A 57,209-nucleotide genomic window follows, 5' to 3' on the forward strand; every position below is an offset into this window, starting at 1 on the left:
CTTCTCGCGCGCACGGAAGGCGCCGGTGGCCTCGACGACCACGTCGACGTCGTGGTCGGACCAGCGGATCGACGACGGGTCCTTCTCCGAACTCACCGCCACGCGTAGATCGCCCACGCGGAGCTGTCCGTCCTCGAGAGCGACGTCCGAGCCCAGACGCCCGTAGACGGTGTCGTAGCGCAACAGGTAGGCCAGGTCGTCGGCACCGACGAGGTCGTTGATCGCCACCACCGTGACGTCGTCGCGGTCGAGGGCCTGACGGAAGGCGGCGCGGCCGATGCGTCCGAAACCATTGATTCCCACACGTGTCTCGCTCATGACGACTCCTTTCCTGGTGGGGTTGGAGGCTAGACCCGACGGGACGCGCCGGGCGTTCGGGTCGATTCCGCTCGTGGGGGCGGGGGTCTGCCCCATCAGACCCAGCGCAGCGCCTTCAGGACCTGTCCGAGCAGCAGGGGCACCAGGCTGATGCCCAGGATCAGCCCCCAGGTCGACGGGTCGGGCGGGACGACGTCGAGCACCCGGGCCAGCACGGGCACGTGGGCGGCGGCCAGGAGCAGCCCCACGCACAGCACGAGCGCACCCCACACCCAGCGGTTGGTGGTCACGCGGTTGCGCCAGAGATCGGAGTCGGCCTCGCGCATGTTGAACACGTGCCACAGCCGCGCGAAGGCCACGGCCAGGAAGCTGACGGTGGTGGCCTCGGCGGGCGGCATGTCGAGCACGGTCAGGCAGAAGGCGAAGCCGCCGAGCACGGGGAGCCCGACCACGGCGCCGAGCACCGCCAGCGAGATCCAGTGCCGGCGGGTGAGGATCGGCTCGCCCGGAGCGCGGGGTGGGCCGTCCATCTCGTGGCCGCCGCCGGGGCCCACGCCGAGGGCCAGGGCGGGGAAGATGTCGTTGACCGCGTTGATGTAGAGGATCTGCAGGGGAAGCAGGGGCAGCGGCGCGCCGACCAGCGCGGCCAGGAGCACCATGAGGATCTCTCCGATGTTCCCCGAGATCATGTACACCACGAAGTTGCGGACGTTGTCGAAGATGATCCGGCCCTGTTCGATGGCCATGGCCACCGTGTCGAGGCGGTCGTCCTCGAGGATGATGTCGGCGGCATCGGCGGCGACGGGTTCACCGCGCTCTCCCATGGCGATTCCGATGTCGGCCTTCTCGAGGGCCGGAGCGTCGTTCACGCCGTCGCCGGTCATGCCGACGACCGATCCCGCCGACTGGTGCAGGGCGATCAGGTCGAGCTTCTGCTCGGGCGAGGCGCGGTGGAAGACCGTGGCGTCGAGCAGGCGCTCGCGGGTGGAGTCGTCGGCGTCGTCGGGACCGAGGATCTCGCTACCGGCCACGTCCTCGCGCTCGTCCTCGAGCAGCTCGAGGTCGCGGGCCACGGCGACAGCCGTCTCCTGCTGATCGCCGGTGATCATCACCACGCGGATCCCGGCGTGGCGGGCGGTCTCGATCGGTGCCCGCACCTCGTCGCGCACGGGGTCGAGCAGTCCGACCAGTCCGATCAGATCGAGATCGCGGTACACGTCGTCGGTGTCGGGATCGTCGAGATCGCGCCGGGCCAGGGCCAGGACGCGGCGGCCCTGCGAGGCCAGGCGGTGGTTCTCGTCGCGCCACCACTCGCGCGCCTCGTCGTCGAGTTCGCGGGAACCCTCGGCGGTCACCACGCGGGAGCACACCTCGAGCACCGCCTCGGGGGCGCCCTTGACGGCCGCGAAGTGAGCCTCGCCGGCGCGGTGGACGGTCGCCATCATCTTGATCGACGGATCGAAGGCGTGCTCGCGGACCTCTTCGTTCTCGGCGAGCAGGTCGTCCCGGGTGAGGCCGGCCTTGGCGCCGAGGACGAGAAGGGCGACCTCGGTCGGATCGCCCGTCGCCTCGCCGTCGTCGCCCAGGCTGGCATTCGTGCACAGCGTGCCCACGCGCAGGGCCTCGCGCAGCCGGTCGTCGTCGGGTTCGATCTCGTCGCCGTCGACGCGGAACTCCCCGCGGGTCGACAGACCGGTTCCGCCGATCTCGACGTGGCGGTCGTCGAGGCGCAGGTCGGTGGCGGTCATCAGGTTCTCAGTGAGCGTGCCCGTCTTGTCGGTGAGCAGCACGTTGGTCGAGCCCAGCGTCTGCACGGCTGACAGGCGGCGCACCAGGGCGTGGCGCTCGGCCATGCGATGCATGCCGCGGGCCAGGGCCAGGGTGGCCACGATCGGCAGACCCTCGGGGACGGCGGCCACGAAGAGGGCGACCGCGGTCTCGATCATGAACACCAGTTCCTTGCCGGCGAGCAGCCCGGCGCCGCCGGCGATCACCACCACGGCCACGATGCCCTGGACCAGGCGCGAGGCCAGCGCGTCCAGACGCTGGCTCAAGGGGTCCTCTTCGCTCTCGGCCTCCTTCACCAGCGAGGTCACGCCGCCGATCTCGGTCTGCATGCCGGTGGCCACGGCCACGCCGCGCCCGGATCCCTGCGTGATCGCGGTGCCCTTGTAGAGCATGCAGCTGCGTTCGGACAGCGGGGTCTCGGGCTCGACCGCATCGCGGTGCTTGCCCACGGGGACCGATTCGCCGGTGAGCGCGGACTCGTCGACCTGCAGGTTGTTCGCCTCGACCAGCCGGATGTCGGCGGTGACCACGTCGCCGGCCTCGACCAGCACGACGTCGCCGGGGACCAGGTCCTCGGCCTCGATCTCGTTCTGGTCGCCCTCGCGCAGCACGGTGGCGAAACGACGGTCGAGTTCCTGCAGCGCTTCCATCGAACGCAACGCCCGCAGCTCGGTGAGGAAGCCGATGCCGGCGTTGATCAGCATGGCCACGGCGATGGCCGCCGCGTCGATGGCGTTGCCGAACGCGGCCGACAGGACGACGGCGGCGAACAGCACGAGCATGATCAGGCTGCGGAACTGACGGACGAGGATCCCGAGGGTGCTCTCGTGCTCGACGTCGTGCAGCTGGTTCGGGCCGTGCTCCCGACGGCGTTCCTCGACGGCACGCGCGTCGAGCCCCTGCTCGGAGTCGACGTCGAAGGACGCGAGGACGTCGTCGACGTCCCTCTGCCAGGGAGGGGCGGCGGTGCGCTCGGCGGTGGTGTCCATGGGACAGGACGGTCGCAGGCACCGCACCCGACCGCGACCGGGGAGCGCCCGACCCGAGGGCGGGTCGTCGCACGACGGGCCCGGGTGTCGCCTCCGGACCGGCTCCTCGGGAGATCCCCCCTCGGACTTCCCGGTGTCGCGGGGCCATCCTGGGACTCCACCCCAGACCGGCCCGTCTCCGGGCCGAAACGGACCGAGACCGTGGACCTGCGTTCGTACTACGGCGATCCCCATGTGCGCCGGCGCATGCGGGAGTTCCTGGGTGGTCCCTCCGACGGCGAGGCGACCTGCGCGTACCTGTGCCGTTGCGACAGCGCCGACGGCGGCGTGCACCGGCACGGGTCGGAGCGGCTCGACGCGTTCCTCGAGGCGGGATGGGAGGTCGGCCGGTCGCTGTGGGACCACGAGGGGCTGATCGCGCACCTCGACATCGAGTACGTGAACTACGACTATCCCGGTGAGGCCATCAAGGACCCGCAGCGCGCGTTCCGGATCCAGCAGCCCCTGGTGGATGCCATCGAAGAGGTGCTGGCCGACTACGGCGTCTCCGCTCTGCACCTGCTCACCGGCCGCGGACACCACTTCGTGTGGCGCATCCCGTACGGCACGCCGGCGGCCTCCTCGCTCGTCGCCGTGGGCCGGATGCCGCGCCACATGGCCCTGACGAATGCGACGATCCGCTCGCCGCGGGGGGACCAACTCCCGGTGGAGGCGTGCCGGGGTCACGCCGGGCTGGGGCTGGTCATGGAGCGTCTTTCGCATCGCTTCGTGGAGAAGGCGGCGCCGAAGTGCGAGATCCCCGTCGAGTTGACCGACGTCCGGGTGGGTCCCGGAGAGCGGGGACGCGAAGGGCTGTCGATCGATCTCTCCGAGTACGGCGATCCGGTGCACACGCGCATGATCCGCCTGCCGTTCTCGGCCTACCTCAAGCCCTGGCTGAAGCCGGGGTTGTTCTCGCCCGATCAACACGCCGAACTGCCCCTGCTCTTCGCCGTACCCCAGCACGAGTTCGACACGCGGGCGGCGATCGACGTCATGCGGGATCCCGAGCGGGCCCGGGACCTGGCGCGGCGGGTGTCGGCCCGCATTCCCGACGGATCCGACGGAACCCGTCGACTGATCGAGGACTACCGCGACTCACCGCTGGCCCGGTTCCACGACTGGTACTACGACCACCAGCCCGAGGCGCCGGAGCGCTGGGCCGAGACCTACGACACGCTGGACCTCGACCGATTGCCACCCTGTGTGGCCGAATCGGTCCGGAGGCCGAACGACGTTCTTCTGCAACCGGCGGGGATCCGTCGCCTGGTGGCCACCCTGTGGGCCGACGGCTGGCATCCCCGCGACGTGGCCGGACTGATCCGCTCGAAGTACGAGCGCGACCACGGATGGGGCGGCCGCTGGTACTACTACGACGCCGCGACTCGTGCCGACTTCTACACCCGGCTCTTCGCGAGCTGGATCGCCGTCGGCAACGACGAACTCGTCGACTACAACTGCCAGTCGGAGAAGGAGAAGGGCCTGTGCGCGCGGCCCTTCGGGGATTGCGACCTCACCGACTGGCGACGGCGCGCGCTGGAGAGGAGATGGACATGAGCGACTGGCCGGTGGGTCTGTCGACGGGCTGCTTCTACGACCGGAGCATCTTCGACGTCCTCGAGCCCATCTACCACGGTGGATTCTCCATGCTGGAGATCTGTTCCGCCGAGAAGCACTTCGACTACCACGACCGCGACGCGCTCGAGTCCCTGGTGCGCAGACTCCGCGACCTGGATCTGGAGGCCTACTCCTTCCACGCGCCCTACGGACGGGACATCGACATCACGTCGCTCGACGACGAGCGGCGAGCCTACTCGCGTGAGGAGATCCTGCGATCGGCCGAGGCGGCCGCGCAGCTGAACGTGCGGTACTTCGTGATCCACCCCGGGCCGGAGATGTCCGAGGAGCCCCCGGCCGAGGAACGCCTGCACCGTCTGCGGAACGCGGCCTCGGTGCTCGACGTGGTGTCGCAGCGCTGCGCGCAGCTCGGGATCGGCTTCTGTCTCGAGAACATGTTGCCGCACCTGTTGTTCGGCAACGCCAGCGACATGCTGTGGATCCTGGGCGACATCCGGCGGGTCGAGGTCGGCGTGTGCCTCGACACCGGCCACGCGCACCTCGCGCGCGACATCACCGAGATCGTGCGCAAGTTCGCCGGGCACCTCCGCATGCTGCACGTCCACGACAACCGCGGCGACTACGACGACCACCTGCCGCCGGGCGAGGGCGAGATCGACTGGTTGCGTCTGGTGGGCGAGCTGCGGAGGATCCGCTTCGCGGGCGGGCTGGTGCTCGAGCTGTCCGGCGACCTCGACCTCGAACCCGACGAGATGCTCGCGCGTGCTCGCCACGCCCGGTGGTTCCTGCGCGACCTGTCGCGTCGGGTCGCGCTCTTCGGCACGACCGGCCAGGGTCCGCTGCAGAGCATGGACATCGAGGAGAAGGCCTGATCGGCGGGTGCGATCAGCGGCTCAGGATCGCCTTCTGGACCCGACTGCGGCCGTCGGCCTGCAGCCGCACGAAGTACACGCCACTGCCCAGACGACGTCGGCGGTCGTCGCGGCCGGACCAGTGCACCGTGTGGGTTCCGGCCACGACCGATCCTTCGTGCAGGCGGGCGACCTCGCGCCCGGCGAGGTCGTACACGGCCAACCGCACCTGCGTCGTCTCGCTCAGCGTGTAGCGGATCGTCGTCGAGCCGTCGAAGGGATTGGGGCGCAGGGGCCGCAGGTGGAAGCCCGTCTCGGGATCGCCGGTCGGCTCGTCCACACCCGTGGCTCGCGTGACCTCGTAGATCCGCACGTCGTGGGCGTCGAGGTCGAGGCCGGCCAGGTCGAAGGACGCGTCGATGACCGTGTCGACGTCCGGACCGGTGCCCAGGAGATCGCGCAGGGCCACGTCTCCGGCCGCCCACCGGTCGCTGGTGCCGTCCAGCGTGACTCCACTGCGTGCGGTGTCGCCCACGTTGATCACGCAGAGCACCGTCTGCGCCTCGTAGCGGCGCAGGTAGGCCAGCACCGCCGGATCCCCCGTGGCGAGCGGCAGGTACTCTCCACGCCGCAGGGCCGGCGTGGCGTTGCGCACGCCCACGAGGTCGCGGTACCAGCTCCACAGCGAATTCGGGGCCTGCCGCAGGTCGGCGACGTTGAAGTCCGCGGCGTTCGGGCCGATCTCGTTCCAAGGAACGCCGGTGGTGAAGCCGGCGTTCGGACCGCCGGTCCACTGCATCGGACGCCGGATCTCGGGATCGGGCTTGGTGCCGAGCATGCCCACTTCCTCGCCGTAGTAGAGGAAGGGCACCCCGGGCTGCGTGAGGTAGATGCCCGCGGCCACCTTCATGCGGTCGACGTCCTCGCCGACCACGTTCATCACACGGTCCTGGTCGTGGTTGGTGAGGAAGGTGGCGTACTGCAGGTAGGGGTAGAGTCCGTAGACCTGGTCCGCCTTGTAGGCCAGGCCCTGCGCGTCGCCGCTGTTCACCGCTCCGAGCATGGCGCTGGCCAGCTCGAACTCGAAGCAGAAGTCCAGGCGGTCCTCGATCACGTACTGGCGTACGGTGGAGGAGTTGGTCCAGGCCTCGCCCACGGACATCGCCTCGGGATCCACCGACTTCACGTGCAGGTTGAAGTCGCGCCAGAAGTCGAAGGTCTCCGGCGTGTTCTGCAGCTGCCCGTCGTTCTCGTCGATGTACAGGACCGCGTCGAGCCGGAAGCCGTCGATGCCGATCGTGTCGAGCCACCACGCGGCCGTGTCGAACATCGCGGTGCGCACCGCCGGCTCGTCGTAGTTGAGGTCGGGCATGCCGCTCCAGAACAGCCCGTAGTAGTAGTACCCCGAGGCATCGCGATGCCACACCGGCTGACCCCACGGTCCGGTCTGGCCGGGATCCGTCGGCGACCACACGAAATGGTCGCGGTAGGTCGGGTTCCCCTGCCGTGCGGCGACGAACCACGGGTGCTGTGTCGACGCGTGGTTCATGACGTAGTCGATGATCACGCGGATCCCGCGGGCGTGGGCGGCGTCGAGGAAGGTGCGGAAGTCGTCGAGCGTGCCGTAGTCCGGGTTGATCGAGCGGTAGTCGATCGTGTCGTAGCCGTGATAGGTCGGCGACTCGTGGATCGGCATCAGCCAGATCCCCGTCACGCCCAGGTCGTCGTCGGTGCTCGGGTCGCCGTCGTTCAGGTAGTCGAGCTTGTCGGTCAGGCCCTGGAAGTCTCCGATGCCGTCGCCGTCGCTGTCGTGGAAGCTGCGCACGAAGATCTCGTAGAAGACCGTGTCGTTCCACCACGACAGCTCGCCCACGCCGGCGTCGGGCGCGCGGTCGCCGTACCACACGAGGATCTCGTCGTCGCTCGACCGGACCGTGTAGCGACGGTTGGGTCCGCCGCCCGGGAACTCCTCGCGGCCGTCCCACTCGCCGTTCAGGCGGAACTTGAACTCGATGGTCTCGCCCGGGGTGAAGCCGTCGACGGTGACCTCGTGGATCGAGTCTCCGTCGGCGTCCGACAGGACGATCAGCTCTTCGGTACCCCAGCCGTTGAAGGGTCCGGCGAGATCGACGAACTCGGTGGTGGGATCGAAGTTCCCGAGTTCGATCTGGTGGGACATGCGCACGCGGAAGTCGATCGACACCGCGTGCGCCGCCGTGGGCACGACGACGGCGGTGAGCAGGCAGAGGAACGCCGAGAAACGAGCCACGGCTCCGGACACGGGATTCGCCTTCCACGGGGGTGTCCGCGCGGGATGCGCGTTCGACGGTTCAGTCTAACACCAGGTCCGGGGCCGGACAAACCGGCGCCCGCGTCACTGCTCCCCGGCATCCTCCCGGAGTTCCTCGCGACCGGGGCCACCGACACGGGCGACCACCTGCACGGTGCTCGCCTGGGGTCCCTGCTCGCCCATCTCCTCGACGTAGCGCACGCCGGTTCCCACCACGAGATCCTCGAGGTCCTCGTTCACGACCGCGTTGCGATGGAAGTAGACGCTTTCGCCTTCCGGCGTCTTGAGGAAGCCGTGATCCTCGTCGGGGAACAACTGGTCGACGATGCCGACCATGTCCTGCGAGGGGTGCGCCTTCACGTCGCGGCGCTGCTTCGCCACGAGTTGCTCCAACTGGCTTCGCATGGCGTCGAAGGTGCGATGTATCACCGTCTCGAGGGTGTCGTTCACCGTGCCCTGGCTCGGCTCGCGGACGGCGACCAGTTCGTGGCCGCGGGGAACCTGCACCGCCACCCGCACGCGGTAGGAACTCCCGGTCGACGGGTTGCCCTGCGGCCGTTCCACCGCGACGCGGCAACTGGTGAGGTAGTCGCACACGCGGTGCAGCTTCTCGACCTTGTCGCGTACGAGGTCGTCGAGGGCCTCGGTCTTCTTCACGCCGCGGAAGGTCAGTTCGAGTGGGACCTGCACGGTTCCACCTCCTGGGTCGGGTCGGATCCCGTTCACGGGTCGACGTGTGTCGTCCCGATACTCTAGCCGCGTGCGATCACGACGAGATGGGGAGCGTCCCCAACGCTCTCCCCGGGCCGGACAGAAGTGGTGCCGCTGTACGATGGGACACGGATGCGGTTCCGGGCTAGAATCCCCGCCGTGGGTCCCTCTCGGCCTGGACAAATGATTCCTGGGAGGGAAGTCATGGCTCATCGCGCCCTGACCGCATCGCTGACGATCGTCTGGATCCTCGGTGCGGTCGTTCCGGCGACGGCGGCGGCCGTCGTCTATTCCACCGATTTCGAGGACTGCACCGTCGGGGATCTCACTGGCCACCCCGGCGCGGCCGATCAGGACTGGTGGTACCGGTCGCTGAGCGGCGATGCGACCGCCCAGATCCTCGGCAGTGGCGGTGACCCCGGCCGTTGCCTCGAACTCTACGCTCCGATCACGAGCGCCTCCGGCGTGCAGACCTACGGCTACCGCGAATTCGACGAGTGGGTGGACCTGACGCAGGTGGCGATCGTGCGATTGTCCTTCGACGTCTTCTGCCGCTCGAGCGCCGTCACGACCCAGAACCGCTACCGCGCCGACGTCGAAGCCGTCGGCGGACCGCACCCGGGCTTTCTCATCGGTGGCGTCCGTTTGGTGTCGGGCCATCAGGCCCCCCGCGACGTCACCGGCCTCGACGTCCAGATCTTCCATTCGCCCGTGGGCTCGGGGGGACTTCCGGTTCCCCTGACCGTCGGCCAGGACCTGGCCTGGGACACGTGGCACCGCGTGGAACTGGTGATCGACCACGCCGGTGACGAGTACGTGTCGATCACCGTGAACGGCGAGACCCAGGACATCGCGGGATACCGGCCGCCGCGCTCCTGGTACGAAGGGGAGTACCTGCGCGGCCAACGCCTGGAGAAGATCCAGGGGGTGATCTACGCGGGCGAGTGGGGGGATCCGGTCCAGGAGACGGACGACTGGGTCCGCTACGACGACCTCGACGTCCAGGTCGAGTACTCCGAGGCTCCGCGCCTGCTGTCGGTGACCGACGTCGGCAACGACCAGGGCCGTCAGGTACGCCTGGAGTGGCTGCGTTCGGAGTACGACGGTCCGACCGCGCCCACGATCCTCTCCTACGACGTCTACCGTCGCGAGGACAGCGGGGCCAAGCTCGCCGGCTGGGACTACGTGGCCAGCGTTCCCGCCGCCGGCGACGACTTCTATCAGTGCGTCGTGCCCACGCTGGGTGATTCCACGTCGGCCGGCATCTGGTGGTCGAGCTTCCTGCTGCGGGCGATGACCGACGACCCGCTGGTGTACTTCCAGTCCGCACCGGACAGCGGCTACTCGGTCGACGATCTCGTTCCCGAACCGACTTCGGGCTTCGCCGTGTCGTACACGACCGACGGCGTGGGCCTGAGCTGGGCACCGAGCACGGCTCCGGACTTCCTGGTGTTCCGCCTGTACCGGACGCGCGCGGCGAAGGCACAGGAGCTGGTGTGCGAGACGACGGCGACGTCGTGGTACGACGACACGGGTACGTGGGGGGACACCTACCGACTGGCGGTGGTGGACGACGCGGGCAACGAGTGCGAGGCGGCGGCGCCGACCACGACGACCGACGCGCCGGTGCCGTTGCGTTCGTTGGTGCTGCACGCGCCGGTGCCCAATCCCTTCAACCCGGCGACCGAACTGTCGTTCGAGCTGCCGGTCGACGGCACGCCGGTCCGACTGGACGTGTACGACACCGCGGGGCGTCGAGTTCGCACGCTGGTGGACGACGTGCTCGACCACGGTCGGCACGAGGTGGTGTGGCGCGGTGTCGACGACGCCGGACGCGCAGCGGCCTCGGGCACCTACCACGCGCGGCTGAGCACGCCCGACGCCACGCGGGTGGTCAAGCTGACGCTGGTCCGCTGAGCCGCGGGACGAGGGGTGGCCGCTCCGGTCCGGTCACCCTCGGTCCTCGCAGGGCTCCACGTCGCCGCGTCGGTGGTCGTGCACGATCTTCGCGACCAGCCCGAGCAGGCTGGCGGCGGAGATCCACACCAGACCGGTGCGCATGGTCTGTGCGTTGCGGCCGAAGGCGGCGATGAGCACGATCAGCGGGAGGATCCCGGCCACCGTCGCCGTGAGGAAGCGCTTGTACCCCATGCGCAGCAGGCCACCGACGAAACTGATCGCATCGTTCGAGAACAGCGGCGACAGGCGGGCGATCACCACGGCCCACACGCCGTAGCGGCAGGCCTCGTACCGGACGCGCGCTTCGGTCCGGGGACCGAGCAGGCGCCGCACCGAATGCCGGCCGATCACCGCGCCGACGCCGTAGCCCACCGACGATGCGGTCACCACCGCGACGAGCGAGATCAGCGAGCCGAGGACCTCTCCGTACACCAGCACCGCGAGGACCATCAGCAGCCACGAGGGGACGACGATCAGGAACATCTGTGCGGTCATCAGGCACACGATCAACACGGGGCCGCGCCAGCCGAAGGGCTCGACCCATCGCCGGGCCCGATCGGGATCTTCGCTGGTCAGCACACTCAGCATCTCGTCGACGAAGTCGTGGAAGCCGGGGATCGTGAGATAGGCCCCACCGACGCTCGCCACCATGAGCGCACTCAGGACGAGGACGGATCGGCTCCGGCGGTCGGCTCGCGCCACGGTCGACTCCTTCGGGACGGAGACGCCAGGAAAGCCCCGGCCGCCCTCGCCGACCATCGGGGAGGCCTGGATCCCGGCCCCGATCCGGCTCTGTCCCCCGTGGCCCGATCGCGCTACATTCTCGGTTCCCACCGCTCCAGCCGTCCGGGGAGTCCCCCATGCAGCACGACCTGATCGCCGTCGTCGACTTCGGCGGGCAGTACGCCCACCTGATCGCGGCCAAGGTGCGCCGCCAGGGCGTCCTGGCCGAGATCCGCCAGCCCGAGGACCCGATCGAGGCCTACGCGGGCGTCAAGGGCGTGATCCTGTCGGGCAGCCCGGCGCTGTCGTCGCAAGACGAGGACTCCGGCTACGAGAAGCGTCTGTTCGATCTGGAGCAGCCGATCCTGGGCTTCTGTTTCGGCCACCAGGAGATCGCCAAGTACTACGGCGGCAGCATCGTGAACGGCGGCAAGGAGTGGGGGCACAGCGATCTCCACCTCACCGGTGAGCATCCGCTCTTCGCCGGGCTGGGACCGGTCGAGACGGTGTGGATGAGTCACAACGACTCGGTCACCGGATTGGGGCCCGGGTTCCGCGAGCTCGGCTACACCACCGGTGCGCACGGGGCCACCGACCACCGCTACGCCGCCATCGGCAACGACGACCTGCGCCGCTACGGCTTCCAGTTCCACGCCGAGGTCGACGACACCGAGCACGGCGATCGCATGATCGCCAACTTCGTCTTCGAGATCTGCGGCTGCCGGCCCACCTGGGACATGGACGCCTTCCTCGCCGAGGAGATCGAGCGACTGAAGGAACAGGTGGGGGACCGGTCGGTCTTCCTGCTGGCCAGTGGCGGCGTCGACTCGACGGTCGCTGCCGCCCTCCTGGGCGAGGCGCTGGGACCGGAGCGCGTGAACCTGCTGCACGTGGACAACGGACTCATGCGCAAGGACGAGAGCCGGCAGGTCCTCGATCTGTTCCGCGAACTCGGCCTGGACGAACACCTGCACTTCGTCGATGCCAACGCCACCTTCCTGGACGCGCTCGCGGGCGTGACCGATCCCGAGCGCAAGCGCGCCATCATCGGCGAGACCTTCGTCCGGGTCTTCGAGGACAAGGCGCGCGAGCTTGGGGTCGAGGACCACCTGCTCGGACAGGGCACCATCTATCCCGACACGATCGAGACCGGGGGCACCAAACGCGCCGACGTGATCAAGACCCACCACAACCGCGTGCCGGTGATCGAGGAGATGATCGCCGCCGGACGGGTGGTGGAGCCCTTGAAGGAGCTGTACAAGGTCGAGGTCCGCGAGCTGGGCGAGAAGCTGGGCATTCCGCACGCGGCGCTGTGGCGGCATCCCTTCCCCGGGCCCGGTCTGGGCGTGCGCCTGCTGTGCAGCGACGGCCGCCCCGACGACCATCACTTCGATCAGATCCGCGCGAAGCTCCCGGAAGTCGCCGCGCGCTTCGGTGTGCAGGCCGTCGTTCTGCCGATCCGTTCGGTCGGCGTGAAGGCCGACCTGCGCGCCTACGAGCACCCGGCCCTGATCACGGGCGACGTCGACGACGCCACGGCCGGGGCAGTCGTGAAGGCGATCTGTGCCGAGGTTCCGCACGTGAACCGCTGCGTGTGGAATCTGGGCGGGGGGCATCCGGCCTCGGTCGCCCCGGTTCCGGGATTCATGAGCCGCGACCGCCTCGACACCCTGCGCGAGGCCGACGCCCTGGTCATGCGGGGTCTCGAGCGACACGGCCTGTACGACGAGGTCTGGCAGTGCCCGACGGTGCTCGTGCCCTTGGCCTGGGAGGGACGCGCGGGCGAGATGGTCGTGCTGCGCCCGGTTCGTTCCCAGCGCGCCATGACCGCCGCGCCGGTCACCCTGCCGGCCGGGCTCGTGGCCGAACTCCGCGAATCGATCCTCGACCTACCCGGTGTGGGCAGCCTGACGCTGGACCTGACCTCGAAGCCGCCGGGAACCATCGAGTGGGAGTAGAGGGGCCCACCTGCCTCCACTTGATTGGTACCAACGAATCACAGCAATGTGGCGTCGGACTGCTTAGAGTCGAGGGCGACGACGGGATCATGGTGGATTCCGCCTTGCGACCTGCCCGCAACTTGTATAGTAATCATTCCTAGATCGGAGCGATTATGAAAAGGTTGGACGACCAGCAACCGCAGATCGACCGCATCCGCGAGGCCGGGCTGCGCGCCACGGCGTCCCGCGTCGCGATCCTGGACCATCTGCAGGAGGATCGGCGGCATCCCACCGCCGAAATGGTCTACGAGTCCCTCCGGACCACGCATCCCAGCCTGTCGCTGTCGACGGTCTACTCCACGCTCGAGAGCTTCATCGACCGCGGTCTGCTCCGGCGCGTGCACACGCCCGAAGGTCGACTCCGTGTCGACGGCACGCTGCAGGATCACGATCACGCCGTCTGCCGGCACTGCGGGGCCGTCTACGACGTCGCCCGGAGCGGTCTCCGGCCGCAGGAAGCGCCGATGCTGCCCGAGGGGGTCGCATTGGTCGCCGTGAACATCGAGTACGAAGTCCTGTGCTCCGAGTGTCAGGAGCACACCGCTGTCGGGGTGGGCGGATCCGGCCGCCCCGGTGAAACCAACCACCCGGGAGACCCCGGTATCTCCAAGGAGTCCTGAATCCATGGCCGAGCTGAAGGGCAGCAAGACCCACATGAACCTGAAGGAAGCCTTCGCGGGAGAGTCGCAGGCGAACCGTCGTTACCTGTGGATGGCGAAGATGGCCGACGTCGAGGGATATCCCGAGGTCGCCGGCAACTTCCGCGAGACCGCCGAGGGCGAGACCGGCCACGCGCACGGACACCTCGACTACCTGAAGAACGTGGGTGACCCCGCGACGGATCAGCCGATCGGCGACACCGAGGACAACCTCAAGAGCGCCATCGCCGGCGAGACACACGAGTACACCGACATGTACCCGGGCATGGCCAAGACCGCGCGCGACGAGGGCTTCGCCGAGATCGCCGATTGGTTCGAGACGCTGGCCAAGGCCGAGAAGAGCCACGCCGGTCGCTTCCAGCAGATGCTCGACGGCATCGGCTAGTTCCGGTTCGGTCGTGTCGGGGCGGGGCGTGAGCACCGTGCGCACCCACCCCGACACACCGTCTTCCCACCACAACCGGATCTCGTTCCCCCTGAGCGCACGCGCCGACGGCGAGGTTCTGCTTCGTGAGTTCCGACAAGCCCATCAGCTATTCGCCCACCGAAGGCCTCACCTACGACCCCAGCGACCCGAAGTACTGGGATCCCGACGGTCTGCAGGCCGAGATCACCCGCACCTTCGAGATCTGTCACGGCTGTCGCATGTGCTTCAAGTTCTGCGACAGTTTCCCGCGGTTGTTCGATCTGCTCGACGAGCACTACGACGGCGACGTCCGGCAGGTGAACGCGCGGGACACCCAGCAGATCATGGACGACTGCTTCCAGTGCAAGTTGTGCGAGGTGCAGTGTCCCTACACGGTGCGTGACGGTCACGAGTACCAGCTCGACTTCCCGAAGCTGGTGCACCGCTACAAGGCGCAGCGCGCGAAGGAGCACGGGATTCCCCTGCGCGACAAAGTGCTCAGCCAGCCCGACCGGAGCGCCGCCGCCGCGCGCGCGAGCGGAGGACTGGCCAACACCATGAACCGCGTGAAGATCCACCGCGTGTTCATGGAGAAGGCCCTGGGCATCCACCGCGACAAGCTCCTGCCCGACTTCGCACCGGTCACCTTCGAGCAGTGGGCCGAGAAGAGCGGACGGAACTTCGACGTGGGTGGAGAGGCCGTCCTGTTCCAGACCTGCTACGTGCAGAACAACGAGCCGCACGTGGGCAAGGACACCTGCGAGGTCTTCGATCGCAACCAGGTCGATCTGCGCTGCGCCAGGGGTCTGCAGTGCTGCGGCATGCCGGCGTGGGAGAAGGGCGACCTCGAGAGCGTGCGCAAGCAGGCCGCGAACAACCTCGACGTGCTGATGCCCTACGTCGAGCAGGGCGCGAAGATCCTGGCGATCAACCCGACGTGTTCCATGATGATGCGCCGCGAGTACCCCGAACTGCTCGAGGGCGCCGACCGCGAGCGTGGGAAGAAGCTCGCCGAAGCCGTCATGGATCCCAGCGAGTTCCTGTGGGGCATCCGCAAGGAAGAGCGCTTCGACACCGACTTCAAGAGCACGCCGGGCGAACAGGTGGCCTACCACGCGCCGTGTCACCTGCGCGCGCAGGGCATCGGATTCAAGGGTCGTGACCTGCTGCGCAAGATCCCCGGCACCAAGCCGCACACCACCATGGAGTGCTGCGGCCACGACGGCACCTACGCCATGAGCGTCGAGGGCTTCGAACCGAGCCAACGCGTCGGGAAGCGCGCCTTCGACGGCGTGAAGAGCGCCGAGAAGGCCGAGGTGTGGAGCACCGACTGCCCGCTGGCCGCGCTGCAGTTCCAGCAGCACGCCGGACGCAAGCCCATGCACCCCATGAGCATTCTCGCGGCCGCCTACCGCGAGGACGGATTCCCCACGAAGATCGAGACCCCGGCCGAGGAGACGGACTGATGGCCCGCAAGGTCGACCGCAAGGACATCGTCGACTACCAGACCTGGATCGAGCGCCGCGACACCGAGCGCGAGAAGATCATGAAGACGAAGGAGCCCCGCCGTGTGCACGTCGGTGAGCACCTGACCTTCCTGTTCGAGAACACCGACACGGTACGCTACCAGATCCAGGAGATGATGCGCGCCGAGGAGATCGTGAAGGAAGAGGCGATCCAGCACGAGATCGACACCTACAACGAACTGCTCGGCCGCCCCGACGAGATCGGTTGCGTGTTGCTGATCGAGGTCGAGACGCCCGAGGAGCGCGCGGTGAAACTGGTCGAGTGGCTCGACCTGCCCAGGCACCTCTACGCCGAGCTCGAGGACGGGACCAGGGTCCGTCCGAAGTACGACGAACGGCAGGTGGGCGAGACCCGCGTGTCGAGCGTGCAGTACATGACCTTCGACACCGGCGGTGAGGTGCCCGTGGCCCTGGGGAGCGACCTTCCCGCGCTCGAGGTCCGGGTCGAGCTGACCGACGAGCAGCGCAAGGCGATCGAGGAGGACCTGAAGGACGGGGCCGTCGCCTGAGCGGCGCCCCGATTCCGTGATCCGCGACCGCGTCCGGAGGCTCCGGGCGCGGTTCCGCGTTTCCGGGGTTCAAGTCGGAGCGCCGATCTGCCGATCTTCCGGGCACCGCTCGTGAGTGGTACGGCTCCCGCCTGTGTCGTCCCCGGAGAGCTCATGTCGTTCCCGCGCGCCCGCTTCCGATACCACCTCTGGTTCCCCGTCCTGGCGTGGTCCCTCGCGATCGGGACCTCGTTGCTGTGGAACCTCGACCAGCACGATCGCACCGTGCAGCGGCTCGCCGTGTGTCACGCCGAGGAGATGCACGACGGGGCCAGCCATGCCTCCGGGGCCGCGCTCCCGCCCTCGATGCCCGATGCGGGTCGCGAGGCACGGGATTCCCTGCTCGCCTGGCACGTGGGCCTCTGGGCGATCGGCCTCCTGGCCGTCGTCGTCGTCCATCGCGTCGTCCGCCGCTCGATGCGGGAGCACGAGCGCACGGCCGCTCATCTCGCGCAGGTGGCTCGCTCGACCGAGGGACTCGTCGAATCGGTCCCCTTCGGCATCATGATCGTCGGGACCGACCGCCGCGTGCGCCGGATCAACCGCACCGCGCAGGCGATCGTGGGGCGCACCGAGGGCGAACTCGTCGACCGGCGCTGCCACCAGATGGTGTGTCCGGCCCAGGAGGACGAGTGTCCGGTGGTGGACCTCGGACACGAGGTGGATCACTCCGAGCGGGTGGCGCTCGGGGCCGACGGCTCGAGGGTCCCGATCCTCAAGACGGTGATCCCCTTCGTGTGGCAGGGCGAGGACGTACTGCTCGAGGCCTTCGTCGACATCTCGAAGCAGAAGCAGCAGGAGCGCGAACTGGCCGAGCGGGTGCGTGAACTGACCGACGCACGGGCCGCGCTGATCGAGGCCAAGAACGACGCCGAGGCGGCCCGCGATGTCGCCGAGTGTGCCAACCGCGCCAAGAGCGACTTCCTGGCGAACATGAGCCACGAGATCCGCACGCCCGTGAACGGCGTGGTCGGGATGACCGAGCTGTTGTTGCAGACCGAACTCGATGCCGACCAACGCGACTACGCCGAGGTCGCGGTGAAGAGCGCCGAGATCCTCCTCAGGGTCATCGACGACATTCTCGACTTCTCCAAGATCGAGGCAGGCCGGCTCGACCTCGAGTCCCTGGACTTCGATCCGGCCGAGCAGGTGCGCACGGTCACGCGGGTGCTGGAGTTCGCGGCTCGGGGCAAGGGACTGGAACTGACCGAGGAGATCGCCCCCGACGTACCGACGGTGGTCCGGGGCGATCCCACGCGTCTGCGGCAGGTGATCACCAATCTGGTGAACAACGCCGTGAAGTTCACCGAGCGCGGCGGGGTGACGGTCACGCTCGAGCCGTGCGCGCGGAGCGACGACGGAGTTCGTCTGCGCTTCGTCGTGCGCGACACGGGGGTCGGGATCCCCCCCGAACGCTGTGCGTCGCTGTTCGACGCCTTCGTCCAGGCGGACAGCTCGACCACCCGCCGCCACGGCGGGACCGGCCTCGGGCTGTCGATCTGCCGACAGCTCGTCCAGCTGATGAACGGCGCGATCGGTGTCGACAGCGAGCCCGGGCAGGGCTCGGAGTTCTGGTTCGAGGTCGAGTTCGGCGTCGCCGAAGGTGTTGCCGCGCCGGAGAAGGCCGCCGAACCCGCCGCTCCGGCAGTCTGAGGCCCTTTCCGGCCGATCGCACAAAACCGCACCCCACGGCCACGTTCGATCGTTGTACGATCGCACCAGGAGCGGCCGTGGGCCTCGCCGCCCCGGCCGCCGAGACAAGGAGGCCGGACATGGCTCGACGTTTCCCCACTCACGTCGTGCTGCTGCCCGTGCTGGCCGCCTGTGCGACCACGGCTCCCGTGGACGTCGACACCCGACAGGACGATGGCCGCATCGTCTACCTGGACGGGATGACGACGCGCTACGCGGTGAAGGTCGACGAGCTCCCGGCCGCCAAGCGGCCGAAGCACGACCGCCTGATCAACGCCGTCGTCGCCGGAGACGCCAGCATGACTGCCGCCGCCTCGCTGTACCGCTGCGAGAGCGTGTACACGCTCGATCTCGTCCTTCACAATCACGGAGAGACTCCGCTCGCGATCGATCGCGGGCAGATCAAGCTGTACGATCGTGACGGCGTGCCGCTCACTCCACTGCTGGACTGGGCGGACGGAATCGATCACGGATTGCGGGCCGAGCAGGCGACCATTGCCGCCTACGAGATCATCAGCGCCGAACAGCGCACGGACGGGGGTGGTGCCGCCGGCATTCAGGGCAAGGGCGACACCGGACTCGGTGTCGCCGAACCCACACCCGTGACGTCCGGATCGGCCTCGGCCTGGGACACCGATCTCAGGCTCGTGCAGCGGACCGTCACGCTGCCCGCCGTGGTGACCGTTTCGCCCGACCGCCATGCGCCCTACTGGGCCTACTGGAAGACCGAGGACGCGGAGTTCCCGCTCACGGCCACGATCCGGGTCGGAGACAAGCGCATGGTCATGCAGTTCGACGAGCCGCCACGCATGGCGCGCTGAGACGAACCGCTCGCCGCCGCCGTGTGGCCCGGCAGCCATGCGCTCGCCGGTCGCGGTTGCGGTCGCGGTGCCCGAAGTCGCAGCGCACCGGTATGTCTTCGCCGGGGGACCCCCGTCCCGGAGTGTTCCCCGGCTCACGTCATTTCCTCGATCGATCGTCGAGGACGGGTGCGTGTCTTCCTGCTCGGAATCGGCAGCCGTCGGTGGGTCAGTTCGGCATTCCGATCGCGCGCTTCCGCTGCGCGCGGATCACGAGCCACAGACTGGAGCCGATCACCATGGCGCCGCCGGGAAGGGCCCACCAGGTCGGATGCTCGCCGAAGAGCAGCAGGTCGTACACCAGCGCGAACAGGACGCCCGCATACGACGCCGACGCCACGAGCGACGCGCGTTCCACGCGGTAGGCCCGGGTCATGAGCAGTTGGCCGACGGTCGCGAAGAGGCCAACGCCGAGCACCGGCCACAGGATCGCCGCGGTGGGCAGGGTCGGAGCTCCCCCGTGACCCAGGGCGGTCCCGCCCAGCGCGAGCGGGATCATGATCAGATGGAACCAGGTGACGATCGCCGTTCCGCTGTTGTGCGGGGCCACGCGGCGTAGAGCGAGGTGCGCGCCGGCCGAGAAGACGGGGGCGCCCAGGGCGAAGAGGATCATCCACGAGCCGGCCTGCAGCTTCGGGGCAGCGAGCAGGGCACTCCCGGCGAAGCCGAAGAGCGCCGCCACGATCGCACCGCGTCCGGCGTACTCGGTACTGTCGAGGACCACGGGAGCGGCCAGGGTCACCAGGATCGGCTGCAGACGCATGACGAGTGACAGCGTGAGCAGGTCGACCTCGAGCGCGGCCACGTAGAAACAGGTCATGGCGCAGAAGCCGAGGGCGGAGCGCAGGAGCAGGGCGCCGCGTCCCGGGCCGATCGCCAGGTGCACGCCGCGTGCGGCGAGCACCAGGAGCGGCAGGGAGATCACCGCTCTCCAGAAGACGAGCTCGACCCCGGCCATCTCCTGCCGGGCGAAGCGGGCGCAGGCCACCATCGTGGTGAAGGCCAGTGAGGCCAGCACCATGAGCAGGGGGCCGGAGCCGAGCAATCGGTTCATCGGACCTCGAGCGGGTGGAGGGGGAATCCGGCCGGTCGGATCACGCGGCGTCGTCGGCCGAGGGCCCGTACACGCCTGGCACCGGGACGTCGATCAGTCGCAGGTACACGGTGAGCTGTCCGCGGTGGTGGTAGAGGTGGTTGAGAACGAAAGTCCGCAGCACCGCGGCCCGTGGAAGGGTGAAGTGGGCCTGGTCACCGGTCCGCAGCGTCCAGGGGACCATCAGGGCTTCCGGGCTGCTCGTCGACAGGGCTTCGCGGAACGCTTTCGTGTTTTCTTCGAACAGCGAGAGGAAGTCGTCGGGCGTCTTCGGGCTCTGGGGCATCACGAAGGTCGCGGTGTCGAGCTCCTCGGTCTGGAGGGTCGTCGCTCCCCAGCCCACGGTGTTCGCCACGTGCAGACACAGGTCGCCCAGAGGGAAACTCTTGTCGTGAGGACGGTACGACAGTCGATCGGCGGGGACGGCCTGCAGGACACTGCGGGTCGAGGCGAATTCCTGGTCGAGCTCGGCGACGAGGGCGTCGGTCGGCGACATGGTGAATCCTTTTGCAAGAGCCGGCTGGTTTCCGGCGGGGCCGGACGGCCGGGGATGGCGTGCGCAGTGCCCCGGCGGAGTCGTCGACGATGACCGATCCCGGCCCGGGTCGCCAGTCCGGAAGCCGCACGGGGCCCGAAGGCCGCATCTGCGTCCGGGACTCGAACCCACGCTGGCCGAAACCCGCTGTCGGGTCTATGGTTTGCCGCGAGGGAGCCGTGTGGCCGCTCCATCGATTCCGTTGCGCCGCAGCCCCCGGCGGGTTTCCCGCGGGCGCAACCCCGGCCTGGAGGCACGAGGCCTCGTCCGGGTGCGGAATCGGACCGCGTGCCGCCTGCCGTGCGTCGGATCGCGCGCTCGCCGTCTGCTCGGTCACACCTCCTGCCGTGGATCGCCGAGCGCGCCGTGAGCGCTGCTGCCGATCCGTAGTCGAGACACTCGTAGACCTGGACCGGTCCCGCTCGTGATCGAGGACCACCGCGGGGTGGTCAGCGGAGAGGGAGCCGTCGCGGTCCGCGCGGAGCGCCTGGCGGAGCTGCTCGACCGGGAGATCCTTCCCCGTCTTGAGCGCCCGAGCCGGCTGCTGGGCCCCTTCGAAGGGGACTTCCGGTCCGCGGACGGCGCGCCCGATATCGCGTGGATCTGGCCGTCCCTCGCCGAGGGACCCGATTTGCCCGAGGCCTTGCGGCCGCTCTTCGAATCCGCACTTCTCCCGCCCGAAATCCGAATCGGACTCGCATGTGCTCCCGCGCCCGACGTCGAGCGCGCATTGGCGCATCACGAGATCCCGTGGTTCGCGCGCCCGAGCCTGCAACCGCTGGCCGACGTGCCCGTTTGGCTCGTCTGGCTCGACAGCCCCTTGCAGCTGCTCGGTCTGTTGAGCGTGTTCGTCGGTGCCGGGGTCGAACCCCGCGCGCTGCGGCGCGGGAGTGTGCCGCGAGTGATCCTCAGCGGGCCGGGGGCCGAGCGGGTTCCCGAGGTCGCGGCCGTCCTGGCCGACGCCGTCCTGGCCGTCGAGTTCCTGTTCCGCGAGGGAGCGCTCTCCGGGTGCCTCGAGGCCAGGCCGGAAGCGGACGCGCAGATCGTGACGGTGCGTTCGGCACCGGACGGTCCACCCCTCGACCGAACCGGTGACGAAGTACTCCTCACCTCGCGGGGCCCGCGTCGGGACGAATCGTCGTCGTGGCTCGTGGTCGACGGGGTCGCTTCGCTGGACCGGCCGCCGCGAAACCGGCTTCCAGGGCGCGCGGACTCCTTCACCGAGCGAATCTTCGTGGGCAGTGGCTCCGCGGCCCTGCGGGAGCGTCACGGTCTGATCGACGCCGAAGCCCTGGCCACCGCCGTTGCCGAGGCCTTCGCCGAAGACGGAGGCGCGGTGCAGCTGGACTTCGTGCTCGGCCTGCCCGGCGAGGCCGAGACCGACCGAGCCTCGATCGCCCGGCTGGTCCAGGACGTCGCGGCCATCGCACCCCGGGGTGCGCGCCAGGTCCGGGTGCGGGTGGGATGCTTCGTACCCGACGATGGTCCGGCCATCGCGCCCGCGGTCGCCGCGGCGACGCTCGATCGGCTCCGGGATCAGCTACCGACCAAGCGCATGAGCGTCGAGACGGCGCCTGCGGCCCTGGCTGCCATCGAGAGCCTGTTGCGTCGCGCCGGATCGGCGGCGGCGCCGGTTCTCGAGCGCGTCCACCGGCTGGGTGGTCGACGGGCCGACAGTGACGCCGCCGTGGACCCCGCGACCTGGCGCGACGCGCTCGCCGACGGGCCGCCACTCCTCGGTGCCGAGGTCTTCCACGACGCCGCGCCCGCCGAACCCACGGGGGTCTGTGCTCCCACCGGCTTCCGGCCCCCGGTCGTCGACGCGCCGGCCGCGGACCAGACCGGGCCGTCGTCCCGATCGCGCCGTCGTCGTTCGCGTCGGAGCGGCAAGAAGAGCCGCGCCGATCGCTGGACGCGCTGGCAGGCGTTGGTCCCGCGACAGTTCGATCACCGTGTCGAGTTCGCCAAGCGCGGCCGGCTGCGGTTCCTCGGTGCCGGCGAGGTCACCGAGCTCTTCCTGCGCGCCTGTGCGCGCGCGGAAGTTCCCCTGGCCACCTCCGGGGTGGCCCAACCCCGCCCGAAGCTCAGCTTCGGCCCTTCGTTGCCCACGGGGATCGAGGGGCTGGCCGAGGTCGTCGACCTGGGTCTGGTCCACCGTGTTCCCGATCTTCTGGAGCGCCTGCGCCCCCACCTGCCGGACGACCTGCAGTTGCACCGCATGCTCTTCGTTCCCACCCACGGGAACGGCGTGGCGCTCTCCCGCGTGGCGTTGACCGAATACGAGGCACGCCTCGCTCCGTCCGTGTGGAAGGACGAGCCGGCCCGCGCGAGCAGTCGCGCGCGGCTCGAGGCCTGGAGTCGTCGGATCCGTGCGGGTGAGTCCTGCACGGACGATCCCGACGACGCGATCAATCAGCTCCGTGACGTCCGGATCTCGGGCGACCCCGACGCCGAGCAACGCCTTGCGTTCACGCTCGACGTCCGGGGCTCCGGATCCCGCTGCCGCCCGCACGACGTGTTGCGTCGTGGTCTGGAGGAAGCCGCGGTCGACGTCCGATGCATTCCCCTGCAGCGCCTTCGCCTGCTGACGATCGAGAACGACGCGGGTCGTGAACGACTCGTCACGCCGATCGAGCAGGCCGTCGGAGTCGAACGGAGACTCCGCGCGAAGGCGAAGCTCTGCGCTTGAACGAGGTCGAGACAGCCGTCATGCACAAAGAGATCGTCATCAACTCCAGTCCCAACGAAGTCCGCGTCGCGCTCCTCGAGGACAGAGACGTCGTCGAGTTCATGATGGAGCGCGCCGACCACAAGCGAGCGGTCGGCAACGTGTACAAGGGTGTGGTCACCGCCGTCCGTCCCGGTCTGCAGGCCGCCTTCGTCGACATCGGCATGGAGAAGGGGGGCTTCCTCCACGTCTCCGACCTGGTCCACGACGACCCCGTCGACGACGACGACCGCGGCCGCGGCCGCGGTCGGGGACGGGGACGCCGCCGTGAGGGCCTCCGTCCCATCGAGACCATGCTCAAGGAGGGCGACGAGATCCTGGTACAGGTGACCAAGGAGGTCATCGGCACCAAGGGTCCGCGTCTGACCGCCGACATCAGCCTGCCGGGTCGCTTCATGGTGCTCATGCCCAAGGGCGACCACGTGGGCGTGAGCCGCAAGATCGAGGACCGCAAGGAACGCGGCCGACTCAAGGGCATCCTGTCGGACCTCAAGCCCGAGGACGAAGCGGGTGCGTTCATCATCCGCACGGCCGCGATCGATCAGGACGCCAAGATGATCGAGCGGGACATGCAGTACCTGCGCGACCTCTGGAAGGAGATCCAGCACCGCGCGCACGACTCCAAGGCTCCGGCCGTGGTCCACGAGGACGTCGGCCTGATCGTCAGCCTGATCCGGGACATCTTCAAGGACGACGTCGACTCGGTGGTGGTCGACAGCAAGGAAGACCACCAGCGGCTGATGCAGTACGTGAAGACCTTCTCGCCCGACCTGCGCGACCGCATCCATTTGTACCAGGGCGATCTTCCGGTCTTCGACAAGTTCGGCATCGAGGCCGAGCTGAAGAAGAGCCTCGACAAGAAGGTCTGGATGAAGCGCGGGGGCTTCCTCGTGATCGAACAGACCGAGGCCCTGGTCGCGATCGACGTCAACACCGGCCGGTTCATCGGCAAGAAGAACCAGGCCGAGACCATCTTCAAGACGAACATGCTCGCAGCCAAGGAGATCGCGCGTCAGCTCCGTCTGCGCGACGTCGGCGGGATCATCGTCCTCGACTTCATCGACATGGACAGCGAGGACGACAAGCGCAAGGTCCTGGCCGAGCTGCGCCAGCACCTCAAGCGCGACCGCAGCCGCACGAAGACCTTCGCGGTGAGCGAACTCGGTCTGATCGAGATGAGCCGCCAGCGCGTGCAGGAATCGCTCAAGGATCGTCTGAGCGACAACTGTCCCTACTGCAACGGCTCGGGGCAGGTGTTGTCGGTCGACACCCTGGCGAACAAGGTCGAGCGCCTGCTCACCAAGCTGGGCGCCACGCGCAACGAGAAGGCGGTGCAGGTCCGCGCCAACCCGACGCTGGCGCTGCAGCTCATGTCCGAGCGCGCGAACACCGTCCAGCAGATCGAGCGGTCGACCGGGATCCAGATCGACGTGGTCGACGACGCCCGCCTGCACCGCGAGGAGTTCCAGATCGTGTCGCTGCAGCGGCGCAAGGATCTCGTGGCCGAGATCGAGAAGTCCGATCAGCGGGGAGGCGGCGGCGAGCCGCGCCGTGACCGCGCGGAGCCGGAGCGCGAGCGTGGGGGGCGCCGCCGCCGCGGCCGCGATCGTGAAGAAGAACCGGCCGCGGCCGAGAGCCGCGAGGGGCGCGAGAGCCGTGAAGGGCGCGAGAGCCGCGAGGGGCGCGAGAGCCGCCGTGGCCGCCGCCGCCGCCCGGAATCCGGAGCGGGCGAGCCCGAGCGCCGCGGAGACGGACGCGAAGAGTCCCGTGAACGGCCGGCGAGCCGCGAGAACGGCGAGCGTCGCCGTCGCCGGCGCCGCCGACCCGACGCGGAGACCAAGGCCGAGACTCCGGCGAGGGCCACCCGTGACACGGAAGCCGCGGCCGGGGAGCAGGCCGAGGCCACTGCCACCCCCGCCGGGGGCGAGGGACAATCGCAGCAGGAGGGTGAGCGTCCGAAGCGTCGCCGCCGCCGCGGGCGCCGCGGAGGCCGGGGGCGTCGCCGTGGAGGCCGCGGTGAGGAGATTACGGCGAGCGGGAGTGCCCCCGAGTCGCCTGCGGAGGAAGGCGTCGAGAGGCGGGCCGCGAAGGGCGAAGACGCGGTTCCGGCCGAGCGCGGAGAGACCCGCCCCGCCGAGCGTGGAGAGACGCGTCCCGCGGAGCGTGGAGAGACGCGTCCCGCGGAGCGCGGAGAGACCCGGCCCGCGGAGCGCGGAGAGACCCGCCCCGCCGAGGCCGCGGAGGCAGGTGCAGACGTGAAGCCGTCCGAAGACGGGCCCCGCTCCGAACGCCGGACCACCCGACGGCGCCGACGGTCACGCAGCCGCCGGCCCGAGGCCGCGGCCGACGAGACGTCCAAGGAGACTTCCGAGAGCCCGCGCACGGAGCATCCGCCCCGCGAGGAACGCCCGCGGAGCGAGGAGCGCCCGCGGCGCGAAGAACGTCCGCGGCGCGAGGATCGTGCTCCGCGTGAGGAACGCCCATCCCGTGAACGGCGGTCGCGGCGAGGCCGGGATCGTTCGCGCGAGAGCTTCGACGAGACCGAATCCGCCCCGACGGATACCGAGGGTACGATCGACACGCGCGAGAGTTACTTGCGCCCCGTGCCCGAGACCGAGCCCTCCACGGAACCGGCCGGGAGCACCGCCGAGGACAGCGCTCCGGCCCCGCCGTCGGAGAGTCCGGAGCGTCGTGAAGAGGACGAGAGCTCTCGCGCCCCGGAGCGCGAGGAGCCGAAGCCCGCACCCGCGTCGGCCGAGGCGCCGCAGTCGCAGGAGCCGGAACCGGAGGCCGAACCCGAGAGCGAGCCCGAGGGCGAGTCCCGGGGCGAGAGCGAGTCCCAGGCCGAGGGTGAGTCCCAGGCCGAGGGTGAGGACGACCCGAGGTCCCGGCGACGCCGCCGCCGGCGTCGCACGCGAGCGGTCGGCACGCCGACCCGCATGATCGGGACCGGCAAGACGCTCGACCAGAAGAAGCGCTGATCGCTCAGTCGGGGGTCGCCTCGAACAATCCGCGCTGGGGCGGCCGGTCGTCGGACCGGTCGTCCAGCCTCGCGCGCAGCCGCACGGGGGCGACCTCTCCCAGCCGGTCGGAATGCTCCAGCGCCTCGAGGTATCCCTGGGCCCGGTCGTGGTCGGGGTTCCTGCGGACCAGCTCCTGGAAGTGCGGACCGTGATCGGGCACGAGCAGGTGCGCGATCTCGTGGTGCAGGACGGCGTCGATCAGCCACACGGGGTGACCCATCAGGTGCGCGCTGATCCGGATCCGACCCGTGCGGCCGTCGTACGTGCAGCTTCCCCACCGCTTGTGCTGCCGTCGGCTGAACCGCACCCGGAAGGGTGGGAGCTCGATTCTCGGGAACCACGCACGGCAGACCTCCAGCGAACGCTCGCACAGACCGTGGTCGTCGAACACCGACTCCCGCTGCAGCCGCTGCCACACCTGCGTGCGCAGCCGGTCGATCAGTGCGTCGAGCTCGGGGCCGCCTGCGCTCCGGGGCACGCGCGCCACGAACCGTCCGTTCTCGAGCGCCACCTCGACGGTGCGCCGGCGCCCACGGCGGATCTCGACGGTGTCCGGGAAGGGATCAGTGATGGCGTGATGCTTCACGGAGCGTCTTCAGCTCTTCCTGGGTGAGGCTGTCCATTCCATGTGCGGAGATCTTCTCGAGGATCCGGTCGATCTCCTCCTGATTCGCCTTGGCCGACTGCTGCGCGCGCTCCTGACGCTCGGTCTGCTTCCGCATGGTGCGCCGCGCACGCGATGCGCGCACCTTGCGGCCGAGGGACCCCAGTCTCCAGTCCTGCTTCAGGAAGAGGAAGCCGGTGGCCATGCCGCCCAGATGGGCGAAGTGCGCCGTGCCGCCCTGCGACCCGCTGAACGCACCGAGGAGGTCGATCGCCACGAGCACCCAGATCAGGTACTTCATCTTGATCGGGAACAGGAAGTAGATCAGCACCTGGCGGTCGGGATACATCAGCGTGTAGGCCACGAGCACGCCCAGCACCGCACCGCTGGCGCCGATGGTGGCCACCTGCGAACTCGGACCGGTGATCCAGCTCAGCAGCGCGCCGCCCACCCCGCACATCATGTAGTAGGTGAGGAAGTCCCGGCTGCCCCAACGCGCCTCGACCGACGAGCCGAACATCCACAGGATCAGCATGTTGAACAGGATGTGGAACAGTCCGCCGTGGAGGAACATGTACGTGACCAGCTGCCACACCCGGCCGCTGGCGAAGACGTCGGCGGGGACCAGTCCGAAGATCCGATTCAGTTCGGCGCTCTCGACGCCGGGCAGCCACTCGATCACGAACACGGCCACGTTGATGATCAGCAGCTGCTTGACGACCGGCGGGAGGGGGACGCCGGGTCCGAAGCGGACACCGCCGCCACCGAAGCCGCCACCACCGCCGAAGCCGCCGGGACGGCCGAAGCCTCCGGGACGGCCGAAGCCTCCGGGACGGCGGTAGGGTCCTCCTCCGGGTGGGACACGCATGGGTCGGACTCCAGGGGCGCGGTCGGATCGTCGGGGCCGTGTTGCTGACGTCGGACCGCGCGGCGAGTAGACTCTTCCGCTCCGGCGTGGACGCAGTTCCCTCGGCCGGTCCTCCATGATAATCGGCAAAGCGGGCCGCGCCCTCAACCTGGGAGTCGATTCTTGTCACCAACCACCCGCCGAGAGCGACGTTTCGTGTGTTTCGGGAGTTCGCGGGTCGGAGCCGAGTCCCCCGCCGCCCGGTCCGCGGAGACCGTGGGCCGGATCCTCGCCGAGCGCGGGATCACCGTCCTGTCCGGCGGTTACGACGGCGTCATGGACGCGGTCAGCCGCGGCGCGACCGAGGCGGGCGGTGCTGCCATCGGGGTCACCACCCCGATCTTCCCCCGGCGTGACCCCAGCCGTCATCTCACCGCCCAGTGGACCGAGCCCGACTACCTGGCGCGCCTGGCCACGCTCGTCCGTCAGGCCCATGGCTTCGTCGCGCTCCCCGGAGGGCTCGGCACCCTCTCGGAGTGGGTGACCGCCTGGGTCCTGCTGACGATCCGCCAGGCTCCCGGCCCCTTGTTCCTCTTCGAGGATCCGTGGCGGCCCGTGTTCGAAGCGATCCTCGCCGTCGACGAGGTCGATCCCGCGCACGCCGAACACGTGCACTGGCTGCGCGATGCGGCCGATCTGGCCCCGGCCCTCGACGCCGGAGTGCGCTGAACGGGGAGAGATCGACCGTGAGCCCTGGCTGTCGGGCGCGATCGCGCTAGACTCCGATCCTGCGTCGGAACCCCCTGTAGGGGTGTGCTATCCTCGTGGACATCGCCCGTCCGGATCCCGCGAGGATGTCCCCAGTCGTTTTCTGAACACAACCGGAGGAACGGTCCATGAGCCGCGAGAAGAAAGTCCTGGTGATCGGCACCGGGACCATCGGCGAACCCCTGATCGGTCTGCTCAGTGCCTACGGCAAGGAACTGGGGATCGACGAGGTCCTGTTCCACAAGCGCACGCCGCTGCTGACCGACCGCTCGAAGGTGCGCGATCTGATCCGCAAGGGCGCCAAGCTCGTGACCGACGCCGACCGCATGGATGCCTTCGAGGACCTCGAGGTCGGCACTCCGGTCATGGCCACCGAGGCCGCGCTCGAAGAAGCCAGCGTGGTGATCGACTGCACGCCCGCCGGCAACAAGATGAAGGAAGAGCTGTACAACGACTTCGCGGCCAACACCGATCTGTTCATCGCGCAGGGCAGTGAGTTCGGATTCGGCAAGATGTACGCCCGAGGGATCAACGACCGCGCCCTGATCCACGGCGAGGACAAGTTCGTCCAGGTGGTCAGTTGCAACACGCACAACATCTCGGTGTTGATCGAGACTCTGGCCCTGGGCGACGGCAAGGACAATCTCGATCACGGCCGCTTCGTCTGCATCCGCCGCTCGAACGATCTCAGTCAGGACACCGGATTCCTCCCGAGTCCCGAGGTCGGCAAGCACAAGGATCCCGAATTCGGGACGCACCACGCGCGCGATGCCTACCACCTGTTCAAGACGCTGGGCCTGGAGCTCGACCTGTTCTCGAGTGCGTTGAAGCTCAACACGCAGTACATGCACATCATCCAGTTCCACCTTCGGCTGAAGAAGAAGACCACCATGGACGCTCTGCTCGAGCGGATCCACGAGAACGACCGGGTCGCCGTCACGTACAAGAAGACGGCGAACAGCGTGTTCAGCTTCGGGCGCGACCACGGTTACTTCGGGCGGATCCTGAACCAGACGGTGATTCCTCCCGACACCCTCGCCCTGACCGAGGACGGCACCGAGGTCGTCGGCTACTGCTTCACGCCGCAGGACGGCAATTCCATCCTCAGCTCGATCGCGGCCAGCGTCTGGGCGCTCTATCCCGACGACTACGAGCAGCGGATCCAGGCGCTGCAGGAGTGGTTCTTCGACGAGGTCTGAGGCGGTCACGACCGCGCGCAGCCACCGACGACAGGGACGCGCTCACGGTTCGCCGTGGGCGCTTTCTCCGTCCTGCTCCGCTCGACTCAGTCCACGTCGAGCACGTGGGTGGGTGGTGGGGCTTCGCGCTCCTCGACGATCAGCTGCAACTCGACTGCACCCACGCGCACGTGGTCGCCGTGCTCGAGTTCGCGCACGCCGATTGCGTCGCACCCGACCTTCGTGCCGTTCGCCGAGTCGAGGTCCTCCACGTGGAAGTGCCCGGCGCGGAAGCCGATGACGGCGTGGGTCCGCGACACGGTGGCGTCGGCCAGGACCAGGTCGGCCTCCGTTCCGCGCCCGATCACGATGCGCGGACGATCCAGGGGGATCTCGGTGCCCCGATGGGGACCGCTGAGGATGACCAGGGCCGCGTGGTACCGCGCCAGGAAGACCGACAGATCGTCGGACGTGGCGGACTGCGCTGCCTCGACGGGAGTGGATCGCGTCGATCGGGACCGGTTCATGACGAGTCCTTCCTCAACGAGGAGAGCCCGTCGATCGAACTGCAGGAACGATGCCGTCGTTCAGAGCGTGCGCAGGACCGCGCGCACGGGCGACGCGTCGAGCCCCTGCCATCGTAGCGGCAGGGCGATCAACTCGTAGGGTCCGGGCTCGACGTGGGCGAGCTGCAGGTTCTCGAGGATCGCCGTTCGCGCCGGCAGGAGCGTGTGGTGCGACGGGAGCTCGCGACTGTCGACGGGGTCGATCGAAGGCGTGTCCAGACCGATCAGCCGGATCTCGTGGTCCACGAGCCAACGGGCGGCCGAAGGATCGAGCGCCACGAACTCGTCGGGGAAGCCGGTACGGGCGTCGTCGCGTGTGCGTACGAGCAGCCGCGGATAGGTGTCGACGTCGATGCTTCGAAGGTGTTCCGGCTGCAGCAGCCCTTCGCGGGGGCCGTCGACGACCCAGCACGGTCCGACGTAGCGGTCGAGCTCGACGTCTCCGATCCCCGTGGCTCCGTCCTCGAAGTGCAGGGGGGCGTCGGCGTGGGTGCCGTTGTGTGGACTCGTCACCACGCGCGACACGTTGCACGAGTCCCCGGCGGCGAGGCTCCAGGTGAATTCCCACGAGAAGGGGGTATCGCCCGGAAAGGTGCCGATCGACGGGTCCACGGGCTGGCTGATGTCGATGAGACGTCCGCGATCCACGCTCAGCTCCTCGGAACCAGCCGTTGCAGCATGCGCTGCGCCTGCACCACGTGCGGGTGCCCCTCGTCGGCGTAGCGCATCACTTCGAGGTGCGTGCGCAGGTGCGCCAGGGCTTCGTCGCGCCGGCCGAGGTCCGCCGCGATCCGCGCGGCCAGTAGGTTCATGCGCGGCAGCGTCGGGATCTCGCTCAGCGCGGCGTCCACGGTCGCGGCGGCTTCCTCGGGTCGTTCGTCCGCGAGTTGGCACCGCGCCAGCTCGTAGCGGAAGAAGGTCAGCTCGTGGGGGCCGATCGACTCGGCCTCCTCGATCGCGGTGGACAGTGCATCGATCCCTCGCGCGGGCTCGCCCTCGGCGCGTCCGAGACGGGCGCGGACCAGGGCTTCGTGCAGGCGTTCGGATTCCGCGTAGCGGGGAGAGTCGCCGATCGCGTCGTGGAGTTCCGTCGAGGTCGCGGCCAGGGGCTCGATCGATTCGCGTGCCTCGTCCAGCCGACCCAGCTCCAGGAACGCCATCGTTCGCATGAACTTCGCGAACAGCAGGAACTCGTCCGCTCGACCCTTGGCGGAATCGGCACGTGCGATGCGCGCCTTCGCTCGGGTCAGGACCGCTTCCCATCGATCCGCGCGCAGGTCGATCATCATGCGCTGCTGCGCCATCCAGTCGCTCCAACCGCGCTCTTCGAACACCGGTTCGAGCTCGTCGAGCACCCGGTGCGCACGTTCCACCTGTCCGGTCACACTCAGGACGTCGGCCAGGTGCACGCCCGCCCACACGAAGCCCGGATCGATGTCGAGGGCCCGCAGGAACTCCCGGGTCGCCTCCTCGAACTGCCCGGTGTAGAAGAAGGCCTCGCCCAGGCTGTCGTGCGGGTTGGCCTGGTCGGGGGCGTAGAAGGCGTAGCGCTGGAAACTCTGGACGGCCTTCTCGTACTCGCCCATGCCGAGGTAGATGTAGCCCTTCTTGTTGTGGATGTCGACGGCCTCGGGATCGAGCTCCAGGGCGCGTTCGAAGGCGGTCAGGGCCTTCCGGTACTCGCCCCGCTGCCGGGCCTGCTCGCCGAGCAGCCGGAGCACCCACGGGTGTTCGGGGTGGGTCTCGGCCAGCTCCGCGGTGATCTCACGAACCCGCTCCGGCCGATCGGTGTAGCGGGCGTGCGTGCGTTCGATCCACATACGCTCGATCTCCGACACCCCCGCGCTCAGGTCGACCGCGCGCTCGAGGTGCCGCTGGGCGTCGTCGCGTCGCCCGAGTTGCCACAGCACTCCGGAGAGCTGCAGGTGCGCCATGGCGAAGGTCGAGTCGGCCTCGACGGCGGCTTCGAAGGCCGCGGCCGCGGGCTCGAGGGCGTAGCGTTCGACGTATCCCTCGCCCTCCTGGTAGGACTCGTAGGCGACTTCGGAGGTGGTCGTGACCTCACGGGGAGCGTCGCCGAGCCACGTGCTCGCGCCCCAGACGCCGGCGGCGATCAGGGCGATCGTTCCGGCCACGATGATCAGGCCTCGTGTCATGCGAATCCTCCTGCGGAGTTCGTGGTCGCTCCGCTCCGGTCGTCTACGAGTCTCTTCACGTTCTGGTTGCCTCGGCGTGTATTCGCTCGTCGGCGGGTTCCCGACCGATTCCGTCACCCAGACGACGGACCACGATCAGGGTCATGTCGTCGGCGGCCGCGCCGTCGGCGTAGTCGTCGACGGCGCTCCGGATGCAGTCGACGATGGTTCCCGAGTCCTGCCCGTGGCACTGCTCGACCACCCGTTGCAGGCCCTCTTCGCCGAAGAATTCCCCGGTCGCATCGGCCGCCTCGGTGATGCCATCGGTGAACAGCACCAGGGTGTCGCCGGGCTCGAGGTCGACGGTGGCCTCGTCGTAGACCATGTCTGGAAAGGCTCCGAGCGGGGTGGCGCCGACGTCGAGCCAATGGATCCGACCGTCGGCGCGACGCAACAGGGGTGGATTGTGCCCAGCGTTGCTGTAGGTCAGACGCCCGCCCTCGGGGTCGAGCGTGGCCATGAAGGCGGTGGCGAATCGCTCGGGGTCGGTGCTCTCGTACAGCGAGGTGTTCACCGCCCCGAAGATCGAACCCGGCCCCGAGGCGTGGCGCACCAGCGCGCGGATCGAGGCCTGCAGGTTGCTGGCGAGCAGCGAGGCCGGCAGCCCCTTGCCCGAGACGTCGGCGATCACGAGCCCGCACTGATCGCCGGCGGTCAGGAAGTCGAAGTAGTCGCCGCTGACCTGGGCCGACGCGTGGTTCAGGGCCGACAGATCGAAGCCGGTGAGTTCGGGCACGGTGGCCGGCAGCAGACGCTGCTGGATCGACCGCGCGACCTCGAGCTCCTCTTCGAGGCGCTGGCGCTCGATCGCCTCTCGGTACAGGCGCGTGTTCTCGACCTGCACGCCCATCTGTCCGGCCACGATCTGCAGCACCTCGAGTTCGGCGCCGTCGTAGGCGACCTCGCTGCGCTTCGGTCCCAGGGCGAGCCCTCCGACCAGGCGTTCTCCGGCAAAGGCCGGCACCAGGATCTCGAGACCGGTCTCGCGGAGGTGCTCGACCTCGCGCTCGAGGTCCTCGCGTTGGCGCTGCCGCTCGGGGTCGGCCCCGCGCTGGAGGCGGGCGAGCTCGCCGGCCACCACTTCGGGTGTCACCGTCGCGCCTCGTCGTCGCACGAGTCGCGTCATGCGGGGCAGGGCCACGGTCTCGTCGGACTCGTCGTGGATCAGCGCCCCGTCGGGGCACTCCAGGAACTCGAAACGAGTGGGGTGGAGCAGACCGCCCACGCGCGCACGCACCAGCGTGACCAGGGTCGAGGTCTCGAGCGTGTGCGGGATCGCCTTGGCCAGGTCCTGCAGCGCCTGCTGCAGGTCGTGCTTCTCACGAAAGAACCGCCGTTCGAGGAAACCCTGGATCCGCTCGCGGGCGGGGGCGAAGGCGGCCGCGATCAGCAGCGTGGCGATGATCGCGACCAGCTGACTGTTCTGGCCGCTCAGGTCGAGCACGACGTTGCCGACGAGCACCACCAGCACGAAGTAGGCGCCGACCACCAGCCCGGTGAGCACCGCGTAGATCAGCGACCGGCGGATGAACACCTCGATGTCCATCAGCCGGTAGCGTGCGATCGTGTACCCGAAACTCACCGGGACCAGCACCATGGGGATCGCGCCGAGCAGGGCCAGGTCCTCGCGACCCAGGAGCTTGCCCAGGGCGATGTTGAACACCAGGAAGGGAAGTGTTCCCAGAACGGTTCCGAGGGTCAGGAACTTCACCCGCTGGCGCAGCGCCGAGTCCTGGCTCGACAGGTAGATCGACACCAGGCTCGCCAGGCCTGCCGTGAAGTAGAAGCCCAGGGTCATCTGTTCGACCGGCCCGATCGAGGCCATCTGTCGCTCGAAGAACTGATCGTAGGTGAACGACAGGTAGTACAGCACCGGGACCAGGTAGAGCGCGGGAGCGACCCATCGATTGCGGTCGAGGACGGTGCGTCGTTTCGGGAAGACCAAGAAGAAGTGCAGGAACAGCGGTGGCACCATGAGGCTCGCGAAGGTGCCCGCGTTCTGCACGAAGGTGTCGGACCAGTAGTAGATGCTACTGCGGTCGCTGGCCGAGAAGAAGTACACCAGGAACAACGTACACAGCAGGTAGAACAGCCGGGCCTGCACGAGCACGGGGTTGCGCCAGAAGACGTAGGCGCCGGCGAGCAGGTAGATCAGCCCCAGCCCGCAGTACACCAGATAGGTGGTCACGTCGGTGATGCGCGTGCTGCCGAGTTCGATGTCGGCCGTGAGGACCTCGCCCCCCCGGCGCACCAGATAGGGCACCACCTCGCCCACGTCCCGGCTCTGCAGCAGGCCCGAGGCGTGCCGCGGATCGCGGATCGCCTGCCGGTCGATGCCTTCGATCACGTCGCCCGCTCGGAGCCCGGCGCGGTGGGCAGGGCCGTCGTCCACCACGTCCATCACGCGGATCTGCTCGCCACCGAGTCGCCAGAGCGCTCCGTCGGTCGGTCTCGATCGCGTGGCGTCGTAGGCGCTGAACGAGGCCACGAGCAGCGTGAAGACACCCCACGCGACGAGCAGGTTGCGGGTCGTGGTCGGTTTCGTCATGGTCCCGGTGCGCACTGCGGTCGGACTCCGCCCCTCTGCGGCGCGACGGCCGCGCGGGTGGGCCGGTCCTCCGCCAGGGTCCGACCCATTATCGCGATGGGTCCGGGGGATGGAAAGGGAACTGTTCCACGTCGGGTGATCCCTACGTATCCGGGGCCGGTCCTGTTGCCCGGCTGCCGATGGGGCGCTAGCCTGGACATTCCGTGCCACCCTCCGGAGGAACGTCCCGGTGTCGGATTCCGACTGGCGCTCCCGCCTCGTCTCACTGCTCGAACCGGTCGGCGCCCGTGTCGTCGAGGCCTACGGCCGTACCGGACCGCTCCGCTACAAGGTCGGGCGCGAGGCCGTGACCCACGTCGACGCCGAGATCGAGTCCTTCCTCGCCGCCCGGATTCACTCCGAATTCCCCGATCACGCCATCGTGGGCGAGGAACACGGCCGCAGTGGTCCGGAGGGGGCCGCGTTCGAGTGGCACGTCGACCCCGTGGATGGGACGCTCAACTACGCCCTGGGGTTACCGGTGTTCAGCGTGGCCGTGGCCGTGGTGCACGACGGGGTCATCGAGGCGGGGGCAGTGGTCGACCCGTTGCGCGGGGATCTGTACGTGGCGGCGCGCGGCGAGGGGGCCTGGAGGGGCGACGAGCGCCTCGTCGTCAGCGACCGGAGCACCCTTCGCGAGGCCATCGCCAGCTTCCAGTCGTCGCGGCAGGGCCGCTTCGTGCGCGACGCGGAGATCCTCCAGCGGGTGTTCTCGTCGATCTCGAAGGTCCGGCGTCTGGGGAGCGTCGCCCTGGAGCTGGCCTTCGTCGCCGACGGCCGTCTCGACCTGCTGCTGGCCAGCAAGCACCGGCCGCAGAACCTGTACGACGTGGCCGCCGGGATGCTGCTGGTGGAGGAAGCCGGGGGGGCCGTCACCGACGGACGGGGCGCTCCCTTCCGCGAAGGGGCCAACGAACTCGTGGTGAGCAACGGCCACGTACACGCGGCCGCCCTCGAGCTGGTCCGCCCGTCGGAGGGAGGCGGGTCGTGAGCCGGGCCCGCATCGCACTCCTGGCCGTGGCGCTCGCCGCGGTGCTCGTGCGGGTGTGGGTGGTCCTCGATGCCGGGGACGCCCCTTTCTGGACGGTTCCGATCGTCGACGAGATCGCCTACATGCAGATGAGCGAGCGCGTGGTCCTGGGCCAGGATCCGCCGCACGGTGCCTACTACATGACCCCGGGCTACGCCTGGTTCCTGGCGGCGTTGGTCGCGATGGGAGCCCAGCTGCCGGCCGTGAAGTCGGTCCAGCTCGCGCTCGGTGTCCTGAACGCGGTGCTGGTCTTTGCTCTGGCCCGTCGCTTCTTCGACACGCGTGTCGGAGTGGTCGCGGGACTGCTGTGGGCAGTGGCGCCCACGGTGTTGCTGCACGAGATCCTGATCCTGAAGCCGACGCTGACGGTGTTCCTGGCGCTGCTCGCCCTCTGGCTGGTGGCGCGCGAGGGCGCCGGGCGGCTCGCCTGGGGGGTCGCCGGTCTGCTGCTCGGGGCGGCGGCCACGGTTCGAGGCGAGATGCTGGTGGTGGGTCTGGCTCTCGTCGTCGGGGCTCTGTTGGCGGCCCGTCGTGGGATCCGCCTCGCACCGGCCGGAGGCGCCGCTCCGCTCGTCGGTCTGGTCGCGATCCTCGCGGTGGTCGCCGTGCCCACCGCGCAGAACCATGCGCGCGGCGGCGGGCTGGTGGTGATCGCCTACAGCGGCGGTCCGAACTTCTACATCGGCAACCACGAAAGGGCCGACGGCAGCTACCTCCCGCTTCGGCCCGGACGCAGCGACGCGATGGTCGAGGAGGACGACGCCGTGCGGCTCGCGCGTGAGCAGTCCCCGCTCGCGCTCGACGCGGCCGGGGTGTCGCGCTTCTGGTGGCGTCAGGGGCTCGACTGGTGGGCACGCGAGCCCGCCGATGCCTTCGTGCTCACGGTGAAGAAGGCCGTGCTCCTGTGGGGCGCGTGGGAGGGCAACGACGTCCACTCGCTACCGATCGCCGGACGCTGGATCACTGCCCTGCACAATCCGCTGGTGCGTCCGTGGTTGATCTTCCCGCTGGCGCTGGCGGGCCTGGTGTTCCTGCGACCGTGGCGGCGAGGCTGGCCGCTGGTGGTGTTCCTGCTGGCCAGTTGGATCTCGTTGATCCCGTTCTTCGTGTTCGAGCGCTTCCGGATCCCCATGATGGCGGCAGCCACCGTCCTGGCGGCAGCGGTGGTGGTGCGGGCGTTCGATGCGTGGCGCGAGGGTCGCCGGCAGACGGTGATCGCAGGGGTCCTCGCCACGGGGGCGGCGGCCGGATTGCTGGCGCTGCCGTCGGTTCCGCGCGACGAATCGGCCCTGCACGTCAACGTGGGCTCGATGCTCTTGCAGCAGAGCCGATGGGAGGAGGCCCTGCGCGAGTTCGACGCGGTACGGCGCGATGCTCCGGGCGCGAAGCGGGTCGAGATCAACCGGGCCACGGCCCTCGACCGGCTCGGACGCCACCAGGAGGCTCTGCGCGCGCTGGCGACGGCCATGGAGGCCCTCTACGCCGAAGCGCGCGGGACGGGCCGGCCACCGGTCGAGGAGCTGACGTACTGCCACGAGCTGGCCGGCGACATCGAACGTCGACGCGGGCGGCTGGACGAGGCCGCCCGGCAGTACGAGGCCGCGCTGGGGCTGGCGCCCGGCCATCCGCGGGTGCGGCAGAAGCTCGGTGCACTGCGTCGCGGGCCGTGAGCTTGCCCCGGGCCCGTTCGCCCGGGTAGCCTTCGATCGTCGCCTTCCCCTTCCGGAGCGTTCCATGCGCATCTCGGTGCCGTGCCTCGTCCTCGTCGCAGTGTTCGCGGCATGCCCGGCCACGGCCGCGGACACGTGGACGGGTGGGGGGCCCGATCTGGCCTGGGTGACCACGTACCTGCGCCCCACCGGTCCCGGGGGTCCGCTCTACGCCGGCACCTACGGCGGAGGGATCTGGCGTAGCGACGACGACGGCGCCACGTGGCGCGAGGCGACCGAGACGGTCGGCGACGCGGTGGTGTGGGACCTGGCCGCCAGCGGAGACATCCGCAGCAGTCTGTACGCCGCCACCGAGGACCGCGGCGTGCTGCGCAACGAGGACGGCGGATCGCGCTGGTCGGCGGTCAATGCGGGTCTGGCCGATTCCGGACTCCCCCTGGTCTTCGACGTCGAGACGTTTCCGTTCGACCCTCGGCGCATCGTCGCGGGCACCAGCCTGGGGACCTTCGTGAGCCGCACGCGGGGCAGCGTGTGGGAGGACTCGTTGCGCGTGGGCCCGGTGGCTCCGGTGCGCGCCGTCGAGGTGTTGCCGGAGCGGCCACGGACCGTGGTCTACCTGGTCTTCGATGCCCTGGGTCTGCAGAGCGGCGACACCAGCACCAACCGCGAGATCACGGCCGGTCTGCCGGCCCGGCGCTTCCTCTTCGACCTCGCACCGTGGCCGGCGAGCGACGACAGCCTGGTGGTGGCCGACTTCGAGGGCTCGGTCTGGCAGCTGCGCGACCGCGAGCGCTTCGTGCCGATCACACCCACGGTCGACGGTCCCCGCCCGCGGTACTACCGCAGCGTGGTGGTACCCGGGGAGCCGCGCCCCACGATCCTCGTGGGCGCCGACCGTGGTTTGTTCCGATCGAGCGACGGGGGCACCACCTGGCAACGCTCCACGGGCGGCCGCGGCCGCGACGCCCCGGAGATCTGGGAGATCCATCCCGACGACCAGGGCCTGTTGCTCGGCAGCTTCGTCGACGGAGTTCTGCGCGAAGGTGACGACGGTCTCTGGTCGCCGTCGAACACCGGACTGCGCGCGGCCTGGGTGCGCTCGGTCGCCGCGGCCTCCGGTCGGATCCTGGCGGGCACGGCCCACGGCCGCGTCTTCCGCAGCGACGACGGGGCGGCGAGCTGGACGGAGGTGACCGGTGATCTGGTGGAGCTGCAGATCGGAGCCCTGCACGTCGTGTCTGGACGATGGCTCCTGGGCGCGGCCGGCGGCGTGTACACCTCCGACGACGAGGGGGAGACCTGGATCGCGGCGAAGCTCCCCCGGCCGGGGATGCGGGTCGGCGACTTCGCCAGCCTCGACGACGGGCGACTGCTCGCGACCAGCGACTCGGGCCCGATCGCGAGCGACGACGACGGACGGTCGTGGAGTCGGGTCGAAGGCCTTCCGGACGACCGCCCGACCTTCGCGTTGACGGTCGAGGGGGACCGCGCCGCGGTGGGCTACGATCCGCAGGGAGGCGAAGCCGCTGCCTTGTACGTGGGCGACGGGCGCTCGGCCTGGGGGTCGATTCCCCTTCCCGATGCGGGATCGATCCGCGTACGGGGATTGGCCTTCCGCGGTCCGCATGCCCTCTCGCTGCTCGTGGCCGTGCGCCCGGGGCCCGACGGCAACCTGCTCGTGGTCGAGGGACTCGATGCTGCATCGCGTCCGACGGTCACGCCACTGCGCGCCGGACCGGCCGGAGAGGTGGTCGAACCGACCGACCTGCTGCGCATCGCGGGTTCCCCGAGGTTGGTGCTCGCGACGAGTGCCCACGGAGTGTTCGTGTCCGACGACGGCGGATCCACCTGGGGGGAGTTCTCGGACGGACTCGACACTCCGCGTGTCGAGGATCTGGCCTTCGATCCGGGACCGGTGCCCCGGCTCGCCGCGGGGACTCTCGCGCGGGGGGCCTACGCGCGCGATGTCGACACCGCGCTCGCCCTCGACGACGCACCGGCCGACGGCCCACAGGTCGTTCCCGCGGCCACCCGGTTGCTGCCCGCGGCGCCGAACCCCTTCAATCCGCGGACGTCGATCCGCTGGGAGCAGGCGCATCGAGCCGACGTCAGGGTCGACCTCTTCGACCTCCGTGGACGCCGGGTACGATCCCTGCTGCAGACGCGCACCGAGGCCGGCCGGCACGGGGTGACCTGGGACGGCACCGACGACCAGGGCCGCGTCGTGGCTTCGGGTAGCTATCTCGTGCGCCTGCGGGTCGGTGCGCGCGCGCTGACCGGCCGGGTCACCCTCGTCCGCTGATCGGAGCCGTCGTGCGTGCGTGGCCGCGAGTTCTCCTGCCGGCCGTGATCGCGATGCTGGTCACCGGTTGTGCCGACGGGCCTCCGCCCGAGGTGGACGAGCCGGTCGTGTTCATCGGCGTCGACAGTGCGGACTGGACCTGGATCGATCCCCTGATCGAAGCCGGTCGCATGCCGAACCTGCAGGGATTGATCGAGCAGGGGACCCGCGGTCCTCTGCGCAGCCTCGAGCCCCTGGACAAGTCGCCCACGATCTGGACCACCATCGCCACCGGCAAGCGCCCCGTCGAGCACGGCGTGGTCGGCTTCATCGACCGCGGCGGCGCACCGAGCGCGTCGGACATGCGCACGGCGGTCACGTACTGGGAGATCCTGGGGCACCTGGGCCGTCGGCAGGCCGTGCTGGGGTGGTGGGTCACGCATCCGGCGCCGCCGCTGAACGGCGTGCTGGTGTCGGACTTCCTCCCGTACTTCGACCTGCGGACCAAGCAGGGCGAGGACGCGGCCTACCCGCCGCAGGAATGGGAAGCGCTGGCGCCCCACGTGGTCCATCCCGAAGACGTGGACGACGCCATGCTGGCCCGCTTCGTCGACGAGGCGGTCTGGCGCGCACACGGAGACGACGCCGACGCGCTCCTGGCCGATCTGCGCGCGATCGTGGCCGGCGATCTCACCTACCTGGCCATGGCCGAGGCCCTGCTCGCACGCGGTGGCTTCGACGTCTTCACCGTCTACTTCCGCGGGCTCGATCTCGTGAGCCACGACTACTGGCGGTGGTTCGAGCCGCGGTACTCGGGCCTGGAGCCGGAGGACTGGAGGGTGCGCATGCTCGGGTCGGTGATCGACGAGTACCACGTGTTCGTCGACGAACTGATCGGCCGCGTGCTCGACGGCGTCGACCCCCGCAGTCGCGTGCTGGTGGTGAGCGACCACGGCTTCGTCGGTCATCGTCGTGTCCGCGGGCGACGCACACTGGGGGTGCAGATGCACCGTCTCGAGGGACTCGTGGTGATGAAGGGTCCGGGCCTGCGCCGCGGGCACGTTCTCGAGGGAGGCGGCGTGAAGGACGTCATGCCCACCGTCCTGGCCCTGTGCGGGGTACCACCGGCGCGCGATCTCGACGGTGTCGTCCTGCACGATGCCTTCACGGCCGACCTGCGGCGGTGGTCGGGAGTCCTCGTCGAGCAGTCGATCGCGTCGTACGAAGGCATCGTTCCGCGCACGGGACGTGAGGCCGAACCCGATCCCGAAGCCGAAGCCGCCACTCTGGAGAAGCTGCGGGCGCTGGGCTACGTGGACTGATCGTCGAGCCAGCGGTCGAAGGCGACGCGTCGGGCCGCGGCCCGGTCCGGGTCGTCGGGCGTGCCCGGCGGCGCGCCAGTCGCCGCAGCGTCGGCCGCCGCGACCACGTGCCCGAATTCCTTGCGCAGGGCACGCCAGGCACCGGCCAGGGCACGCTCGTCGCCGTGGCTCCAGTCGTGCTCGATCTCCACGGCCATGTCCTCGGCCCGATCGGCCCCGGCCTCGAAGGCCAGGTCGAACCAGTGGCGGAGCAGCCGGCGCGCGGCGGGATGTCGCGGATCGTGGAAGAATCCCCGGACCTGCGAGCGCAGGCTGTAGCCGAGCAGGCGGGCGGAGCGCACGTAGGGGTCGGTGGCCAGCTCCGAAGCCAGGTCCCGGCTGCGGGCCCGTGCCCAGTCACGGATCGGGTCGGCTGTGTCCATGCGGCAGCATCGCGCTCGAGGTCTTGCCCCGCGACTCCACCGGGTCGACATTGGTGCGGATCGCGGTCGGCGCGATGGAAGCACGGACTCCGCCGCCCTGACCAGCCCGAATCCCGTTTCCGTGGATCCGATCGCCGAGGTGGTCATGCCGAGTCCACGACTCGTGTCGTGTGTGCTCTTCGCCGTGCTCGCAGTCGGCGGAGCCACGCCGGCAACGCCGCAGGACCGTGGACCGGGCGACCCCTACGACGTGCTCGACGACACCGGCGCGCCAGACCCCCGGCAGCCGTGGGAGGGCTGGTACGGCCCCCTGGCCGACGGTCTGATCGGTCTGCGCTTCGGCATGGACCGCTTCGTGGTCCTGCGCACGATGGCCGACCGCGAGGACCTCGAGAGCAGCGCCGCCCGCGACGGGCAGCTCCGCTTCGAGGGTCGGTTCCTGGGCCAGGCGGCCGAGGTCCTGCTGGACTTCACCGAGCCGACCCCCGGCGACCACACCGGCCGGCTGCACCGGATCCAGGTGCAGTGGAGGCTGTTCGGTCTTCCGAGCCGGCCCCTGCGCCTGTACGAACAGCTCGACGGGCTGCTCGCGGCCCGCTACGGCGATCCGGTCTCGGAACACGACGACGGATTTGCGGCACTCGACAGCGGCGACGGTCTGGTGCGGCGCGTGTACGTGGGGCCGGAGGCCCGGGCCCAGGTCCAGATCGAGGCCTATCGGTCGCAGCGATACTGGGTGATCCTGGCGCTCGAGAGCCCACAGCTCACGCCGTCGACGCCCTAGCTCCACGCCGTCGACGCCCTGGCTCCCGGAAAGCGGAGATCCCGGCCCAGGCAAGGGAGGACCGGGATCTTGGCGAGATCCGCCCCCGTCGGTGGGAGCCGGCGAAGCTCCCGGGCGAGACCCGACGGGACCTGAGTCGATCGTCGAGCCGGATCCGGGCGGCTGGCGAGCCGCCGTGGTTCCCGACTGCGAGATGAAGAGACGATAAGTGTTCCGAATTCGTGAAGTCAAGCGGCTTGTAAAGAGAGTTTACAGACGTCGAACGGCCCCCGGTGTCACCCGGGGGCCGTTCGTACACCGCTCACCGGCGGACTCGGGCCCTAGACGTAGGGGCCGGTGTAGCTGATCAGGGTCTTCACGTAGTTCGCTCGCTCGAAGGCACCCGGTTGGGGGGACTTCTCGCGGCTCATGCTGCCCTTCATCTGCTCGACGCTCTCGTACTCGTTCTCCTCGAGCCAGCTGCGCACGCCGTGCAGCACGTTGGCAACGTGCGTCGGCCCGCGGCGTAGCAGGGCCGAGGTCATCATGACCGTGTCGGCCCCGGCCAGCAGGAGCTTGATCACGTCGGGTGCTCCCTGCACACCGCTGGTCGCTGCCAGAGACACACCCAGCTCGTCGCGCAGAAGGGCGATCCAGCGCAGCGGCAGACGGCTCTCGAACGACGTGCTCAGCTCGACGTTCGGGTGCACCTGCAGGGCCTCGAGGTCGATGTCGGGCTGCAGGAAGCGGTTGAACAGCACCAGGCCGTTCGCACCGGCGTCCTGCAGACGCAGCATCATGTTCCCGATCGAGCTGAAGTAGGGCCCGACCTTCACCGACAGCGGGATCGAGACCTCCTTCTTCACCGCCTGCACCAGGTCGATGTACTGCTGTTCGACCTCGGCGCCGCTGACCTTCGGGTCGGCGGCGATCAGGTAGATGTTCAGCTCGAGCGCGTCGGCCCCGGCTTCCTCCATGAGCTTCGCGTAGCGCAGCCATCCGCCGGTGGTCGTGCCGTTCAGGCTGGCGATCACCGGCACCTTCAGCGCCTTCTTCGCGTCGCGCAGCAGGTCGAGGTACAACTCGGTGCCCGTGTTGTAGCCCTCGAGTGGCGGGAAGTAGTCCAGCGCCTCGGCGAAGGACTCCGCCCCGTACTCGTCCATGCGGACGCGTTCGGTCTCCTCGTGGATGATCTGCTCCTCGAAGAGCGACGGGAGCACGATGGCGCCCACGCCGGCCTCTTCGAGGCGCTGCAGGTTCTCGAGCTTGCCGGTCATCGGCGAGGCCGAGGCCACCACCGGGTTCGCCAGGCTCAGCCCGAGGTACTTGGTCTTCAGATCGACGGCCATTCGTCTTCCTCCGATGGTCTCGGGCCTACTGGTCGTTCGCGTCGCCGGAACCGTTGCCGGCGTCCTCGGGTTCGACGGTCTCGACCCCGGTCATGCCGGGCACGGTGCGTTCCACACTCGCCATCTGCTCGTACAGGCGCCAGCGCTCGTCGATCTCCTCCTGGGCGATCGCGGTCAGGCGATGGAAGGCCTCGGAATCGATCCGTTCGAGCATGGCGAAGCGGGCTTCCTTGGTGGCGAAGTCCGTGTACGGGATCTTCGGCTTCTTGCTGTCGAGCTGGAAGGGATGGTGGTCGGTCTCGCTGTGCCGCGGATCGAAACGATACAGCGGCCAGTAGCCCGAGTTCACGGCTTCCTTCTGATGGGTCATGCCGGTGGTCATGTCGATGCCGTGTGCGATGCACTGGCTGTAGGCGATGATCACCGACGGTCCCGGCCACGACTCGGCCTCGAGGAAGGTCTTGATCGTCTGCTTGGGATTGGCGCCGAGTGCGATCTGGCCCACGTAGACGTTGCCGTAGGACATGGCGATCATGCCGAAGTCCTTCTTGGCCCCGGGCTTGCCGCCGGCTGCGAACTTGGCCACCGCCGCGCGCGGGGTGGACTTGCTCGCCTGGCCACCGGTGTTCGAGTAGACCTCGGTGTCGAGGATCAGCAGGTTCACGTTGCGGCCGCTGGCCAGCACGTGGTCCACGCCCCCGAAGCCGATGTCGTAGGCCCAGCCGTCGCCGCCGACGATCCACACGCTCTTGTTGGCGAGCGCGTCGATCACCTTCAGCAGGTTACGGGCGTCCTCGCTGTCCATCTTCGACAGCTTGTCCTTCACGCCGGCGATACGGGCCCGCTGGGCCTCGATGTCGGTCTCGTCGTTCTGCTCGGCGTCGAGGATGCCCTGGACCGTCTTCTCGCCCAGGTCGCCGGCCATCTTCTTCAGCAGGTGCACGGCCAGCTCCATGTGGCTCTCGAGCGACAGACGCATGCCCAGACCGAACTCGGCGTTGTCCTCGAACAGCGAGTTCGACCAGGCAGGTCCGCGCCCGTCGTCGTTGACCGCGTACGGGGTGGTCGGCAGGTTGCCGCCGTAGATCGACGAGCAGCCGGTGGCGTTGGCGATCAGGATGCGGTCGCCGAAGAGCTGCGTGAGCAGCTTGATGTAGGGGGTCTCGCCGCAGCCCGCGCACGCACCGGAGAACTCGAACAGCGGTTCGAGCATCTGGCTGCCCTTCACCGTGTCCAGGCGCGCCGTCTTGCGGTCGGTCTCCTCGATGTCGAGGAAGAAGTCCCAGTTCACGCGCTCGCGTTCGAGGTGGTCGAGCTGGGGCTCCATGTTGATCGCCTTGTGCGAACGATCGGACTTGGAGAAGGCCGGGCAGACGTCGACACACACACCGCAGCCGGTGCAGTCGTCGGGTGCGACCTGCACGGTCATCTTCTGGCCCGGGTACTCCTTGGTCTTGTAGTCCATCGACTGGAAGCTGTCGGGAGCACCGTCGAGCACGGCCGGCTCGTAGACCTTGGTCCGGATCGTCGTGTGTGGGCAGACGAAGGCGCACAGACCGCACTGGATGCAGATGTCGTCGTCCCACACCGGGATCTCACGCGCGATGCTGCGCTTCTCCCACTGGGCGGTGGCGGTGGGGAAGGTGCCGTCGACGGGCATGGCGCTCACCGGCAGCAGATCCCCCTTCCCGGCCATCATGATCGAGGTGACCTTCTTCACGAAATCCGGGGCCTGCTCGGGCATGTCGGGCACCAGCTCGCGGACCTCGCCGGTGATTGTCTCGGGCACCTTCACTTCGTGCAGGTTGTCGACGGCCATGTCCACGGCGTCCCAGTTGCGCTGCACGACGACCTCGCCGCGGGCACCGTAGGTCTTCTCGATGGCCTTCTTGATCTCGTCGATCGCCTGGTCCCTGGGCAGGACCTCGCTCAGGGCGAAGAAGCAGGCCTGCATGACCGTGTTGATCCGCGTGCCCATCTTGGCCTTCTCGGCCACCGTGCCCGCGTCGATCACGTAGAACTTCAGCTTCTTGTCGACGATCTCCTGTTGCAGCTTGCCCGGCAGGTGTTCCCACACCTCGTCAGGGCCGTAGGGGCTGTTCAGCAGGAAGGTCGCACCGTCGACCGCGAGGTCGAGCATTTCCATCTTCTCGGTGAAGACGAACTGGTGGCAGGCCACGAACTGTGCCTTGCGGATCAGGTACGTCGAGTTGATCGGACGGGGACCGAAGCGCAGGTGCGAGATCGTGGTCGAGCCGGACTTCTTGCTGTCGTAGACGAAGTAGCCCTGAGAGTAGAGGTCGGTGGACTCGCCGATGATCTTCGACGAGTTCTTGTTCGCACCGACCGTACCGTCGGCGCCGAGGCCGAAGAACACGCAACGACGCACGTCGTCGGGCTCGGTGGACCAGTCGGGGTCGTAGTCGACCGAGGTGTGGCTGACGTCGTCGACGATCCCCACGGTGAAGCCGTGGCGGGGCTCCTTGCTGCCGAGCTCGTCGAACACGCCTTTCACCATGGATGGCGCGAACTCCTTCGAGCCCAGGCCGTAGCGGCCACCGAAGACCTGCGGCAGCTCGGTCTGCTTGCTGCGCGCCCACTGGCGGGCCAGCGCGGCGACCACGTCGAGGTAGAGCGGCTCGCCCTCGGCGCCCGGCTCCTTGGTACGGTCGAGCGCGGCGATGCGCTTGACGCTGGCCGGGATCACGCTCAGCAGGTCGGCGGCGTTGAACGGACGGTACAGGCGGACCTTCACCATGCCGACCTTCTCGCCCTCGCTCACCATGCGGTTCACGGCCTCCTCGGCCGCGCCGATGCCCGAACCCATCATGACGATCACATGCTCGGCGTCGTCGGCGCCCACGTACTCGAAGGGTGCGTAGTGACGGCCGGTGAGCTCGCCGAACTGCTGCAGCACCTCTTTGAAGATGCCGGGAATGTTCTGGTAGTAGGGATTGATGGCTTCGCGGGCCTGGAAGAACACGTCGGGGTTCTGCGCGGTGCCGCGCAGAACCGGGTGATCCGGGCTCAGCGCCCGCTCACGCATGGCGCGCACGTCGTCATCATCGATCATGGCCCTGATCGTGTCGTCGTCGAGCTCGTAGATCTTGTTGAGCTCGTGCGAGCTACGGAAGCCGTCGAAGAAGTGCAGGAAGGGCACGCGTGCCTTCAGCGTGGCCGCCTGGGCGATCAGCGCGAAGTCGTGGACCTCCTGGATGCTCCCGCTGCACAGCTGCGCCCAGCCGCACTGGCGGGTGGCCATGACGTCGCTGTGATCGCCGAAGATCGACAGTGCGTGGGTGGCGACGGCGCGCGCCGCGACGTGGAAGACCGTCGGCGTGAGCTCGCCGGCGATCTTGTACATGTTCGGAATCATCAAGAGCAGACCCTGCGAGGCGGTGAAGGTCGTGGTCAGCGACCCCGCCTGCAGCGATCCGTGGACGGCGCCGGCGGCCCCGCCCTCGCTCTGCATCTCGATGACCTCGGGGACGGTGCCCCATATGTTCGTCCGGCCCTTCGCCGACCACGCGTCCGCGTGTTCACCCATGTTCGAGCTGGGCGTGATCGGATAGATGGCGATGACCTCGTTGGTCTTGTGGGCGGACAGAGCGGCAGCTTCGTTGCCGTCGACCAAGAGAACCCTCTGGGTCATGACGCCTCCTGCTCGATTCTCTGGTGGAAGAAGGGGGATCGCCGAACTACGAGCAGCCGTTCGAGTTCACGGCCGTGAGGCGCGACCCGGGCGCAGGTTCGGTGTGGGTTCAGTACACGGCCGCACCCGTCGGCAGACCAGATCGAATCTGTGAGGGTCACAGCTCAGGCGGGGGTCGTCGCGGCGGGTGCGGCCGTCGTTCCGGCTCAGTCCGCTTCGACCTCACGGAGACGCAGGGCGACGAGGCTTCCCGCGACCCCCAGGACGGCCAGAAGGGCGACCAGCGTGCGTTCGCTGTAGGCCGACGCCACCGCCCCCAGGGCGGTACTCAGGACGAGGACCGACCCCATCACGGTGTTGGCCACGGCCACGTACAGCGGGCGCAGGTCGTCGGGAGCCAGATCGACCACGTAGGTCTTGCGGCCCTGACGGATGCCCTCGTGGGCGAGGGCCAGCAGGAAGTACAGGATGCCGAACACCACGGCGGCGGGTGTTCCCGCGAGGCCGAGTCCGGCCACCACGAAGACCGTGGCCAGGACGGTGGCGGCGGCCAGGCCGCCGACGACCAGGGTCCGCCGGCTCGACAGGTCGGCGGCGCGTCCCCACAGCCATCCGCTGACGAACTGCGCGGCGGAGGCGGCCACGAGCAGCGCGCCGAGTCCGGCGCTGGCCCCGTCGGTGCCGCGGCTGGCGAGCATGGTCACGTAGGGCATCGACAGCACGGTTCCGGCGAGCAGCCCGCGCGCGAGGCAGAAGCGGCCGAAGTCGGGGTCGTCGCGCAGCAGCCGCAGGCCGTAGCGGATCGACGCACCGTTGCCGTCCACCGCGGCGGGCGGTTCCTCGATCGAGCGGGCCAGCCAGCCGGCCACGGCCCAGGCGACCACGGCCCCGACGACGAGCACCAGCGGGGCGATTCCGGGGTCCTCGGAGCGTCGCAGGCCCAGGGTGAGGCCGGCGGCCAGGGTCAGCAGACCCGCTACGCTCGAGGCGGTCCCTCCGAGACGCCCGCGCCGACCGTTGGGCACGGTGCGCCCGAGCAGGTCCTTCGACGACAGGGAGGCCGCCGCCCGACCGACCGAGAACACCCCGATCGAGACGACGGCGAGCACGCCGAGGAGGACGCCGCGGCTCGACGACGCCGCCAGGGCGATCGCACCGATCGCCGCGGCCTGCACGAACAGTCCCGTGACGTACACCCCGCGCCGGTACGCGCGCCGGGCCATGAAGCGTCCGAGCCACAATTGGGGGAGCAGGGCACCCGCTTCGCGGATCGGAACCAGCGCACCGAGCAAGCCCGACGGCACGCCCAGAGCCGCCAACCACCACGTGAGCACGTGGCGTGGGCTGGCCAGGACGTCGCCGATCTTGCTCGCGGTGCGCGCCACGAGCTGGGCCGCGAAGTTGTCGGGCCAGCTCTCGCGCACGTCGACGTGCAGGTCGTCGACGTGCTCGGCGTCGTCGGCCGCGGCGAGGCGGCGGCCGAGCGTGCGCAGGAAGGGGTCGGTCACCCGCGGAGGCTCCGGGATCGGGGACGGTGCCGATCGATGGAAGCCCCCGGCACGGGATCTGTCAACCGCAGCCGCCGCTCAGCTTCGGCGCCTTGACCGTGCGCTTCACCTTGTCCTGGTAGTCGAGGGGCTCGAGGCGGTGTGCGTCGGGCAACGACGCGGGATGGCGATCGCCGAGTGCGGCCGAGAGGCCCCACGCGAAGGGCTCCTCGGACAGGCAGCTCTCGGTCTGCACCGGCAACAACAACGCGGCCGCGGCACTCGCGACGGATGCCGTGGGTTCGTGCGGCTGCGGCTCGGGCTCGCTGAACAGTTCCACCCACCGGTTCAGCCCGCCGGCCAGCACGTACACGTTGCGGACTCCGCGCGCGCGCAGCATGCGCCAGGCGGACTCGGCGCGGGCCTCGTCGTTGCCGGTGATCACGACGATCGCGTCGTCGACCAGGTCATGGCCCCAGGTCGACTGCAGGGCGTCGCAGTCCACGCGTTCCGCATCGGCGAGGTGGAACAGGTTGAAGTCCGACTCGTCGCGCACGTCGACGATGCGCAGACGCACCAGGTCGTCGTGCATCAGCTCGAGCAGCTCGCCGGGGTGTACGTGCACGTCGCGCGACACGAGGGTCTCCTCGAGCTGGTCGTGCTGCCAGGCGAGCCGGTCGTCGAGGGTCGGATCGCCGACCAGGGTCATGGCCATGGTCGTGCCGATCAGCGCCGCGGCCGCCAGGAACTTCCAGGGGGCTCTCATCGCGCGACCTCCGTGGTGGCATCCGGGGTCTCGGTGGTCTCTTCGCGCGGGGCGTCGCCGAACACGGCCTCGAGCCGTTCGGCGCCCCAGAACATGAACACCGCCATGCACCCTACGAGGAAGGTCACGAGCACGGTGGGGATCCCCAGCCAGTCGGCCAGCGTGAAGCGGCCCATGGCCCCGGCGTTCTGGAAGAAGTCCCAGAAGGACGGCACGACCTCACCGAACACGAACACCCCGAGGGTGACGCCGAGTACGAAGAACACACCGTCGAGCTTCAGCGTGGCGGCGGCGACCAGGCTCGTCCCGGGGCAGTAGCCGCCGACGATGAAACCGACGCCCATGATCAGTCCACCGACCACGCCCGAGGCCAGGTAGGTGGGATTGACGAACACGCGCGACAGGTCGACCCAGCCGATCGCCCACGCGAAGTGCACCAGCACCATGGCCGTGACGATGGCGGTGAACATGACCTTGAGCACGGTCATGTCGCGCAGGTAGAACTGCGCGGCCAGCCGCCGCGAGTCGCCGAAGCCGGCGCGTTCGAGCACGAAGCCGAAGCCGAAGCCGATGGCCAGGTGGACCAGGATCGAAGTGATTCCGTCGAGTGCGAAGGGACCCATGATCGTCTCCTAGTCGTTCCAGAGCCGGCGCACGAAGTACGCCAGGGCGTAGCCACCGATGAACACGCTGAACATGAAGGCCCAGCTTCCCACCGAGAGCATCGCTCCGCCGCTCAGTGCCTGTCCGCTGGTGCAGCCGCGCGCGAGCCGCGCACCGAAGCCCATGATCGTTCCGCCGATCAGCGCGAACATCCATCGCTGCTGCGGTGTGATCCGCGCCCCGCGGAAGGTCTCGACCTTCATGCGTCCGGCCGTCAGGCCCGACACCAGGCCACCGGCGATCGCGCCGAGGACCATCCACGTGATCCAGTGGTCGAAGGGATTCGTGTCGCCGCCGGCCATCGGCGCCAGGTAGGGATTGGTGTCGACCTGCGCGGGGGCGACGGCGTCGACGCCGGCCGCCACGACCCGGCCGACCGCCCCCGACGCCCCGAGCCCGTGCCCGGCGATCACGAAGGACGCGGTCAACACCAGGCCGAGCGCGAAGCCGGCCACGTAGGGATTCCAGGAAGCACGCGGCAGCGTCGTCATCGGGCCGCCTCCTCGGTGGTCGTGTCGTGTCGGGTCTTCAGGTCGCCGTGGACCATGGCTTCGAGGTTCGTCGTGGGCGTCTCGCCGGTCGTGGTCAGGTAGAGGTGCATGATCGTGAAGGCGAGGAACAGCCAGGCGCACAGCGCGTGGATCGGCACCAGCCAGCCCAGGCCGCCGATCGAGGCCACCAGCTCGGGCCAGCGCGACGCGCTCCAGATCAACAAGCCGGTGATCACCTGCAGCGGCAGCAGCACGTTCAGGATCACGAGATAGGTGACCTGCTGCAGCGGGTTGAGCTTGTGCTCGGCGTCGTGCTGCATGGGGTGCGGCTCGCCGCGGAAGATCCCGTAGGCGTAGAACCGCACCTGCGCGAGCGACATGGTCACGAAGTCGCGCGGCTGCGGACCGAACTGCCGGATCATGCCGCTGGTGACGAAGTAGAACAGACCCATGGCCGCGTTCAGCAGGAGCAACACGGCGAAGGCGTTGTGCACGAGCACCGCGGTGCGGAAGCCGAAGATCGACACTGCCTCGGGCGCGTGGATCTCGGCGCCCGTCACCAGCAGGGCGAGGATGGTCACGGCCTGCACCCAGTGCCACGCGCGCTCGTGGAAGGTGTACAGGGGGATGCGGCGGATGCCGTCGATCGGGTTCGCGCTCATCGGGCCGCCTCCGTCCGGGGTTCGAGTTCGGGGGTCGTGGCGCGCTGCCGCCGCGCCGCCCACAGGACCACGCGCAGACCGCCGTGCAGGACGACACCGGCGATCACCATGAGCACGGCCAGCACGCCGATCCGGTCGACCCACGGCGCGCGCGAGAAGCCGAGCAGGTACAGTCCGGCGATGTCGGGGTCGGGGGTCACCACGACGTGGCCGCAGCTGGTCGTGTGGACCTCGCCGGGCATTTCGACGCCGCCGTCGCCGACGAGCGTGGGGAGCACGCCACCCGGCGCGAAGTCGGCCAGGACGAAGTCCTCGCCCACGCGCGAGGTCTCGCCGTGGCAGGTCGAGCAGTCGCGGGTCGCGCCGCCACGCCCGGCCACGCCGTGCGACACGCGGTAGGCCTGGGTCTCGGCGCGGATCTTGGGATCGCGAACGCCTGTGGCGCGCAGCCGCGCGGCGACGGCCTCGATCTGGTGATCGTGGAGCAGTCCGAGTTCGATCGGTTCGAGGGTGCCGTTGCCGGTGGCGTCGAGCACGCGACGGATCTCGGGGCGGACGTCGTCGCCGTCGAACCACGCGGCGTGGAGTTCCTCGCGGGTCACGGGACGCTCACGGGCGGTGTCGTACCAGTACCAGGTGCTCACCAGGTTGTGCGGTGCGAGCCGGCGCTCGCCGTCGGGTCCGGTGCGCGGGAGCAGGACGGGGCGGAAGCCCTCGAGCAGGGTCGACGCCGACTGCGGGTCGCCGTGCGCGCCGCGGTGCAGCACGCGGGGTTCGCCGTCGGCGGTGAGGACGGTCCAGTCGGTGGTCTGGCGCGCCGGGCCCATGCTGCGCGGCACGTGGCAGGCGGCGCACTCGAGCGCGTCGAAGTGACGGTCGCGGTAGGGCAGCCACTCGTGGGCGGCCGAGGCGTCGTGGCAGTCGGCGCAGGTGCGGATGCTGCCGTCGAGATGATCGCGCATGGTGCCCTGCGCGCTGCGGCCCTTGGCCAGGTCGTGGCTCGGGCGCTTCAGGTACTCCTGCACGTCGAGCCGACGGGCGTCGAAGCGCAGGTGGTCGGGGCGGTCGGCGTTGGCCTCGGCGTAGGCGCCGGGGTTGTTGGTGGAGGCGTGGCAGTCGGTGCAGTCGACCAGGCGCTCGGCGTGCACGTCCCAGGCGCGGGCGAGGGTGTCGCGGCCGGCCACGTTCATGCCGCTGCGCGCGATGCGTCCGGGCGCGAAGATCGCGCCAGTGGTCTCGGTCTGACGACGTCGAGGATCGGGTGCCACGAAGAAGGGATCGGCGGCGGAGGTCACGACCGCGCCGTGGCACTGACCGCAGTTCTCGGCGGTGGCGCTCCGCAGACCGAGCGTGGCGGCGCTCACCGCTCCCTTCTCGTCGAACAGTGCGTCGACCCACTCCCAGGCCTCGCCATCGCGTTCGACGAGTCCGGTGTTCGCGAGCGTCGCGATGGCGGCGGTGCCGAAGCGGCCGGCGCTCAGCTCGGCGATGCGCGCTTCGTTCGCGGGATCGTCGCCGTGGCACAGGAAGCAGTTCAGCTCGGCCACGCCACTCTCGTTCCAGTCCCAGGCGGTGATCGCGCCGTCGTCGGTGCGGGCGTGGGTGAACGCAGCGGGTTCGTCGCCGGCTTCGAGATCGAGCAGCGAGCGCCCTTCGGTGTCGACGGTGGCGAAGCCGCCGCCCACGTGCCGTGCACCGTGGCGTCGCAGCCAGTCGGCGATGCCGATCGTGAAGTCGCCGTCGAAGTCCACGCGGTCGTAGGTGATCGGATCCCAGCGGTTGATCGGGCCGGTGCCGCCGTCGAAGGCGCGCCCACTGCGGGCGAGACCGGCTTCGTCCAGGCCGAGCCAGGCGTGGGCGTTGTGCTCTTCGATCCACGCGGTGTCGTGGCAGCGGTTGCAGCTCTGCATGGGCGAGACGGGGTTGCCGGAGGCGACCACCGGCGTGCCGTCGCGGTCGCGGAGGACGACGTCGGGGTGGAGGCCGGGGTGGAGGAACGGCGAGGCGGGGTTCTCGGGCGATGTGGTCGCGGCGTCGTCGGTCGACTGGACGGCCGCCGCGGGGGCGCTGGCCGCAGGGGCGCTGGCCACGGTCATGCTGGCCGCGATGACGCTCGCGGTGGGGGCGCTGGCCGCGATGACGCTCGCTGCGGTGACGACGAGCACGGACAGGGCGAACGACTTCATCGCGTGCCTCCCTGGTGATCGGTCGTGGTGGTGCTGGACGCGGTTCGGGTGATGCCGGCGCGCCGGCGGCCGCCGCGTTCGGCGGGGTCGCCGTCGTAGCCCAGTGCGGGCCAGTCCATGCGGCCGTCGTCGCCGTGGCAGTCGGCGCACTGCAGGGACTCGTCGGCGGGAACGACCATGTGCGACAGCGGCCAGTACATCTCCGTGCGCGCAAAGCCGTACGAGCCGCTGTACTCCAGACCGCTGGCCTCGGCGCCCAGGCGCAGGGCCTGGTCCCAGTCGAAGGTCTCCCAGTAACCGCCCTCACCGTAGGTCTTGGGGTTCACGAAGTGGCCGAGTTCGGCATCGTAGGGCTGCCGACCACGGTGGATCTTGAAGGGCCAGATCTTCGCGCGCGGATCAGCGGCGTCGCCGTGCGGGCGGTTCATGGCCGTGATGCCATCGGGATCGATCGGATCGCCCTTGAGGTAGCGATCGCTCGTTCCGTTGTACCAGGCGTAGTCGGGGGCGACGTCGGTGTCGTAGACGAAGCTCCCCTTGCCCTTCATGTACTCGTGTGGATCGGGATCGGGGCGGTCCTCGCCGGCCGTCGACCAGTCCCACTGCATCTTTGTGGCCACGCGTGGGGCCATGCGGGGGATGTGGCAGGTCTGGCAGGCGACGGCTTCGACGTGCGAGTTCAGGCGCTCGTCGCGGTGCGGGGCCGCGGCGTGGCAGTCGGTGCAGCCGATGCGCTTGGTGTTGCTCACGCTCACGCTCATGCTGCGACCGGGAATGTCGTGGTCCTCGGTGCGGTGGCAGTCGACGCACTGCAGGTCGTGACGGCCCATGTGCACGTCGATGGCGGCGGTCGGGAACATCATGCTGCCGTCGAGGTCACCGTGCTTGACCGCGTTGCCGCCACCACCGTTGAAGTGGCAGGTGCCGCAGTTCGCGCGCGTGGGTCGGCCCACGCTGCGCGCGGCCTCGAGCAGGTCGACGTGTTCGGCCGGACGACCGGCGCCGGTCGGATCCTTCTGGTACTGACCGCTGCGATCGTGGCAGATCAGGCAGTCGATCTTCGTGGCGTCGGCGAAGTCGAAGTCGGCGTCGTCCCAGCCGTAGCCGGCGTGGCAGCTCGTGCAGCGCGGCCAGTTGCTCTCGATCGAGATGCAGAAGTTGTTCAGCAGGTTCTTCTTGCCGATCTCCTGCGTACCGTCGGCCGTCTCGACGTGATCGCCCGCCCAGGTCCAGTGCGCGGTGTGCAGGAAGTCCTGCGCCGCGTCGGCGTGGCACTCCATGCAGGCCTGCGTGACCGCGGGCCCGTCGGCGAAGTCGGTGTCGAAGAAGGTGGAGTGGTCCACGTGCGCGGCGACCTCGGGCAGCTGCGACCAGGGATCGTCGAGCTCCGGCGCGCGCGGCTTCTGCAGTTCGACGAGCACCACGGCGAGCCCGACGACGGTGACGATGACGAGAGCGAGTACCAGACTGGGATGCGGTCGCATCGACGGGCCTCCTCCGAGGACGCGTGCGGCTCCGGTGCGGGTGGTGGCGGAGCCTCTCGGTGTCGGAGAGAGAGATATCGCCGTGTCGATTCGATCACAGCAGTAAATATGTGACTATGAGTATATGCTCCGAAAAGCAAGTAGTTGGATGTGTTGGAGTTGTGGTCGATTCCCGTGCTGTCGGATGCTCCGTTCGTCGTTCGGGGGAGGCCGGATCCCGGGCTCCCGGCGCTGCGCGCGACGACGCCCGGCCGATGTTCCGGTCGGATTCCGGACATTCTGCCCTCGATCCCCGGCAGGATTCGGTCTGATGCACGTGGATCGGTGATTCCCGATACGCCTCGGCGTCACGATTTCGGAGCAGGCTTTCCGGTTCTGATTCCAGGGCCCAATCGGCTGTCCCGGGGCGAATTCGGCGCATTCGAAACCCAGGCTGCGTGGACCCCGCGCGCGAACCGGAACTGGTCCGAAGTCGGACGAAGGTGAGCACGGCTCCTGCTGAGGCTCGCGGACCAGCGCGGCGGATGTCCGATTCCGCTCCCGCGCGTCGTCGTTGACTCGTCCGAGAGGGTGTTCGGGATGGATCGTCGAAACGTGGATCGTCGGACCGGGAAGCTCGCTGCCCGTTCGTGGGCAGGATTCGGTCTGGGGTGCCTGGTGGTGTCCCTCGTGCTGGGCACGGTGATGCCCGTCGCGGCCCAGACCGTCGACATCGGAGGCTTCCTCAAGTCGTCCTACTACTACGACACGCGACAGATGGTCGCGGCGCGGGAGGGGGACCATGCCTTCTATCCGCTCCCCGAGTCGATCGAGGACGGCCAGGACGTCAACGAGACCGGCAACCTCCTGTTCTTCCCGTTCTTCTCACGGATGACCTTCTCGATCGGCGATCTGCCCGAGGTGGGTGGCGCGATCGTGAGCGGATATTTCGAGGCCGACTTCTTCGGGGCGAGCAACGCCGTGCTCAACTCCCTCCGGATGCGCCGCGGTTTCGTGAAACTCGAGTGGGAGCGGCACGAGGCCGTGTTCGGCATGGACTGGTCGCCCACCTTCGCCGGCGTGTGGCCGCGGACCGTGGCCACCGAGGCCGGCTCGCCGTACCAGACCTTTGCGCGTCTGCCGCAGGCGCGGTACACGTTCGCGCCCGACGGCTATCGCTTCCACGTGGTGGCCGCCCAGCAGCGCGACGCCTTCTCCGACATCGGCGGTCGGAAGCAACAGCAGCAGGCGGAGCTGCCCACCCTGATGGGCTTCGCCGAGCTGCGCCGAGAGCGCTTCGTGCTCGGTGCCGGTGGTTGGGTGAAGTGGATCCGTCCCGACCTCGCGGCCGATCGCTTCGAGGCCTTCGCGGTGCAGGGGTACTTCGACTGGCAGCCCTCTGGCTTCGCCCTGCGCGGCAAGGCGACCTGGGGCGAGGACATGGCCGACCAACTTCTCACCGGCGGCTACGTGCTCGAGGACGACGGAACCGCGACCCCGTTGCAGACCTTCGCCACGTGGTTGGACGTCGAGTCCACCGGCCGTGGCGTCGGCTTCGGCGTGTTCGGCGGCTACTTCACGAACCTCGGCGCCGGGACCGCGGTCGAGTTCGGTGGTGACGCACAGCAGTTGTTCGCCCGCGGGGCCGACATCGAGTACGGGTGGCGCGTGTCGCCTCGCGTGGTGTGGAACGCCGAGCCTCTGCGCTTCGCCTTCGAGCTTCCCGTCGACACCGCGTTGTACGCATCGTCCTTCGACGAAGAGCTGACGCCGACGTCGACCGACGACGACGATCCGGTGACCAACGTGCGTGCGGATCTCTCGGTGTTCCTGTTCTTCTAGGTTCGTCCCGGCAGCGGCTTCTCGAGGGGCACGGGTTCGGGGTCTCGGTGTGGAGGGGCTTCGGGCTCGGGCGGGGCATCGAGTTCTGGCGGGGTGTCG

At 69.2% G+C, this 57,209-nt stretch carries 43 protein-coding genes; 20 read left to right on the top strand and 23 right to left on the bottom strand.

The window, feature by feature from the left end:
- A partial coding sequence (locus tag VKA86_05465; GenBank protein ID HKK70646.1) for a glyceraldehyde 3-phosphate dehydrogenase NAD-binding domain-containing protein occupies positions 1-318 on the bottom strand: 318 nt, incomplete at its 3' end.
- Between the two features lie 95 nt (positions 319-413).
- On the bottom strand, positions 414-3,095 hold the full coding sequence (locus tag VKA86_05470) for a cation-transporting P-type ATPase (GenBank protein ID HKK70647.1): 2,682 nt from the start codon (positions 3,093-3,095) through the stop codon (positions 414-416).
- Between the two features lie 201 nt (positions 3,096-3,296).
- Between VKA86_05470 and VKA86_05475 the strand changes: the two genes are divergently transcribed.
- Together VKA86_05475 and VKA86_05480 are read left to right on the top strand one after the other, a co-directional pair.
- On the top strand, positions 3,297-4,691 hold the full coding sequence (locus tag VKA86_05475) for a hypothetical protein (protein ID HKK70648.1): 1,395 nt from the start codon (positions 3,297-3,299) through the stop codon (positions 4,689-4,691).
- Positions 4,688-5,584 (top strand): sugar phosphate isomerase/epimerase family protein, encoded by an 897-nt coding sequence (locus tag VKA86_05480; GenBank protein HKK70649.1) that lies wholly within the window; start codon positions 4,688-4,690, stop codon positions 5,582-5,584. The genes VKA86_05475 and VKA86_05480 overlap by 4 nt, the downstream gene beginning before the upstream one ends.
- Before the next feature lie 13 nt (positions 5,585-5,597).
- Here the strand turns inward: VKA86_05480 and VKA86_05485 are convergent, their stop codons facing one another.
- Positions 5,598-7,844 carry an alpha-amylase family glycosyl hydrolase gene (locus VKA86_05485; GenBank protein HKK70650.1) on the bottom strand — a complete coding sequence of 749 codons (2,247 nt, stop codon included), beginning with the start codon at positions 7,842-7,844 and terminating at the stop codon, positions 5,598-5,600.
- A 93-nt stretch (positions 7,845-7,937) separates the two neighbouring features.
- Positions 7,938-8,543, bottom strand: a complete 606-nt coding sequence (locus tag VKA86_05490) for an HPF/RaiA family ribosome-associated protein (GenBank protein ID HKK70651.1) — start codon at positions 8,541-8,543, stop codon at positions 7,938-7,940.
- A gap of 225 nt (positions 8,544-8,768) precedes the next feature.
- Between VKA86_05490 and VKA86_05495 the strand changes: the two genes are divergently transcribed.
- On the top strand, positions 8,769-10,481 hold the full coding sequence (locus VKA86_05495) for a FlgD immunoglobulin-like domain containing protein (GenBank protein HKK70652.1): 1,713 nt from the start codon (positions 8,769-8,771) through the stop codon (positions 10,479-10,481).
- Between the two features lie 33 nt (positions 10,482-10,514).
- Here VKA86_05495 and VKA86_05500 read toward each other — a convergent pair whose 3' ends face one another.
- Positions 10,515-11,225 carry a TVP38/TMEM64 family protein gene (locus tag VKA86_05500; GenBank protein ID HKK70653.1) on the bottom strand — a complete coding sequence of 237 codons (711 nt, stop codon included), beginning with the start codon at positions 11,223-11,225 and terminating at the stop codon, positions 10,515-10,517.
- Between the two features lie 158 nt (positions 11,226-11,383).
- On the opposite strand from VKA86_05500, the gene guaA reads away from it, so the two are divergent.
- From guaA to VKA86_05535, 7 genes are all read left to right on the top strand, one after another.
- Entirely contained in the window at positions 11,384-13,204 is a 1,821-nt protein-coding gene (gene guaA, locus VKA86_05505) for a glutamine-hydrolyzing GMP synthase (protein ID HKK70654.1), read from the top strand.
- 155 nt (positions 13,205-13,359) lie between these two features.
- On the top strand, positions 13,360-13,866 hold the full coding sequence (locus tag VKA86_05510; protein HKK70655.1) for a Fur family transcriptional regulator: 507 nt from the start codon (positions 13,360-13,362) through the stop codon (positions 13,864-13,866).
- Between the two features lie 4 nt (positions 13,867-13,870).
- The gene (locus tag VKA86_05515) at positions 13,871-14,290 is read left to right on the top strand and encodes a rubrerythrin family protein (protein HKK70656.1); all 420 of its coding nucleotides are present in this window, start codon (positions 13,871-13,873) and stop codon (positions 14,288-14,290) included.
- Between the two features lie 125 nt (positions 14,291-14,415).
- Positions 14,416-15,777 carry a heterodisulfide reductase-related iron-sulfur binding cluster gene (locus VKA86_05520; GenBank protein ID HKK70657.1) on the top strand — a complete coding sequence of 454 codons (1,362 nt, stop codon included), beginning with the start codon at positions 14,416-14,418 and terminating at the stop codon, positions 15,775-15,777.
- A complete protein-coding gene (locus tag VKA86_05525) occupies positions 15,777-16,346 on the top strand; it encodes a DUF3501 family protein (GenBank protein HKK70658.1) in 570 nt (189 codons plus the stop codon). The genes VKA86_05520 and VKA86_05525 overlap by 1 nt, the downstream gene beginning before the upstream one ends.
- A 153-nt stretch (positions 16,347-16,499) precedes the next feature.
- Positions 16,500-18,038 carry an ATP-binding protein gene (locus tag VKA86_05530; protein HKK70659.1) on the top strand — a complete coding sequence of 513 codons (1,539 nt, stop codon included), beginning with the start codon at positions 16,500-16,502 and terminating at the stop codon, positions 18,036-18,038.
- A gap of 119 nt (positions 18,039-18,157) precedes the next feature.
- Positions 18,158-18,898, top strand: coding sequence for a hypothetical protein (locus VKA86_05535; protein HKK70660.1), 741 nt, complete (start codon positions 18,158-18,160; stop codon positions 18,896-18,898).
- A 208-nt stretch (positions 18,899-19,106) separates the two neighbouring features.
- Here VKA86_05535 and VKA86_05540 read toward each other — a convergent pair whose 3' ends face one another.
- Together VKA86_05540 and VKA86_05545 are read right to left on the bottom strand one after the other, a co-directional pair.
- Positions 19,107-19,991, bottom strand: a complete 885-nt coding sequence (locus VKA86_05540; GenBank protein ID HKK70661.1) for a DMT family transporter — start codon at positions 19,989-19,991, stop codon at positions 19,107-19,109.
- Between the two features lie 40 nt (positions 19,992-20,031).
- Positions 20,032-20,526 carry a DinB family protein gene (locus VKA86_05545; protein HKK70662.1) on the bottom strand — a complete coding sequence of 165 codons (495 nt, stop codon included), beginning with the start codon at positions 20,524-20,526 and terminating at the stop codon, positions 20,032-20,034.
- Between the two features lie 463 nt (positions 20,527-20,989).
- Between VKA86_05545 and VKA86_05550 the strand changes: the two genes are divergently transcribed.
- Positions 20,990-23,254: a TIGR03936 family radical SAM-associated protein gene (locus VKA86_05550; protein HKK70663.1), complete on the top strand. Its 2,265-nt coding sequence runs from the start codon at positions 20,990-20,992 to the stop codon at positions 23,252-23,254.
- A 20-nt stretch (positions 23,255-23,274) separates the two neighbouring features.
- Entirely contained in the window at positions 23,275-26,274 is a 3,000-nt protein-coding gene (locus tag VKA86_05555; GenBank protein HKK70664.1) for an Rne/Rng family ribonuclease, read from the top strand.
- 4 nt (positions 26,275-26,278) lie between these two features.
- On the opposite strand, the gene VKA86_05560 is transcribed toward VKA86_05555, so the two are convergent.
- Entirely contained in the window at positions 26,279-26,902 is a 624-nt protein-coding gene (locus tag VKA86_05560) for a M48 family metallopeptidase (GenBank protein ID HKK70665.1), read from the bottom strand.
- Complete coding sequence (locus VKA86_05565; protein HKK70666.1) at positions 26,880-27,788, bottom strand: rhomboid family intramembrane serine protease; 909 nt, start codon at positions 27,786-27,788, stop codon at positions 26,880-26,882. The genes VKA86_05560 and VKA86_05565 overlap by 23 nt, the downstream gene beginning before the upstream one ends.
- Before the next feature lie 195 nt (positions 27,789-27,983).
- On the opposite strand from VKA86_05565, the gene VKA86_05570 reads away from it, so the two are divergent.
- Positions 27,984-28,496 (top strand): LOG family protein, encoded by a 513-nt coding sequence (locus tag VKA86_05570; GenBank protein ID HKK70667.1) that lies wholly within the window; start codon positions 27,984-27,986, stop codon positions 28,494-28,496.
- Positions 28,497-28,663: 167 nt separating this feature from the next.
- The gene (locus tag VKA86_05575; protein HKK70668.1) at positions 28,664-29,734 is read left to right on the top strand and encodes a hypothetical protein; all 1,071 of its coding nucleotides are present in this window, start codon (positions 28,664-28,666) and stop codon (positions 29,732-29,734) included.
- 86 nt (positions 29,735-29,820) lie between these two features.
- On the opposite strand, the gene VKA86_05580 is transcribed toward VKA86_05575, so the two are convergent.
- Genes VKA86_05580 through VKA86_05595 form a run of 4 tightly spaced genes read right to left on the bottom strand, consistent with a single transcriptional unit; the run spans position 29,821 to position 35,037 of the window.
- On the bottom strand, positions 29,821-30,240 hold the full coding sequence (locus tag VKA86_05580) for an FHA domain-containing protein (GenBank protein ID HKK70669.1): 420 nt from the start codon (positions 30,238-30,240) through the stop codon (positions 29,821-29,823).
- 60 nt (positions 30,241-30,300) lie between these two features.
- Positions 30,301-30,927, bottom strand: coding sequence for an arylformamidase (gene kynB, locus VKA86_05585; protein HKK70670.1), 627 nt, complete (start codon positions 30,925-30,927; stop codon positions 30,301-30,303).
- A gap of 2 nt (positions 30,928-30,929) precedes the next feature.
- Positions 30,930-32,435, bottom strand: coding sequence for a tetratricopeptide repeat protein (locus VKA86_05590; protein HKK70671.1), 1,506 nt, complete (start codon positions 32,433-32,435; stop codon positions 30,930-30,932).
- Between the two features lie 55 nt (positions 32,436-32,490).
- Complete coding sequence (locus VKA86_05595) at positions 32,491-35,037, bottom strand: SpoIIE family protein phosphatase (GenBank protein ID HKK70672.1); 2,547 nt, start codon at positions 35,035-35,037, stop codon at positions 32,491-32,493.
- 214 nt (positions 35,038-35,251) lie between these two features.
- Between VKA86_05595 and VKA86_05600 the strand changes: the two genes are divergently transcribed.
- The 4 genes from VKA86_05600 to VKA86_05615 all read left to right on the top strand — a co-directional run bounded on the left by VKA86_05600 (position 35,252) and on the right by VKA86_05615 (position 41,364).
- Positions 35,252-36,052 carry an inositol monophosphatase family protein gene (locus VKA86_05600; protein HKK70673.1) on the top strand — a complete coding sequence of 267 codons (801 nt, stop codon included), beginning with the start codon at positions 35,252-35,254 and terminating at the stop codon, positions 36,050-36,052.
- Positions 36,049-37,761 (top strand): glycosyltransferase family 39 protein, encoded by a 1,713-nt coding sequence (locus tag VKA86_05605; GenBank protein HKK70674.1) that lies wholly within the window; start codon positions 36,049-36,051, stop codon positions 37,759-37,761. The genes VKA86_05600 and VKA86_05605 overlap by 4 nt, the downstream gene beginning before the upstream one ends.
- Positions 37,762-37,825: 64 nt before the next feature.
- Complete coding sequence (locus VKA86_05610) at positions 37,826-40,063, top strand: FlgD immunoglobulin-like domain containing protein (protein ID HKK70675.1); 2,238 nt, start codon at positions 37,826-37,828, stop codon at positions 40,061-40,063.
- An 11-nt stretch (positions 40,064-40,074) separates the two neighbouring features.
- A complete protein-coding gene (locus VKA86_05615) occupies positions 40,075-41,364 on the top strand; it encodes an alkaline phosphatase family protein (protein HKK70676.1) in 1,290 nt (429 codons plus the stop codon).
- On the opposite strand, the gene VKA86_05620 is transcribed toward VKA86_05615, so the two are convergent.
- Entirely contained in the window at positions 41,352-41,786 is a 435-nt protein-coding gene (locus VKA86_05620; protein ID HKK70677.1) for a hypothetical protein, read from the bottom strand. The genes VKA86_05615 and VKA86_05620 overlap by 13 nt on opposite strands.
- A gap of 145 nt (positions 41,787-41,931) precedes the next feature.
- Here VKA86_05620 and VKA86_05625 point away from each other — a divergent pair, with 145 nt between their 5' ends.
- Positions 41,932-42,570, top strand: a complete 639-nt coding sequence (locus tag VKA86_05625; protein ID HKK70678.1) for a hypothetical protein — start codon at positions 41,932-41,934, stop codon at positions 42,568-42,570.
- Between the two features lie 320 nt (positions 42,571-42,890).
- Here VKA86_05625 and VKA86_05630 read toward each other — a convergent pair whose 3' ends face one another.
- From VKA86_05630 to VKA86_05670, 9 genes are all read right to left on the bottom strand, one after another.
- Positions 42,891-43,898, bottom strand: a complete 1,008-nt coding sequence (locus VKA86_05630; protein HKK70679.1) for a dihydroorotate dehydrogenase-like protein — start codon at positions 43,896-43,898, stop codon at positions 42,891-42,893.
- 25 nt (positions 43,899-43,923) lie between these two features.
- Positions 43,924-47,550: a pyruvate:ferredoxin (flavodoxin) oxidoreductase gene (nifJ, locus tag VKA86_05635; protein ID HKK70680.1), complete on the bottom strand. Its 3,627-nt coding sequence runs from the start codon at positions 47,548-47,550 to the stop codon at positions 43,924-43,926.
- A gap of 206 nt (positions 47,551-47,756) precedes the next feature.
- Positions 47,757-49,058, bottom strand: a complete 1,302-nt coding sequence (locus VKA86_05640) for an MFS transporter (protein ID HKK70681.1) — start codon at positions 49,056-49,058, stop codon at positions 47,757-47,759.
- A 61-nt stretch (positions 49,059-49,119) separates the two neighbouring features.
- Positions 49,120-49,803: a rhodanese-like domain-containing protein gene (locus VKA86_05645; protein ID HKK70682.1), complete on the bottom strand. Its 684-nt coding sequence runs from the start codon at positions 49,801-49,803 to the stop codon at positions 49,120-49,122.
- The gene (locus VKA86_05650; protein HKK70683.1) at positions 49,800-50,426 is read right to left on the bottom strand and encodes a YeeE/YedE thiosulfate transporter family protein; all 627 of its coding nucleotides are present in this window, start codon (positions 50,424-50,426) and stop codon (positions 49,800-49,802) included. Before VKA86_05650 ends, VKA86_05645 begins: the two co-directional genes overlap by 4 nt.
- 9 nt (positions 50,427-50,435) lie before the next feature.
- Positions 50,436-50,957, bottom strand: a complete 522-nt coding sequence (locus VKA86_05655; GenBank protein HKK70684.1) for a YeeE/YedE thiosulfate transporter family protein — start codon at positions 50,955-50,957, stop codon at positions 50,436-50,438.
- Complete coding sequence (locus tag VKA86_05660) at positions 50,954-51,619, bottom strand: cytochrome b/b6 domain-containing protein (GenBank protein ID HKK70685.1); 666 nt, start codon at positions 51,617-51,619, stop codon at positions 50,954-50,956. The genes VKA86_05655 and VKA86_05660 overlap by 4 nt, the downstream gene beginning before the upstream one ends.
- Entirely contained in the window at positions 51,616-53,805 is a 2,190-nt protein-coding gene (locus VKA86_05665; protein HKK70686.1) for a hypothetical protein, read from the bottom strand. Before VKA86_05665 ends, VKA86_05660 begins: the two co-directional genes overlap by 4 nt.
- Entirely contained in the window at positions 53,802-55,289 is a 1,488-nt protein-coding gene (locus VKA86_05670; protein ID HKK70687.1) for a tetrathionate reductase family octaheme c-type cytochrome, read from the bottom strand. Before VKA86_05670 ends, VKA86_05665 begins: the two co-directional genes overlap by 4 nt.
- A 579-nt stretch (positions 55,290-55,868) precedes the next feature.
- Here VKA86_05670 and VKA86_05675 point away from each other — a divergent pair.
- The gene (locus VKA86_05675; GenBank protein ID HKK70688.1) at positions 55,869-57,110 is read left to right on the top strand and encodes a hypothetical protein; all 1,242 of its coding nucleotides are present in this window, start codon (positions 55,869-55,871) and stop codon (positions 57,108-57,110) included.
- Positions 57,111-57,209: the final 99 nt, after the last annotated feature.

This window comes from Candidatus Krumholzibacteriia bacterium (genome assembly GCA_035268685.1).
In the GTDB taxonomy this organism is placed as follows: Bacteria; Krumholzibacteriota; Krumholzibacteriia; order JAJRXK01; family JAJRXK01; genus JAJRXK01.

Bases quoted from the DNA above. Each gene is read 5' to 3' on its own strand.
- VKA86_05470 (HKK70647.1), bottom strand. From the start codon at position 3,095: ATGGACACCACCGCCGAGCGCACCGCCGCCCCTCCCTGGCAGAGGGAC.
- VKA86_05480 (HKK70649.1), top strand. From the start codon at position 4,688: ATGAGCGACTGGCCGGTGGGTCTGTCGACGGGCTGCTTCTACGACCGG.
- VKA86_05495 (HKK70652.1), top strand. From the start codon at position 8,769: ATGGCTCATCGCGCCCTGACCGCATCGCTGACGATCGTCTGGATCCTC.
- guaA (HKK70654.1), top strand. From the start codon at position 11,384: ATGCAGCACGACCTGATCGCCGTCGTCGACTTCGGCGGGCAGTACGCC.
- VKA86_05510 (HKK70655.1), top strand. From the start codon at position 13,360: ATGAAAAGGTTGGACGACCAGCAACCGCAGATCGACCGCATCCGCGAG.
- VKA86_05515 (HKK70656.1), top strand. From the start codon at position 13,871: ATGGCCGAGCTGAAGGGCAGCAAGACCCACATGAACCTGAAGGAAGCC.
- VKA86_05525 (HKK70658.1), top strand. From the start codon at position 15,777: ATGGCCCGCAAGGTCGACCGCAAGGACATCGTCGACTACCAGACCTGG.
- VKA86_05530 (HKK70659.1), top strand. From the start codon at position 16,500: ATGTCGTTCCCGCGCGCCCGCTTCCGATACCACCTCTGGTTCCCCGTC.
- VKA86_05535 (HKK70660.1), top strand. From the start codon at position 18,158: ATGGCTCGACGTTTCCCCACTCACGTCGTGCTGCTGCCCGTGCTGGCC.
- VKA86_05540 (HKK70661.1), bottom strand. From the start codon at position 19,991: ATGAACCGATTGCTCGGCTCCGGCCCCCTGCTCATGGTGCTGGCCTCA.
- VKA86_05545 (HKK70662.1), bottom strand. From the start codon at position 20,526: ATGTCGCCGACCGACGCCCTCGTCGCCGAGCTCGACCAGGAATTCGCC.
- VKA86_05555 (HKK70664.1), top strand. From the start codon at position 23,275: ATGCACAAAGAGATCGTCATCAACTCCAGTCCCAACGAAGTCCGCGTC.
- VKA86_05565 (HKK70666.1), bottom strand. From the start codon at position 27,788: ATGCGTGTCCCACCCGGAGGAGGACCCTACCGCCGTCCCGGAGGCTTC.
- VKA86_05575 (HKK70668.1), top strand. From the start codon at position 28,664: ATGAGCCGCGAGAAGAAAGTCCTGGTGATCGGCACCGGGACCATCGGC.
- VKA86_05580 (HKK70669.1), bottom strand. From the start codon at position 30,240: ATGAACCGGTCCCGATCGACGCGATCCACTCCCGTCGAGGCAGCGCAG.
- VKA86_05590 (HKK70671.1), bottom strand. From the start codon at position 32,435: ATGACACGAGGCCTGATCATCGTGGCCGGAACGATCGCCCTGATCGCC.
- VKA86_05610 (HKK70675.1), top strand. From the start codon at position 37,826: ATGCGCATCTCGGTGCCGTGCCTCGTCCTCGTCGCAGTGTTCGCGGCA.
- VKA86_05620 (HKK70677.1), bottom strand. From the start codon at position 41,786: ATGGACACAGCCGACCCGATCCGTGACTGGGCACGGGCCCGCAGCCGG.
- VKA86_05625 (HKK70678.1), top strand. From the start codon at position 41,932: ATGCCGAGTCCACGACTCGTGTCGTGTGTGCTCTTCGCCGTGCTCGCA.
- VKA86_05630 (HKK70679.1), bottom strand. From the start codon at position 43,898: ATGGCCGTCGATCTGAAGACCAAGTACCTCGGGCTGAGCCTGGCGAAC.
- nifJ (HKK70680.1), bottom strand. From the start codon at position 47,550: ATGACCCAGAGGGTTCTCTTGGTCGACGGCAACGAAGCTGCCGCTCTG.
- VKA86_05645 (HKK70682.1), bottom strand. From the start codon at position 49,803: ATGAGAGCCCCCTGGAAGTTCCTGGCGGCCGCGGCGCTGATCGGCACG.
- VKA86_05650 (HKK70683.1), bottom strand. From the start codon at position 50,426: ATGGGTCCCTTCGCACTCGACGGAATCACTTCGATCCTGGTCCACCTG.
- VKA86_05655 (HKK70684.1), bottom strand. From the start codon at position 50,957: ATGACGACGCTGCCGCGTGCTTCCTGGAATCCCTACGTGGCCGGCTTC.
- VKA86_05660 (HKK70685.1), bottom strand. From the start codon at position 51,619: ATGAGCGCGAACCCGATCGACGGCATCCGCCGCATCCCCCTGTACACC.
- VKA86_05665 (HKK70686.1), bottom strand. From the start codon at position 53,805: ATGAAGTCGTTCGCCCTGTCCGTGCTCGTCGTCACCGCAGCGAGCGTC.
- VKA86_05670 (HKK70687.1), bottom strand. From the start codon at position 55,289: ATGCGACCGCATCCCAGTCTGGTACTCGCTCTCGTCATCGTCACCGTC.
- VKA86_05675 (HKK70688.1), top strand. From the start codon at position 55,869: ATGGATCGTCGAAACGTGGATCGTCGGACCGGGAAGCTCGCTGCCCGT.